We start from the raw sequence: 57,671 nt of genomic DNA on the forward strand, positions 1-57,671 counted from the left end.
TATAGGAGCGTTCGTTCCTGTCGGCTTCATCATATTCATGGCTCCATAATACGGTTCCTTCGGCACTTACTTTCGCAGTAATTATGTTGGTAAGGAACGTATCCCCGTTTTGAGAAAATCCATTTAAATATACTGCACCACTGCTGTCCAATAGCAGGTCGGCCGCAGATGAATTGGAGCCATCAAACGGTACTTCGGCCACCCATCCTGCACTGCCATTGGCATTAAATTTCACAACTGTGGCATTCACTTCCTGCGACATAAAATCCCCCGAACCGGAATGGCCCGTAAGGATAAGTTCGCCTGCCGCATTCACTTTACCCGAATTAACCTGGTAAATATTATCGGTGTCGGTATCCGTCCCGGTGTATGTCGTCCATTGTATTGCACCCGCTGCATTCAGTTTTACTGCCACGAATGAAGCATGTTCATCGGCATCATTTTCAAAAGCAGTGCCTCCCAGGTAAAGCGACCCGTCTTGTCCGGTTTCCATTACATATACTGCTGCATTGGTAAGCTCCACTTCGGTTTCCCAAAGCTCATTGCCCGCAGGTGAGAATTTCTTTATGGTAAGCGCTGTCTGGTCAAAGTCCGGCATCAGGCATACGAACAGGTTGCCATCGGCATCAGCCCGTGCTATGATACCATTGGCAGCATTGCTGTTATCCGCATTAAAAACTTTCTCCCATGCAATAGTCCCATCTGCATTGTGCTTTACCAAAAAGTAATTGGCGACGAGCATAGTATCGGCAAAGACATAGTACTGCCCTGTTGAGATCGTTCCGTTATTATTGTCCGGGAACGAATAGAGCATGGTAGCGCTCGGGCTGCCAAGATTGGTATACACCTCGTTCCAGTCGGGTTCCGGTGCCGTAACTCCAAAACCGGATTTCACCGTTTCTATAACAGCTCCCTGTGCACTGTAGTAGGAGTTAACTACCATATATACATTTCCATCGGCATCCAGTCCTGCTCCGGCAATATCTCCCATGCTTGCAGTGCCTTCTGTCGTTACGATTACGAAAGCAGCTTCACCCAGCAATGTGCCTTCTGTCGAATATTTTTTAGCCCTTGCGGCAACATTCTGCTCCCATTCTTCAGCGCCGGGGGTCATACCCTTGGCAGCGACCACAATATTACCATCCCCGTCGAACAGCAGCTGCGTATTGCCTGCCTCTATAAGGTCGGTGCTCTCCTGCACCCAGTTTTGTGTACCATCAGGGTTATAGGATATAAGGATATTGCCGTCGTCAGCAAAACTACCATTGTGAGTGCCGGCCACATACAGTTTGTTGTCGTGCATCGCAATCGCAAAAGCCTGCGTATTTTCAGTTCCGCTTACATAAGTATCAACCCACTGCTGCACACCATTGGCATCATATTTTATAGTACCGGCAAATCCAAAAAAAGTATCGAACACACCCGCTACATATACATTCCCAGCGGCATCTGTAGTCACAGCATGCGGAACCGAATTCGTGAAAGCAGCCGGGTTATTGGGGTCGGTATTCTCATAGTTGTAAGCCTGTGTCCAAAGCGGTGCGCCTGCAGGGCTATATTTTACGGTATGGTAGTTCAGCCATCCGTCAACATTGGGGCTATAGCCGGTTACGATCACATTTCCCGTGCCGTCAAGCGCAATGGCGGTGGCCTCGTTCCAGCTGCCATCGCCCGGACCGTCCTCTCGAACGTTCCAGGCTTCGGAGCCGTCAGCAGTGTATTTGAGGGTAATATAATCAACAGAAATGCCCGAATAACTTATCCCTGTAACGAAGATATTGCCATCCGCATCAACAACCATCGCCGAAGGGATATCCACACCTTCTCCGGGACCGTCATAAATTGAAGTCCATAATTTCGTCCCCGTTTCAGGGTTGTATTTTATGGTTTTAATGTCCATATCGTCGCCATTCCAGTGGATGCCTGTTGCTATCAGGTTCCCATCTGTGTCCAATACAAGCGCCATTCCGGTTTCTACGGCATATTGCGGCGCTTCCTCACGGGTTTCCCACAGCACAGTTCCTGCCGGCCCGACTTTTATGGTAAAATAATTGCCCCCGGCATAGTCTTCGTTGCTGCTTCCTCCGGTAATATAAGTATTCCCTTCTGCATCGGTTACCGATGCTAATGGGATATTATTTCCTTTGGCAGCCAGCCCGCCGTAAAAGTCATAATCGGTGTCCAATGTCGATGCAGCGGTACCCGGACGAATGCCGAGTTGTGACAGCATCCTTTCCTGCGGGGTATTTGTCATTTTATGCTTAGGCAGGTGCTTTTGCCATTTCGATAGTTTTGAAAGGACACCGCTTTTTTGCGATACCTCAAAGCCTTTTTGGTTTTCGAACCCGTTAATGCTTTGTGCCGATGCCGTGAGTGGCAGCAGGACAAAAGCTATAACAGCCGAAACCATTGGGGTAATAAATTTCATAGCCAATTGATTTTAATTAATAGTATAGCAATTTATTTATAAACCCTGTTAAAAAGGCATTAACGGCGTTGACATCTGTGTTGACACAAGGCCTCACCCCAACCCCTCTCCCAAGGAGAGGGGCAGCTTCACTCAAACCTTCTTACTCAATCTTATCAGTTTGAGTAAGAAGGTTTGAGTGAAGTTCCGGCCTTAAAGTTTTCACTAAAAAATCAAGGAAGGATTTTAGCGTAGGGAGAAGGAGAGCGACCCACGAGTCGAGCGCGCAGCAGCGAGCGGCTTGGGTCGTGATGCAAAAATCCTGACGTAGATTTTTAGTGAAAACTTTTTACGCCTTGAATTTTTGGTTCTTTTGTTTCAAGACAAAAGAACAAAGAAAAAATTTTCACTTCCCAAAAACCTGCTGACATACGGTTGTCACAACCCGCCGATACCTTTGCTTCACAAACCAGTTAAAAGTAAGTATCATGGAAACAAACATTGCAACAGCTACAGTAATTACACCCGAAGCATTTTTGGCACACTGGCAGGGCCACAGGGGATTGACGCGCCGCGTTATCGAAGCATTCCCCGAAAAAGAACTCTTTACCTTCTCCATCGGGGGGATGCGCACTTTTGCCGTTTTGGCTATGGAAATGGTAGATCTTGCCAATCCGGGAATTGTAGGCATCGTTACAGGCGAATGGAAGGATATGCAGGCATTGCCGCACAGCTCTGGCCAGGGTATGCCTGAAACAAAAGAGGAGCTTTTGGCACTGTGGGACGAGACTACGGCCAAGGTCGACAGGCTTTATAATAAGCTGGAACCGCAGGACTTCACGAAGCAGATTGTAGCTTTCGGCGCCTTCCCCGGAACAGTATACAGCACCATCCAGTATTTTATTGATAACGAAATCCACCACCGCGGGCAAGGCTATGTGTACCTCCGCGCACTGGGTGTGGAGCCGCCGGCCTTTTGGGACAGGTAAAAAGTGACAAGCCTCATATTTTTGAGGCTTTTTTATTGGCTGCCAATAAGATATACGCATAACTTACTTTCTGCAACATGACGGTTATCATGTTCTAGCCGCTGCCTGTGCCCGAAATTTGTATCATAATTCAAATACAACAGGTTATGAGCTACTATCAAAAAAATTTAGAGGGATACAGAAGGGGTTTTATGGGTTTTAATGCCCTTGCTGTAATGGTGCAAAGCTGCATTGGCGGTATTGCCGCGATGGTGGTGCTGCAAAACGGAAGCACCCCTGTCCAAATGATACAGTTGTTCTTTGTTGTGATATTAAGCAGCGGTTTCAATGGCGCTGTCCTTTCACAGCAAAAGCCCAAGCTGGTATTCGACCTGCTGTTGCTAAGCGTTGTTGGCAACAGCCTTATAGCCATAGTGAACGCTTTTCTATAAAGATATTTACAACATTCATAATTGAGGCCGTACGGGGGTGCGGCTTTTTTGTTGTAGTAAATACTATTACTATGCCGTATTAGCAACCGGCTTTACGTGCTTCAAAAAAAGCATGGCTCCCTCAATATCATAATATTTTTGCCTCATTACTGCGGCCTTGTACTTCAAAGGCAGGAGGTATCCCCATTTAGAATCCGGAATAAACGGGTTATCCTCAAGGGTTGCCGTTATAGATTCATCTATTTTTTCGTAAGCATTATCTAATGAGGACAACGCAACGGAAAATTGTTCTTTTGTAACGCCGACTTTAAAACGGTCATTGTCCTCGTCAAAATCATTCTTTACCTCCAGTAATTCTAATAGTAGCGCTATTCCGCGATTGATCTTTGTACTCGTAAACGTATATAGTATCAGGCCTTTATCAGATAATTGCATGGGGCGTTCGTACTGTAGCTCTTTAATAACATAAATCGAGAATTCCTGTTTTAGGATCCGTAGTTCCTCCCGAGCGGTTTCTTCCAGAAATTGATACTCTTCGATGCTATACAGCACCTCCAGCATTTTTTCCTTTATTTTGCCGGCGATTATTCCGCCACCACCGGAAAATTTGGGAGGCTTCCCGTCTTTTGCAGGCACCACCTCTATTTTTTTAGCGTCGATGTCTACATACACGATCTTCCAGATTCTTGCTGCAAGCAAAATGTTCTCGTTCTCCTGTAATTGTGGCGAGAAAGGCAGCTCACCAATTGTATTGCCCGAATTTGTTACACGGAAATTTTCCTCCGTTTTAAATACACTGTAAAAGTCCCTGCTGTTTACTGTCTTTTCACCTTCAATACCAATGATCACTTCCTGCTGTAGTTGCTCAAGCATATCTGTTGCGATCAGGTGCTGTATGATTTCCTCAATTTCATGTGTAGCAATTTCTTTAAAAGCAAAATTTACCCGCAGTTTGGAGACTAATTCATAGATAGGCAGCCCTGAATATCCCTTTACAATAGAAAGTGCCTGATGCAGCAGCAGGTCATAAGGCTTTTTGCAGATTGCGGGCGGCTCTATATAGCCCTCCTTGTACAGCAGCCAGCACGCTATAGATTGCAAGAGGCTCCATGGATTTGTAGCATACAGGAACAGGTTGCTTACTGCGCCATCTCTTCGTCCGCTGCGCCCTACACGTTGTATCAGTGAGGCAATGCTGTGTGTCGCATCAATCTGTACTACTTCATCCACACTCCCAATATCAATACCCAGTTCCAGTGTAGAGGTACAGGATATGCAGAAATTCGCATGGCCATTTTTGGCAAAATCTTCAACATATTCCCGTACTTCCTTGTCTACAGATGAATGGTGCGAAAAGTAATAGGGATGCCCATTGTTCCGTTCTGATATCTTTTTGAGCTTAACGGCCACTTCTTCAGCCCGCCCCCGGCTGTTAGGAAATAGTAAGACCTTATTATCTTTGGTTTCTGCATACAAATTATCCAACAGGTCTAATGGCAATTCAGCTTTCTCCTGTTTAAAATACCGGAAGGCTGCATTCACCTCTTTAGATGTTTTATCCAGTAATACCCTGGTGTTAGCTTGGTCGCCGGTAAATAGCTTTGCTTCTTCGTAATCGCCAATAGTGGCAGAGAGCCCAACTACCCTGAAAGATTTTACGTTAACCTCCTGCAGCCTTGACAATAACGACTTTAGCTGTATGCCGCGGTCTGAGCCTATGAAGGAATGTATTTCATCTATAACAACGAATTTCAGGTTTGAGAACAATTGTTTCACGTCATACGGTCTGTTGACAAACATTGCCTCTATAGATTCAGGAGTAATCAGTACAACACCCGATGGGTCTTTTATCAGTCTGTTCTTTGCGCCCCTGCTTGCTTCGCCATGCCATTTGGTCACGGGGACCTCCATGTTTTTACACAGGTCTTCTACACGGTAAAACTGGTCATTTATGAGTGCAATAAGCGGCGAGATGTAGAGCACCTGCACCCCCGGATCATTGAAATTAACTTTTGACAGGATAGGCAAAAAAGCGGCTTCCGTTTTGCCCGAAGCTGTCCTGGACGCCAGTATATAATGATTTTCTGTTGTCAGGATCCTGGCTATGGCAGCATTCTGGATGGGCCGCAACTGTTCCCAGCGCTTATCGCGAATGTATTTGCGGATGGGTTCCGACAGTAATTCAAACGACATTACAGCTCTTCTATGCTATCCATCAAAACAGTGTCGGGCCTTTCATCTGATATTGTGATATCGCCAAACAGCCTTGCCTTATCTATATCAGGGTTTTGCCTCAGGATATTCAGGATGTTCAGGAAGTCACGGATAACTTCGCGTGGTGTCAGAAATTCAGACGCACCGGGCTTATTAAACATTTCTTCCATGAAGGCGAGTATGTCATCGTCCGAAATATTGGTGGTCATCTTGTAATTAAAGTCAAATATTGCCTTAAGCTTTTTAAGCAGTACAAATATTTCGTTATGGCTCAGGGGGAACAGCCTTATCACGGGTTGTGCGAAATCCCGCATCTCCGCAGTTTCAAATTTGTTTGTTTCCAACCGCGATTTTAAGGCATGGTAGCTAAAAAGGCCACGGCGCTCGTTTTCAAGCACCTCTTTTGTCCCGGCAAAATTAATGAACAGATTGCTGATCTTTCCCTGGAAGCAATCATTATAAATGGTAAGGATCTTCTCATAGTTCTTTTCCCTCATTACAGATGTCGATATCTTGTAGAGGTTAATGGCCTCGTCAAGGTTTATCATAAAGCCACTGTAGCCCATGCTAACAAACAGCTTGCAGAAGTTTTTCAGCATGTCATAATAGTTGAGGTCGTCAATGATCTCGCGTACGCCAAGGTCACGCTTTGCTTCAGTCTTCGTGCTGTATTCGCCCTTAAGCCATTTCAGCGCATTCCTCCTTAACTGCTCTTCATCCTTTATATAGCCCTCATAATATTTCACTACCACGGTACCGAAATCAAACCCGCCAACTTCGGTGATCTCGTTGATGGTCTTCATTATGTTGGTTTGAATGAGGGGCAGGTACTCCGCATTCCGTATGTTTTGTAGCGGTATGTTATTTTCTTCCGAGGTTTTCATGATCACCTGCTCTATCCATTTTTCCATAAGGGTAGGCAGTGCCCCACCCTCGGGTTTTGTCTGTATCGCAACGTTGTCCATAATAGCAGCATATAAAGCTGCCCCTTTCCCATCGGTAGAGTAAAGCCTGTTATCCGGAGTAAAATCGGCATTAGCAACCACAAATTTTTGCTTTAGCGCCACGGTGTTCAACAAGTGGAGCATGAACGATTTTCCCGAACCGAAATCCCCGATCCAGAATTTGACCATACTGTGCCCGTTCTTTACATCTTCCAGTGCCGACACCACCGCGTTTATTTCGTCAGATCGTCCCACGGTTATGTGCTGTACGCCTATTTTCGGCACAACGCCGCCTATTAACGAATTAATGATGGCGGTCGCTTCTTTTGGTTTTATATTGTCTGTCATTTGGCTGTTATGGTTTGGTAATAATTTTCGTTTATGGTGTAATATTCATCTTCTTCCTCAATCAGGACATCGTCCAGCGTATCATAACACAGTTCGTTAAGGCTTTCAATAAGCTGGTTTTTAAACACGCCTTTGGATCTGGCAAAAACATCGACATCCTGTTGGATTACCGACAGGTTTGCCTTTGCAAACATTTCCAGGACTTCCTGCTGTATTTGTGTAAAGTTCAGGGAGCTGTCAAATGCCGAAGCTGCTTCAGTTGTATCCGATTTCGACGTTATCGCCATAACAATCTCATCGTCGTTTATCTCCTCTGTTTTAAATATGTTGGTATCGTCTTCATATTCGTCCTTAAGGTATTCGTTGAGCAATTCTACCGTGTCAGCGTGTTTTTCATTTACCTGGCGTATGGCATCCCTGTCCAGCTGTATCTTTTTTCGTTTTACGGCATATACTTTTGGCAGGGCTATCAGTGCATTCTCCAGGTCCTTATCGTTTATCAGGTTGCTCACAATGATCTGGAAGTCGTGTATCTGTTCATTGGTTGCAAACAGCTTTTTCTGTATTGTCTTCGTCAATTGCTTATCATCGAATTTCGCCGACCTCAGGTTATAATGCAGGTAATAGATATACAGCTTTAGCGACGATTCCTTTTCATGTTCCGCCATGAATTTCGATGCTTCATAAAAAATGTTCTCAAGGGCAGGATTGCGCTTGTTCAGGGTGCCTAATATCACGATGTCGCTCACAAACTTTTTCGGGTCGCCGTCATACTTTTGGATTATCTCATCAAAGCGGAATTTCCAGCGTAAAGGGTTCTGCGCATTGAGGTCGATCTCAGCAGTGCGATCGGGCGGAGCGATAGTGGGGGCGTATATGGCAAGCGCTTTTTGAAGGCGGATAACCAACTTGTCGCTATATTCGGCTTTTACATTGGCGGAGGTGTACGGAATATCGGTATTGAGCTTTCTCTTATTTCCATAAAATTCCCTTACCGTATTCTCGCAATGCCTGAAGATATTCGATTGCAATTCGGTTATTACATTTTCCATCAGGTATTTATAGCCGTCGCTTCCCTGCCTGTAATACAGCTCTTCGTCTGCAACAATACCCGCAATCTTCAGGAGCTCATTATCAAGAGAAGAGGATTCCTTTCGGTATTTTTCGTCAAGCCTTTTTATTGCAGACAGATAGAACTTTACAATTTCCCGGCCACAAAATTCGATATTGAAAAAATTGTTATCAGGGTACGAAAGCTTATTTAACAACGCGACATCTTCATTCGACAGATTTAGTTTAGCTTTAAACTTAGAGCCAAGCTTCCAATAATCATCGTCAAACGTGTAATAATTTTCTTTGCGCCTTATACGTTCAATTGCGGCATCATCGCCTGTGTCCTGCAATTTCTTTATCAAAAGTCCCAGGCCGTATGTTTTGGTCTTTGGATAATGTGTACCAAGTTCGTTCAGCTGCTGTTCAAGCCGCGCTATGTCTTTATGGTTTTCATATTCCCGGTCCAGGTCGAACAGCAGTATAAAGGCATAGTTGGTATTGCCCTGGATATCCATGTAAATACCGCTCAGGAAATTTGCCTTATACGTTTTATAAAACCTGCGTTGTTCGTTGCCCGCACCCTCTATTTCCGAATACGAATGTACATACTGGTGCTTCCAGTAGGGCACATACGGCCGCGCTGCAGCCATACCGGTTAAACTGAGGCCCTCGCCGGTAACATCAATAACTGAATTATCCATTTAATACTTCTGGGGAATTTTAAGCCGTATAAATTAAATATGTTAACTACTAGTTAAAGATAATAAAATTTATTTAAGACTATTAAGGGAAGCCGCAATTTTAGTTCTCTCGTAAATGAGCCGCAAAAAGCAAGGTTGCTAATGCCATATTCCGGTAAAAGATTTTAGTACACTAATATAAGTAAACCACTTTAGATTGAAATGTACTGCGAGAAGGAGTATTCCGCCAAGTAGGAGTGGAATCTTCATTTTATTTAAATTTAATCACTGATTTAATCATCAATTGTGTTTCATGTTAATTTCAGGGTATTCAAAACTATAATTAAAAAAAAGCAGCACATCGCTGTACTGCTTTTGCGTAGATTAACATTCTACTAATAATCCTTCAGTAATGTGGTCGATAAGCTTTGCATTGCCAACGTTAAACTCCAGCATGGCATATTCCTGAAAAGTACTGTCCATCGGCTCTATTTCAGAAACGCTGAAATCTGTGATTACTTTAGAGGCGATCCTTCTGAATTTCTCTTCATTCAAAAGAATAGCTGCTTCATCAGAACCGTCAGTTTTTACTGTTCCCTTGAGTAAAGCCAGGCATTCTTTATAAAACAAATGCGAGGTTTCGTCCAGATTATTAAAGAGCGCTTTCGCATCTTCCCTTGAAGTCGCTCCATTCCAGGACATAACCTGGTAGTCGTGCATAGCGAGTTTTCGGTACAGATCGGTTAAGAGGAAAAGGCAAAATTCTTTGTTTTCGGCCACGCCCGCTATACCACCTTCATAAAGGCCGTAAAGGTTGCAGGTAATGGAGTTGCTGTATCTGGCAGCCACTATAATATCGCCAAATCGTGCGGTTGGTATCATGCTTTAATTTTTAAATGTAGGGTAATTATTTTCTCCAAAACTCATCCCACCGGATTACAATGAAATTATTTTTCCTCGCTTCTTCCATTGCTGTATCCATATCGTAGCCGGGAGCAAAGCCGTAGGTGCTGGCTACCGAGTATGTATTCCGTTCATAATCGTATAGCTTTTTAAAAATAAACGGGAAAAGAAAGGTCGAGGACTTGGCAACATGGGTCCCCCATATTATTTTCAGGATGTCAAATCCTGTTGTACAGTCATTATCGCTGATGGGTATTTCATCGGCAAATTTTGGCCCGGCTTTTTTCAGGGTCTGGTCATAGATATAAAACGGACTGTTGTAAACTACATCGGAAACTTCCATTTCCAGTTTTCCAAATGACTCTTCGAATTCATTCAGGGAAAACATGATGATCCCCGGCCGTGTAGGGTCAAAATCGTTCTTCCTGTCTGCACAGGTAACTTCCTCGAAATCCTGGTCATGGAATGTGAGTATCATACCGGCCGTGGCAAACGTAGCGGCTGTATGCCATAATTTCTCTAACGCCTCTTTTTTGGAGAAAGGTTCGCTAGTCTCAATAGCCAGTTTCAGTGCAGGTCGGTCGATTTTTAAATAAGTCTCTCTTGCGGGAATTTCATTTCCAATCAGGTGCAAAACCGCTTCTAACTCTGAATAGCTCGAAAAGTATAATTCTCCTTTATAATGTAGTGTGGAAGGCATGTTTATAATTCGGTTTTAATTGGCTTTGGTACTTGGCTTTTCTTTTTTGTTCAAAATAGCTGTCGTAAAGATATAATAATTTAGAAATTGGTAGGTGCGGCAGGATAATTCTACTTATAATTATAAACAAAAAAAAAGCAGCACATTGCTGTACTGCTTTACTGTAGCCTCGCCAAGAATCGAACTTGGATCAAAAGTTTAGGAAACTCCCATTCTATCCGTTGAACTACGAGGCCATTATTTTCGAGGTGCAAATATATGTAAATTCTATTTAGGTTTAAAAGGTAAAAAACGATTTTTTTTAAATGATCGCTTAGTCTGTACATAAGGACTTCATTATTTGACACCAACAGCTATCCCACCGGCAGCACTATGGTAAACTCCGTGCCTTTGCCGGGCTCGCTGACCACGCTGATATGCCCGCTATGATTTTCTACGATCTTTTTACATAGTGCAAGTCCTATGCCGGTACCGCTGTTGTCGGTAAGGCGTTTAAACATCCTGAACACCTGCTCGCCATATTGCTGCTCAAAGCCCACGCCATTGTCCCTGACCGTTATTTTTGCATAATCGTGCGAGTCGTTCAGGCCGGGATACTTGCTGATTTCGTCTGTACGTATATTTTCGCTGAATATTTCGATGACAGGATTGTCGGAACTGAATTTTATTGCATTGTTAACCAGGTTAGCAAATAGTTGGTGGAGCTGTATGGGTATACCCTTCAGCACAGGGAGTTCTTTTTGGACAATAACCACCTGCTTTTGCTCGATCAGCAACTCAAAATCTTCTTTGATAGTAGCAATAATGGTGTTAAGCGGCACATTTTCAAACAATTCGTCGGCGCGAGAAAGCTGGGAGTATTTCAGTACGTCTTTTATAAGGTTGGACATCCTTTTGGCAGCCGAATTTATCTTTTCCAACTGCTTTTTTGCCACTTCCTCATTAGAGATATTGCTTTCCAGCAACTCGGCAAAGATCTGGATTTTTCTTAATGGTTCCTGCAGGTCGTGCGACGCGATATAGGCATATTCTTCCAGCTGCTTGTTGCGGAATTCTATCTCAAGGGCATAGTTCTGCATCCGGTCGTCGGCCAGTTTCTTTTCGGTAAGATCGCGTGTTACTTTAGAGAAGCCGATGATGTTGTTTTCGTCATCATGCAGCGCTGTTATCACTACAGATCCCCAAAAGGTACTGCCGTTTTTCCTTACCCGCCAGCCTTCATGCGTTGCCCTCCCTGTAGTAAGCGCCAGGGTTATAAGTTTTTCGGGCAGTTTGTCTTCCTGGTCATGCTTTTGGTAAAACAGCCTGAAATTTTCCCCAATAATCTCTTCTTCAGTATAGCCTTTTATTTTTTGGGCGCCGAGGTTCCAGTTAAGGATGTAGCCGTCATGGTCAAGAAGGATAATGGCATAATCCTGCACCTCCTCAATCATCTTATGGTAGCGCTCCTCACTTTTTTTCAGGTGGAGCGTTCTTTCGGTTACCATTTTTTCCAGCAATTGCGAAAGCGACCTGTACCGGTTCTCCTCTTCATTTTGCAGTGCATCCTCCAGCTTTTTATCAGTGATATCGGTCACTATGTTTATAGTGCCGGCTATTATTCCTGACCCGTCGTGTATTGGTTGTGTTTCCAGTTTTATATCATACCTAACCCCGTCGTGACGCTCCGTAATAAATTCTTTATGCTTTACAGGACTGTTTTCGTGAAGCGGTTCGGATACAGGGGAATTTACCGCCATTAGCGGGCTGCCGTCGGCGCTATAGATCTTCAGGAACTCATACCATAATACGCCTTCACCCGGGGCAACTCCCCAAAACTTTTTGGCTGCTGTATTGAAAAAAGTTATCCTCCCCTCCATATCACAAGTGTATACGGGTGTAGGGATGGCTTCTAACAGGAAAATATAAGTTGCAGGATGAAGATGCGGCAGTGGTGCGGCAAATGAAGAAACGGGTATATTATCTGCATTTTCCATAAGTTCTGTTGTAGTGAAAAAAGGCAATCGATCTTACACATTACACCGGATCTGGTGATAATGTGGCGGTATCGAGGTAGTAGGCAGAAGCGGTGCCTTCCATTATTATTGTAAGTGCAGAAGTCAGAGCGCTTATGCTTGACGGTTTTACTAAAAAATGGGTTGCGCCAAGGCTGCGCGCATCTTCGGCATCCTTTGTGTATGATGATGTAGTGTATATAATAGCGGGTATATTGGCAAACCTGGGTATCCGCCTGATAGCCTCCAGGCATTCCTTACCTGTCATATAGGGCATGTTGAGATCGATGAATATAAAATCGGGCAGGAAATCGGGATCTTCTTCGATCATCCTCAAAGCTTCAAGACCGTTTTTTGAAGTAACACAGGAACAGGAAACATAGGCAGATTCCAGTGACAACGAAAAGATCTCGCGGTCATCTTCATCATCGTCTATAAGAAAACAGGTACGCTTAATACTCATAAGTAAGGATTAATTGATAAATATACAATTTTACTTACGGGGTAAGCGATACGCGTTGTTAAACAGTTGTTAAAAAGTCATAATGTCGGGAGCCATATAATTTTGCATTGCGTCGTCATTAAAAATTTCATTGCTATAATGCTGCGCAAGTAATTCCCTGAAATGCGTAATAAGCTGCGGGAATTCGCAAATGAATTCCGTAAATGAAGCGGCGTTACTTTTCCCCATAAAATCATTTATGATTTTAAGCGAGGCTATAGTAAGTGTGAGGTTGAATTTGTTTTCAACGCCCAAAGCTTTCACATAGTCATGGAGCTGGTTTACAATATTATAGCACGCCTTATCCAGTCCGTAATTTTTGATGTGTATCCATGCCAGGCGTATGTGTGCCTCGTGGGTAAAAAGGGCAGGGGCGAAGGATCCGGTCTCGAACAGGCGCTCAAATTCGGCATCGGTAAGGGAGAAATGGGATTCCGTAACAATAGCTTTTAAGTATAGATGCAGATAGTGGCCAAAAGGTTGTCTAATGCACATAAAAAAACTCCCGCAAGGGAGTTTTTTTATCACGTAATTATTTTAAGGTAAACAGTTTTTCAAAGTTTACAGTAGGGGTTTCGTAGTACGACTTTTCAAAATCGAGGCGGTCCGGATACCTGCTTTCAGTCTCAATAAGGAATCGTGTCTTATCTTTGAAAAATTTTACAGAAATAGCCAACTTATCTGAGCCTTTATTAAAAATACCATCCTCGATCACGTTTTTTGCAATTGTTTTTAACGATGATTTCGCATCAAGATTATACAGATGACTGAAATAAAGCGTAGGGATAATAATATTATGTGTTTTGTCCGGTTCAAGATTTTTCAGTTTTTCCAGTTCCGCTGTTTCGAAAACGAAGTAAACTATTGTCGTTGATGGCATCCAGTCTTTCTTGATTTCTTTGTATCGATAATCCCCGTCATTATATTTTTTTATTAGGATGGTCAGGGATTTTCCATCAATGGTAATTTCGCGTAGTTCGAAATAGATGAAGTTTTCCTCGTTTTCCCCAAGGCCGTATTTTTCATAATCAAATAATGAAGAGTCCGATTTAAGATTGGCAGGCACTTTATTCTTTTTCGATATCCAGACACCGCTGTCATTTTGCAACCAGCCTGTTGCTTCGGTAAGCTTACCTTTTGCTACAGGGTTGATGACCGGAATCGTAGGGCTTACTCTTTCCTGAGCATTCGCAATAATTGCCGTAATGAGGATTAAGGCAGATAAATAAATTTTTTTCATGGCGTATAATTGTTAAAGTTATACAGCAAAAATAAATATTTTAATGATTTGTGCAAGTGCAATCGTTATCATTTTCACATATTTTCCCATTTCCCCCTTTGAATAAAAAAAATCATTACTTTCGCAAATTGATTTTTAGAAGGTACCACCAATGAGTAAGAAGTTTACTGAATATAAAGGACTTGACCTTGCCGGGCTGGCAGGCGAAGTGCTTGATTTCTGGAAGAAAGAGCAAATATTTGAGAAAAGCGTAACGACCCGCGAAGGGAAGCCGCAATATGTATTTTATGAAGGCCCGCCAAGCGCGAACGGCCTTCCGGGAATACACCACGTTATGGCGCGTGCCATTAAGGATATTTTCTGCCGTTACCAGACGCAAAAAGGCCACCAGGTAAAGCGTAAGGCAGGGTGGGATACCCACGGCCTTCCGGTAGAGCTTGGGACCGAAAAGGAACTTGGCATCACCAAAGAGGACATCGGCAAGACCATCTCGATAGAAGAATACAACGAGGCGTGTAAGCGTACCGTGATGCGTTATACCGACGTATGGAACGACCTTACCGAAAAAATGGGCTACTGGGTAGATATGGAAGACCCGTATGTAACCTACAAGCCGAAATACATGGAGACCGTTTGGTGGCTCCTGAAACAGATATACGATAAGGGCCTCCTTTATAAAGGCTATACCATACAGCCGTATTCGCCAAAAGCGGGTACCGGGCTTTCCTCGCATGAGGTAAACCAGCCGGGTGCGTACAGGGATGTGACGGATACGACTATCGTGGCGCAGTTTAAAACCATTGCCGATACATTGCCGGATTTCCTTAAAGGATTTGGCGAGGTAGATATTATGGCATGGACGACTACCCCTTGGACACTTCCGAGCAACACTGCACTGACCGTTGGCCCGAACATTGACTATGTTTTGGTACAGACATTCAACCAGTATACTTTCCTGCCGATAAATGTGGTTTTGGCAAAAAACCTTGTGGGTAAACAGTTTGGCAAAGGCTATTTTGAAAGCACTGATGATGCAGACTTTACCAATTATAAAGACGGTGACAAAAATGCTCCGTATAAAATATTAGCAGAAGCCAAGGGCAAGGACTTAGTAGGTATCCGTTACGAGCAATTACTGCCATTTGTATTGCCCTACCAAAATCCGGAGAATGCTTTCCGTGTAATAGCAGGCGATTTCGTAACGACCGAAGACGGTACCGGTATCGTGCATACCGCGCCGACTTTTGGTGCCGATGATGCCAAAGTTGCCAAAGAAGCAAAACCGGAAGTACCGCCAATGCTTGTACTCGATGAAAACGGCAACCCTGTTCCGCTTGTGGATATGCAGGGCAGGTTCACATCACATTCAGGCAGCCTTGACAATCCTAATGGCAGGCCGCTGGAACTGGCAGGCAAGTATGTAAAGAATGAATACTATGACGCAGGCACCGCACCGGAAAGGTCGGCCGACGTTGAAATATCAATATACTTAAAGGAAAACAACAAAGCCTTTAAGGTAGAGAAATACGTACACAGCTACCCGCACTCCTGGAGGACAGACGAGCCGCTGCTGTACTACCCTCTCGACAGCTGGTTCATCAAAATGACCGATGTGAAAGAGCGTATGTTCGACCTGAACAATACTATCAACTGGAAGCCTAAGGCAACCGGCGAAGGGCGTTTTGGCAACTGGCTGAAAAGCGCCAACGACTGGAACCTGTCGCGCTCCCGCTACTGGGGCATCCCGCTCCCGATATGGAGGACTGAGGATAAAACGGAAGAAGTGCTTATCGGTTCGGTAGAGGAATTATTCAATGGCATTGAAAAAGCAGTTGAAGCGGGCCTTATGGCAGAGAACCCGTTCAAAGGGTTTGAGCCGGGCAATATGAGCGAGGCAAATTATGATTTAGTTGACCTCCATAAAAATGTAGTGGATAAGATAGTGCTGGTTTCGCCATCTGGCAAGCCGATGCACCGCGAGTCCGACCTTATAGACGTTTGGTTCGATAGCGGCGCCATGCCGTATGCGCAGTGGCATTACCCGTTTGAGAATAAGGAAATGATAGACAACCACGATGCCTTCCCTGCCGACTTCATTGCCGAAGGGGTCGACCAGACACGCGGTTGGTTCTATACGCTGCATGCAATAGGCACATTAGTGTTTGACCAGGTGGCTTATAAAAATGTAGTGTCTAACGGATTGGTGCTCGACAAGAACGGGCAGAAGATGAGCAAGCGCCTTGGCAATGCGGTAGATCCGTTCACCACGCTTGCCGAATACGGCCCGGATGCCACCCGCTGGTACATGATAAGCAATGCGAACCCGTGGGACAACCTGAAATTTGACATTGAAGGTGTGGCAGAAGTGCGCCGCAAGTTCTTCGGTACCTTATATAATACGTACTCGTTCTTCGCGTTATATGCTAATATTGATGGATTTTCTTACGAAGAGCCGGAAGTGCCGCTTAACGAAAGGCCGGAGATCGACCGCTGGATACTTAGCGAGCTGAATACGCTGATAAAAGACGTGGACAGCTTCTACGCCGATTATGAGCCTACGAAAGCTGCCAGGGCGATATCCGACTTTGTGCAGGAGAACCTGAGCAACTGGTACGTGCGCTTGTGCAGGAGGCGTTTCTGGAAAGGCGAATATGCGCAGGACAAAATAGCGGCGTACCAGACGTTATACACCTGCCTTGTGGCCGTTGCCAAGCTGGGAGCGCCAATAGCGCCGTTCTTCATGGACAGGCTTTATAAAGATTTAACACAGGCTTCACAGGCCGAAAGCAGTGAAAGTGTACATTTGGCCGATTTCCCGCAGTATGGTGATAACTATGTTGATAAATCGCTGGAGAGCAGGATGCAGAAGGCACAGACCATTTCGTCACTGGTACTTTCGCTAAGGAAGAAGGAGATGATAAAGGTACGCCAGCCGCTGCAAAGGGTAATGATTCCGGTGCTTGACGCGAAACAGAAGGCTGAGATAGAGGCGGTTGCAGAGTTAATAAAAGCCGAAGTGAACGTTAAGGAAATAGAGTTGATGGACGATGCTTCGGGCGTGTTGGTGAAGCAGGTTAAGCCTAATTTCAAGGCATTAGGGCCGCAATTCGGCAAAGATATGGGATTGATAGCCAAAGAGATACAAAACTTCACCCAAGAGCAGATCAATACGATAGATAAAGACGGCAGCCTTGCTATTGTCGTGTCGGGAAAAAGTATTACTTTAACCTCTGCTGACGTTGAGATTTCATCGCAGGATATCCCGGGTTGGCTGGTCGCTAATGCAAATGGCATAACTGTTGCACTGGATATAACGCTGACGGAGGAATTGAAGAACGAAGGCATAGCCCGCGAGCTGGTGAACAGGATACAGAACATCAGGAAAGACAGCGGTTTTGAAGTGACGGACAGGATAAAAGTGTACCTGCAAAACAACGAAGCGCTGGAGCTGGCGATAAAGGCAAATGAAGAATATATAAAGAGTGAAACGCTTACCGATGAGCTGATATTCAGGGCTCATATTGAAAACGGGACCCAAATTGAATTTGACGAGATAAAAACCTTATTATTAATTTCAAAATAGATAGAGAAATGGTAGATGAGCAAATACGATACTCTGACGCAGACCTTGCAGAGTTCAGGGAATTAATTACAAAAAAAATTGAAAAGGCAAAAGCTGACTTAGACCTTATACGAAGCGCCTATATGAATGACCTTAATAACGGCACTGACGATACGTCGCCAACGTTCAAGGCATTTGAGGAAGGCAGCGAGACGATGTCGAAGGAAGCGAACTCACAGCTGGCTATCCGCCAGGAAAAGTTTATCCGCGACCTTAAGAACGCGCTTATCCGAATTGAGAACAAGACATACGGCATTTGTAAAGTTACCGGAAAACTTATCAATAAAGACCGCCTGAAGCTGGTACCGCATGCTACTATGAGCATCGAGGCCAAGAACATGCAACGATAATTTTAACCGCCTTAGGGCGGTTTTTTTGTCCGAAGTCCGAAGTCCGATGCTGTCGCCGTGTCCATATAGCAGCCTCCGACTTCGGACTTCGGACAAAAAACTGTACTATTACAATATTTTCCCTTATTTTTGCGGCTAAAATTCTGAAAATGTCTTTAAAGAAAGCCTATCTTATTGTCATTCTTGTATTAATTATCGACCAGATATCTAAAATATACATCAAGACCCATTTTATGGAGCGGGAGAGTGTGGATGTTTTCAGCTGGTTTAAGATCAATTTTATCGAGAATGAAGGCATGGCATGGGGCGCAAAGATCCCAACATGGCTTGGAGGCAAGCTTACGCTGACCCTTTTCAGGATACTGGCAGTTGGCGGTATAGGCTGGTGGCTTTGGGATTCGGTTAGAAAACACCAGTCAGCATACCTAATCGTTTCTATCGCACTAATATTGGCCGGCGCTTTTGGCAATATCATCGACTCGGTTTTTTACGGCGTTATGTTCGACCACAGCCAAGGGCAGGTAGCCACCCTTTTTTCAGATAAGCCTTATGGTTCGCTATTCCACGGAAAAGTAGTGGATATGCTTTACTTCCCTATAATTACAAATGCGCATTGGCCGTCATGGTTCCCTATTATAGGAGGGCAGGAGTTTTCTTTCTTCAATGCCATCTTTAATATTGCAGATGCCGCTATATCAGTAGGTGTGGGTATCCTTATCGTATTTAATAAGAAAGCATTCGCCAAATAGTTGATTTGTTGATAGGTTGATTTGTTTATTATTACCTATGTAAACTTTTCAACCCTATAATACTTATCCGAAAGTTTATTTGTCGATGCGAAGATTTGTTTATTCGTATAGCCTTGGTAAACTCATCAACCCATAAACTTATAAACCCTTAAAGGCGTTACACAATAATCAAGCGCCACGTCGGTATCATTGTGCTCAATAGCTTCATCCTCTGCTTCAAAGAAGGATAACCCGACCTTGGTGACATCCGGTTTGCATTCGTTCAGGAAACGATCGTAAAACCCTTTACCGTAACCTACACGATGACCGTTGTTATCAAACGCCAATAGTGGCACAAATACCACATCCATTTTATTCGAAGGCACTTCAATACCATCCACAGGCTCGGGAATGCCATATTGGTTCACCACAAGTTTGGTATTATCGGTCAGCAGGTAATGCACCATCTTGTAACTTTCAAAATCCGACCGCGACACAATGACCTCTTTATCTTTTCCTGCAAGGATATTCAGGATGAAGTCGGTATGCACTTCCTTTTGGTTCTCCATCGTGAGGAACAGGTGGAAATAGGTCTTGTCCCAAATATCAAGCTCCAGTGACTTGTTGGCAATAGCCAGGCTTTTCTCGTCGGCTTCTTCGGGAAGCATTACCTGGCGGAGGTTCTTATATTTGAGGCGGAGGTCTTTTTTATTCATGTTTATGCGTTGATATGTTGATCTGTTTGTTTGGAGCATCACTGCTGTATGTCTAAACCTGACAACCATTCGGGAAAGTTAAGAAATTCTGTATATTTACATTTAAAATTCATTAAATAGTAATGGAAGAGATCATCAGGGCATTAGAATTAAAAAAGCAACTCGACTCATTGCGTCCGCTTGAAAAGGAGCAGGAGGCAAGGATAATGCAGAAATTCCGTTTGGACTGGAACTACCATTCTAATAACCTTGAGGGCAATTCCCTCACGTATGGAGAGACCAAGGCCCTTATCATGCACGGCATTACCGCCCAAGGAAAGCCGCTGAAAGATCATTTTGAAATCACCGGGCATAATGAAGCCATCAATTGGATCTTAGATATAGTTAAAGGCAGCGATTATCCGTTAACTGAAAATTTTATACGGGAACTGCATACCCTATTGCTGAAAGAGTCCTATGAAGTCGATGCGCAAACGCCTGATGGCAAGCCGACAAAAAAGAGGGTCAAAGTCGGAAGCTACAAAACTTCCCCAAACCATGTGCAGACTAAGACCGGGGAGATGTTCTATTTTGCCACACCCGAGGAAACCCCTGCTAAAATGGGAGACCTGATCGCATGGTACAATGAAAAAATTGCGGACACCGATTTCAATTCCATATTGCTTGCCGCAGAATTTCACTATAAGTTTATACTTATCCACCCTTTTGATGATGGCAATGGCAGGACTGCAAGGATACTAATGAATTTTATCCTGTTGAAATTTGGCTACCCACCGGTAATTATCAAGACAGAAGATAAAGAGAATTACTATGCCGTTTTACGCCTTGCCGATACAGGCAACCTTGAAGCTTTTGTTGAATACATCGCCAAAAACCTGAACCGTTCACTGGAGATAATGATCGCCGGTGCGAATGGAGAAGATATTGAAGAGCCAGATGATATTGATAAGGAGATAGCGTTGCTGGAGAAGAGGTTGGCAGGTTATGGTAAAGAAATTAATAAAGAAAAGTCATTAGAAACAACTAAAGATATTTATGTAAATACAGTTTATCCTTTAGCGATGATGTTAAAGAATAAATTTGTACCGTTTGAGAAATTTTATTTAGATACATATGCTTTTATACAAGTAAACGGTCAACAATTTAATTGGCCAACCTTTCCAGATTCTTCAGATAGTATAATACGTGAAATAAGGATAGGGATAATATTTAGGCAATTAAAAAAAGCAGGATTAGAAAATTATAGTTTCAATTACGATTTAAATATTGACTTTGAAAGCCTCAGCTATATAATTTATGCAGAAAGAAATAAGCCAATCTTTATGAAAAACTATGAGAATTTGAATGACAAGGAAATTAAATTCTTAGTTGATACTGCAATAATGAAATATAAAAGCGAAGTTGAAGAATTCTTGAATAAATAAAATATAAGCAATAGTGAGTACGGAAAAGAGATTTCTCCTGCCGTCGAAATGGAAAAGCACGAAGCATTACGTTGTAGAGGCGTTGCACTGCAACGTCTTACATAATATATAGATTTCTCCACTCCGCAAGCTCCGGTCGAAATGACACATACTGCGGCAACCAAATAAACCCATTAACAAATAACCAAATCAACCGCAGTTAGACCATCCTCTGCGAGATATGAAAGATCGCATCGCCCTGGTACACTATCGGTGAGTCATTGGAATTGATGATATATCCGGTATTCGGCGCTTTTACTTTCTTTTCGAACTTCCCGAACGGATCGGTGATGCAGGCAATGACTTCGCCTTTTTTTACGAATTCGCCGGCCATAGTCTTATTTTGGAACAGGCCGGAATGCCGTGCCCGAATCCAGGTGGAATTATCAATATAAATGGAAGGCCTTTCGGCTACAGGTACTTTCTTTGAAGCATCCAGCATCCCGAAGTGGGCAAGGAACCGCTTTGCGCCACGCACACCGTGTTGTGTAATGTCATCATTGATATCTAAAGACTTTCCGCCCTCGAACAGCAGCATTTTTACGCCCAACTTGTCACAGGAGTTCCGGAAGGAGCCGTTGATGTTCTTTGAGTACAGTGTGAACGGCGCATTAAATACATCGGAGAGCTGTTTCAGTTCGTCGTTACTAGGTACAATGCGTACCTGCGGTGCATTGAAGCGGCTCGCGCCCCCCGCATGGAAGTCGATGCAGTAATCTACATTGGGGATAACCTCTTTTAAAAGGTAGTAGGCAAAGCGGCTGGCCAGCGAGCCGTTCTTGCTTCCGGGGAAAACACGGTTGAGGTCGCGCCCATCGGGGAATTCCCTGCTCTTGTTCACGAACCCGAACACATTGATGACCGGTATGCAGATGATAGTACCTATTTTGGGTTTGTTGATGTGCCGCACGATAAGCTGCCGCACGATCTCCATCCCGTTGATCTCGTCGCCATGCAGCCCTGCCGAGAAAAGCACCACCGGGCCGTCCTCTTTAGAGCGTTCAACAATTATCGGGATCTTCAATTTTGTCATTGTGTAGAGGCGGGCAATTTCAAGATTAATTGTCCTGCTCTCCCCCGGCATTATCTCCTCGTCCAGTATTACAAGTTTACGGTGTTGCTGCATAGGTTTTTGCGAAAGCATAAAAATAGGCAATCCTTTGAATAGTAGGAAATGTATTAGCAAATTTATTATGATGTAGAGACGTTGCACTGCAACGTCTGTTATATCCGGTTTTTTTTGATAACCTGGAAGTAAGCACGGTAACAATCCTGATATATTATCGTCAGGATGATGAATTTGTTTTTAACTTTGCAGTATGCATACCCCTTTAGAATTACAAATACAAACGCTGCCCGATAGTCCCGGGGTGTACCAGTATTTTGATAAGGACGAGAAGCTGCTGTATGTGGGCAAGGCGAAGAACCTGAAGAAAAGGGTAATGTCCTACTTCAACAAGACCCACGATACCGGCCGTATCAACGTGATGGTGCGGAAGATCGTGAACATTAAGCACATCGTTGTCCTTACCGAAAGCGAGGCACTACTGCTGGAGAACAACCTCATTAAAAAACTACAGCCGCGTTATAACGTCCTGCTGAAAGACGACAAGACCTACCCATGGATATGCATCAAAAAGGAGCCATTTCCAAGGATATTCTCTACACGGAAGATCATTAAGGATGGGTCGGAGTACTTCGGTCCCTATACTACTTTTAAGGTGGTGTACACGCTGCTTGACCTTATAAAAGAGCTTTATCCGCTTCGCACCTGCAATTACGATCTTAGCGAACATAATATAAAATCGGGCAAATATAAAGTATGCCTTGAATACCATTTGGGCAATTGCAAAGGGCCTTGCGAAGGGCACGAGCCTTTCGATGTGTACCAGCACCATGTAGATGCAATACGTGAGATTCTGAAAGGTAACTTTAAGGAGAGCCTAAGGGATTTCAAGAAGCGGATGCAGGAATTTGCGATGGATATGCGATTTGAAGAAGCACAACGCATAAAGGAAAAAATGGAAGTGCTCGAGAACTACCAGGCACGGAGTACGGTTTTCAACCCGAAGATATCCAACCTGGATGTGTTCTCCATTATTTCTGACGAAAGCATGGCCTATGTGAACTTCATACAGGTATCACATGGTGCCATTATCCGTAGCCATACGATGGAAATAAAGAAAAAGCTGGACGAGCCGAATGAAGAATTGCTGGAACTTGCGGTTGTGGAACTTCGCGAACGTTTCAACCTTCGTTCGAAAGAGATACTCGCGCCATTCCCTCTAAATTTAGGCGAAGGCGTAAATGTTTCGGTGCCAAAACTGGGCGACAAGAAAATGATACTGGATATGAGCGAGCGCAATGCCCGCTATTTCCGCCTGGACCAACTGAAGCAGATAAAGATCGTGGACCCCGACAGGCATACCACACGCATCATGGCCCAGATGAAGAAAGACCTTCGCCTGCCCGAAGAGCCGCGCCATATCGAGTGCTTTGATAACTCTAATATACAGGGAACCAATCCGGTTGCGGCCTGTGTTGTGTTTAAAGACGGTAAGCCGAGCAAGAAAGACTACAGGCATTTCAACATAAAAACGGTGGAGGGTCCTAATGACTTTGCTTCAATGGAAGAGGTAGTATTTCGCCGTTATAAGAGGCTTTTAGACGAAAATGAGCCGTTGCCGCAACTGATCATCATCGATGGAGGCAAGGGGCAGCTGTCTTCGGCGTTAAAAAGCCTGGATGAGTTGGGGCTGCGTGGTAAAATTACTATATTAGGCATTGCAAAAAGGCTGGAAGAAATTTTCTATCCCGGCGATTCGGTGCCCATGTATCTCGACAAGAAAAGCGAGACGCTCAAGATCATACAGCATCTGCGGAACGAGGCGCACCGTTTCGGGATAACCTTCCACCGTGACAAGCGGAGTAAGGCCGCGTTGCAAACCTCTATGGAAACTATTCCCGGGATAGGGGAAAAGACTATGGTGACACTGCTCACGCATTTCAAATCGGTTAAGCGGCTTACCGCGGCCCCCGAAGAAGAGATTGCTAAAGTGGTAGGCCAGAGTAAGGCCAAAAAGATTACGGAGTTTTATAAGGCAAATACGAAATAATGAACAAATTTTTTCTCCTGCTGTTATGCACGCTTGTTTTCGGCTCCGTCATGGGGCAGGAGAAGAAAGAAGGCAAGCCCAAGGTCGGCGTTGTGCTCAGCGGCGGCGGTGCAAAAGGGCTTGCGCATATAGGCGTACTCAAAGTGCTCGAAGAAGCAGGGGTAGAGATATCGTACATTGGCGGTACCAGCATGGGCGCTATTGTAGGCGGGCTTTATGCATCGGGCTACTCGGCTACTGAGCTTGACTCGATTTTCAGGGCGGTCGATGCCGATGCGCTTTTGAGGGATTTTACCCCGCGCGGGTCAAAGAACTTTTTCGAAAAGCGCAATGATGAGCTTTATGCATTGAGCTTACCTTTCCAAAAATTCCATATTGGCTTCCCTACAGCGCTGTCTAAAGGGCTCTATAATTATACAATGGTAAACAGGCTGACCGACCATGTGCGCCACATCCGTGATTTCGATAGCCTGCCCATACCTTTTGTCTGTATCGCGACGGATATTGAAACGGGCGAGGAAGTCGTGCTGCGGAATGGCGTACTACCAGATGCCATACTGGCCAGCGGGGCATTTCCATCCTTATATGCGCCGGTGGAAATTAAGGGCCGGCTGCTTATCGATGGGGGCGTGACCAACAATTACCCTGTTGAAGAAGTCAGGAAAATGGGTGCCGATATTATTATTGGTGTCGACGTGCAGGACCCGCTGAAAAACCGTGACCAGATAAAGGGCGCTACGGGTATCCTGGTACAGATAAACAACTACCAGATGATACAAAAGATGGACGGCAAGCGAAAGCTCACCGACATCTATATAAAGCCGGATATTTCAGGATTTTCTGTAGTATCTTTTGAAGATGGTATCGCCATCATCAAAAAAGGCGAAGAAGCCGGAAGAAAAATACTGGACCAGTTGCAGGCATTAGGGGTAGGCCACCCGATAGAAAAGCCGCGCGTGCCCGTACAGGATTCTTTAAATGTAGAACAGATAAGGATAGCTGGTATTAATAACTATACCCGGTCGTATGTAATAGGTAAGCTCAGCTTTAAGCCCGGAAGCAGGATAACCTACGATATATTCAATAACGGTATCAGCAATCTTAACGCCACGCAAAACTTTACGGGGATTTCCTATTGTTTTGACGAAGGCACCAGGGGCGAGGTAGTCAATCTGAAGCTTACCGAAAATCCGGTTAATCGTTACCTTAAGTTCGGGCTGCACTATGACGGCTTATACAAAAGCGCCATCCTTGTAAACCTGACACAAAAAAACCTGCTACGCCGCAATGACGTAGCATCGATGGATGTTATACTGGGCGACAATTTCCGTTACAATCTCGATTATTACATCGATAACGGGTTTTATATAAGCTATGGCGTACATTCGCACCTGTATCGCTTTAATCGTAATGTTTCGGCTGATTATTCTGTTGGCGAGTTTGCAGACCTGATGGGGATGGAATCGGTAAATGTTGATTTTTCCGACTGGACTAATCAAATTTACATCCAGACAATATTTGCACAGCGTTTTCTTTTGGGCGGCGGGGCAGAGCACAAGCATGTTAAAATAAAATCGGAGACGATACAGGGTACAGACCCTGTGTTTGATGATAGCGACTATCTCTCACTGTACAGCTACCTAAAGTTCGATTCTTATGACAATAAGTACTTCCCGTCGGAAGGATGGTTCTTTTCCGGGGAAGCAAAGGCCTATATTTATTCATCAGATTATACAGGAGGGTTTGAGCGTTTTACGATTGTAAAGGGAGAAATAGGTACTGCAAAAACCCTCGCGAACAGGCTTACCCTCGAAGTACAATCCGAAACCGGCCTTTCGTTCGGTGAAAACCAGGTGCCAACATTCGACTTTATATTGGGGGGCTATGGCTATTATATGACCAACAGTTTCCGCCATTTTTATGGGTATGATTTCCTGAGCCTTTCAGGCAACAGCTATATAAAAGGGGCAGTAACCCTTGACTATGAATTCGCGAAAAAGCACCACCTCAATCTTGCTGCGAACTATGCAAATGTCGGAAATAACCTGTACGAAGGGGGCGGGATGTTCTCGTTGCCAAAATACAGTGGTTATGCGCTGGGTTACGGCATGGAAACCATTATTGGCCCATTAGAGCTAAAGCACAGCTGGTCGCCCGAAACACACAAGCACCTTACGTGGATTAGTGTAGGGTTTTGGTTTTAATTTTTATGTCTTTTTGTTGATGGGTTGATAAGTTGATTTGAGGCCGTACAGCTATAGACTAGTTTCTTCCAAATAATTCACCTTGCTTTCGTGGCAGTCGAATAAACGTATCAACCCATCAACAAATCAACTTCTCAAAACAAACATTTTGTTAAAAACTTCATAATTTTATTAAAAACCTTATATTTGGGATTCTAAAAACAAATACAAACTATTTATATGTCTATTTGGAGAGTAAAACCCGTTTCTGCTTTTGAAGCAGATATGAAAAAAAGTGAGCTGAAAAGAGTTCTCGGCAAATGGAGCTTAACGGCTATAGGTATTGGGGCTATTATCGGTGGCGGTATCTTTGTACTTACAGGTACAGGAGCTTTTAACCATGCGGGGCCGGCATTGGCGCTTTCATTTGTAATTGCTGGTGTTGCATGTATATTTGCAGCATTATGCTATTCTGAATTTGCTTCGATACTTCCTGTTGAAGGCTCTGCTTATGCTTATGCTTACGGAACAATTGGTGAAATTTTTGCATGGATAATAGGCTGGGGGTTAATCCTCGAATATGCCATGGGATCTATGACGGTCGCTGTTTCCTGGTCGGGTTATTTTAATAAGATGCTGCACATGTTTGGTATAGTCCTGCCCGATTACCTAACCACCGATCCTGCCAGCTATACCGGCGAAGGCTTCTCTATGAACCTACCGGCATTCCTAATAGTACTGTTTGTTATAGGCATACTTACAAGGGGAACGTCAGGTGCTGCAAAAGCGAATAACTTCATCGTGATACTTAAAGTTTCGGCAGTTATATTTGTAATTGTAGCAGGCCTTTTCTTTGTTAATATGGAAAATTGGTCACCATTTATACCTGAAGCTAAAACTATTATGGTTGACGGTAAACCCCACGAAGCGTACGGAGTGGGTGGTATTATTTCAGGTGCGGCAGCCATATTTTTTGCCTATGTAGGGTTTGATGCCGTTTCTACGCAGGCCGGTGAAGCCATCAATCCTAAAAAAGACATTCCTTTTGCTATCATTGCATCGTTATTAGTATGTACGCTGCTTTATATCCTGGTTTCTTTAGTGCTTACAGGTATGATGGATTATCAGAATTTCGATCCTAAGGGCGCCTATCCGGAAGCTATTAAAGCTCCTGTCGCGTATGCATTTGATATTGCAGGGCAGGCATGGGCAGGCTATATTATTACTATTGCAGCAACTATAGGTTTAATCTCTGTATTGATGGTAATGATCATGGGCCAGTCGAGGATATTCCTTGGAATGTCGAAAGACGGCTTAATACCTCCTGTATTCTCAAGGGTTCACGCTATAACGGGTACACCAAGGAGAAACCTTATAATATTGGGTACGTTTATTTCAATCGTTGCCGCCTTTACGCCGATAAGCAAACTTGCAGACATGACCAGCTTTGGTACCCTTTTTGCCTTTACGATGGTTTGTATAGCCGTTTGGATATTAAGGGTGAAACAACCGGGATTGGTACGTACATTTAAAGTGCCTTACCTGCCTGTAATTGCAGTGTGCGGTATTCTTATAAACACTTACCTTATGATCAACCTGAGTGTTGATGCGCAATTGCTTTCGCTGTCATGGCTGGTAGTTGGGGTTTTAGTGTATTTCTCTTATGGCAAGCGCAACAGTAAGCTGGGCAAGCCTACCGATACGACATTATAATTTTTTTATAACAAACACACCTTTGAATCCCGATGGCTTTGCTGTCGGGATTTTTTTTGGTTCAACGACTGCTGTGGCGATATCGATTGCGGTAAATTCATTTTTCTTCAAAAAACTACCCTGAAAATTAAATTTTCACGATATTTGTGTAATGAATGTACAATGGGCCGGTTTATTAGGATATTTAAAATACCTCATCAAGAGAAATCCCGAATGAGGCAAAAGTGTATGTATCGGACTATTGTTTAATTAATACATTTCAAATATGCCTATCTATCATAAACTGGGGGATTTCCCCCAAAAGCGCCATACACAGTTTGAAAAACCAACCGGGGGCCTCTACTACGAGCAGCTTTTCGGTACCGAAGGGTTTCATGGCAACTCAGCGCTGCTGTATCACGTTCACAGGCCTACACAGGTTAAGGAGATAATCAAATCCTACTCTGTTGAGCCAAAAATTGCCATAGACAAGAATATAAAGTCGCTCCTGCTAAAAGGTTTTGATTTAAAGCCTCAGGACGATTACCTGGACAGCCGCAAGGCAATGCTGGTAAACCGCGACTGCATCATAGGGCTTGCCGCGCCGAGGAAGTCGCTTCGCACCTATTTTTACAAAAATGCCGATGCCGATGAGATGCTGTTCATCCACAAAGGGAAAGGAAAACTGCGCACCTTTATGGGCAACATTCCGTTTGAGTATGGCGATTACCTTATCATTCCGCGCGGTATGATTTACCAGATTGATTTTGAGACCGAAGATAACCGCCTGTTCTATGTAGAATCGATAGCGCCCTTCTATACGCCAAAGCGCTATAAAAACAGCAGCGGCCAGCATCTGGAGCATTCGCCATTCTGCGAAAGGGACTTTAAATTGCCTAACGAACTGGAAACATTCGACGAAAAAGGCGATTTCCTGATCAAAATAAAAAAAGAAGGCATGATGCATGAAGTGGTATATGCTACGCACCCATTCGACGTTGTAGGGTGGGATGGCTATAACTTTCCTTATGGCTTCAGCATCCATAATTTCGAGCCGATAACAGGCCGTGTACACCAGCCGCCTCCGGTACACCAAACGTTTGAGACCTCTACATTCGTAGTATGCTCATTCTGCCCAAGGCTGTACGATTACCATCCGAAAGCAATCCCTGCGCCATACAACCACAGCAACATCGACAGTGATGAGGTACTGTATTATGTTGATGGCGACTTCATGAGCCGTAACAACATCGAGCAGGGCCACATAACACTGCACCCTAAAGGTATCCCTCACGGACCTGCACCGGGTGCTATGGAAAGAAGTATTGGTAAAACAGTGACCGAAGAACTTGCGGTAATGGTAGATACCTTCCGCCCGCTGATGGTTACCGAAGAAGCCATGGGCCTTGATGATGGACAGTATTACAAATCGTGGGTAGAATAGAGTTTCTCCCTATCCTCTCCAAATGAGCGGAAACCAAGAATAGATAAGATATAACGTATAATAATTTTCACGTTCCAATGCCCCTCTCCTTTGGAGAGGGGTAGGGGGTGAGGCCAAAATAACACAAATAGCTGACTCCTTGTCAGTTAAGAAAAGCATAAATAATATGAGTAAAGAAGTTAAAAACGTAGAGTACGGACTCGAAAAAATATTTGAAGGTGCGCAGGATTTCCTTCCCCTTCTCGGGACAGATTATGTAGAATTTTATGTGGGCAATGCCAAGCAGGCGGCACATTATTATAAAACAGCTTTCGGTTACCAGTCTTTGGCGTATGCCGGCTTGGAAACAGGGGTAAAAGACAGGGCATCGTATGTACTGAAGCAGGACAAGATACGCCTGGTGCTTACTACGCCGCTTGTAGCCGATTCGCCGCTGAACGACCATATTGTGAAGCATGGCGACGGTGTAAAGATCGTGGCGCTTTGGGTAGAAGATGCGAGGAAATCGTTTGAAGAGACGACTAAGCGCGGTGCAAAAGTGTTTATGGAGCCAACTGTTGAAACCGATGAGTTTGGCGAAGTAGTGCGCGCGGGTATCTTTACCTATGGCGAAACAGTACACATGTTTGTAGAGCGCAAAAACTATAACGGGGCTTTCCTTCCGGGATATAAAGAGTGGAAATCGGATTATAACCCTGAGCCTACGGGCCTTAAGTATATCGACCACATGGTGGGCAACGTAGGCTGGAACGAAATGAATACATGGGTGAACTGGTATGAAGAGGTGATGGGCTTTGTGAACTTCCTTTCGTTTGACGACAAGCAGATCAATACCGAATATTCGGCGCTAATGAGTAAGGTAATGAGCAATGGCAATGGCAGGATCAAATTCCCGATTAACGAACCGGCAGAAGGCAAAAAGAGGTCGCAGATCGAGGAATACCTTGATTTTTATGGAGGTCCGGGTGTACAGCACATTGCTATCGCTACCGATGATATCATCAAAACAGTATCCGACCTTAAGTCAAGGGGCGTAGAATTCCTTTCGGCACCGCCGCAGGCCTATTATGACGCGATCCCTGCACGCCTGGGCAGCCACATGGACATGATGAAGGAAGATATTAAAACATTGCAAAGCCTCGCTATCATGGTAGATGCTGATGAAGAGGGCTACCTGCTGCAGATATTTACCAAGCCGGTTGAAGACAGGCCGACGCTGTTTTATGAAATAATACAGCGAATGGGTGCACGCGGATTTGGTGCCGGAAACTTTAAAGCGCTGTTTGAGAGCATAGAACGTGAACAGCAGTTAAGAGGAACGTTGTAAAATCATCCTTTTTTTGAAAGATGTATAATTTTAAGCCAATCATAGGAGTGTTTTTTGAATGATATGTGTTAAAGTCGAATTTGTATAAATAATTCTTCAAAAAACATATACCTTTGCACTCGCAAAAAAGGAGGAGTTCATAGGCCTCCTGATTTTGTAAAGTAAATTTTCATAATTTATAGTTTTTTGGTTGGTTAATAGCATAAAAACCCGGTCATTATTTTGACTGGGTTTTTTTGTTTAGTATTTTTGGAACAGAAATTGCATTTATGGATGTATCCACAAAAAACAAAAAATTACTATGAGAAAATTGATAGCAATGATTTTGCTTCTTACGGCCAGCAATGCTTTTTCGCAAGGCGCCTTTACCACGGGGGAATATTTTAAGTTTCGAATACACTATGGTGTTGTAAATGCGGGGTATGCCACTCTTGAAGTTAAGGAAGCGGTAAGGAACAATAAGAAGATCCACCATGTTGTAGGGAACGGGTACACTACCGGAATGACAAAATTTTTCTTTAAGGTACAGGATACTTATGAGAGTTATTTTGACAAAGCCACCAGCAAGCCTTTTCAGTCGGTGCGAAAAATTGATGAAGGAGGCTATACCAAGAATCAGGAGTCTTTTTTCCAGCAGGCAAATAACACGGTTACCGTTAAGGATTATAAAAATAAAACCGAAAAAACCTATTCGGTTACCGAAAACGTGCAGGATGTGGTCTCTGCGTTCTACTACCTCAGGAACCATCCCAGCATAGATAAGCTGAAAGTAGGCGAATCTATATCCCTTGATATGTTTTTTGACGATGAGGTGATAAAATTTAAGCTGAAATTCATTGGCAGGGAAAATTTAAAAACTAAATTTGGAACCGTTTCTACAATGATATTCAGGCCGCTTGTACAGGCAGGCCGTGTATTTAAAGAGGAAGAAAGTTTAACTGTCTGGGTTTCAGACGACGAAAATAAATTGCCGTTAAGGATCAAGGCGAGCCTTGCGGTTGGGTCATTAAAGGCAGACCTTGATTCATACAAGGGGCTTGCTCACCCGTTCACAGCCAAAAAGTAAAATAAAGCGATGGAGCTAACAACCCCAATACAGGACACACTAAATGAAATTGATAAAAAATTTCAGGCGATAAACCAAAAAACCGAAACACACCTTGAAGGATTGTTGTGGTCGAAGCCTATTACGTATTGGGATTATATCAACACCGATGCACTGCTCAATTTACAGATACAGCGCACCACACTGCCCGATGAGATGGTGTTCATTATGTATCACCAGATAAATGAGCTCCTTTTTAAGATGATACTATGGGAAGTGGAGCAGCTTTGCCACAACGAAGCGCCTTCCACTTCTTTTTTTACCGAAAAACTGATGCGCATCAGCCGCTACTTCGATATGCTTACCACATCGTTTGATATTATGGGGGATGGCATGGATGTAGGGCAGTATATGAAATTCCGCAACACCCTTACGCCGGCTAGCGGATTCCAGAGCGCGCAATATCGTCTGATCGAGTTTGCGAGCACCGACCTTATCAATCTTATAGACTATCGCTTCCGTGCGACAATAGACCGCAATACGCCATACGAGCATGCTTTGGAGCACTTGTATTGGCAGGCAGCCGGGAAAGATTATAAAACCGGACAGAAAAGCTTCCTTTTGGCTGAATTCGAGCGAAAATATAAAGGGGAGTTCCTGCGTTATATGGAAGAATATAACACAATTAATATCTGGAGGAAATTCAGGCAGCTGCCGGAAGAAGCCCAGAAGGATACTATGCTGATAAAAGCGATGCGCCATTATGACTATACGGTAAATGTTACCTGGGTAATGGGACATCTGAATACCGCAAAAAAATATATAGAAAGTGTTTCCGGGCCGCAGGAGGCCACCGGCGGGAGCGACTGGAAGAAATACATGCATCCCAAATATCAAAGAAGGATATTTTTTCCTGAGCTTTGGAGCGAGGAAGAACTGAGGTCCTGGGGAGAAAATGTATAACTGAAAAAACGGAGACACCATTGAAGTATTTAAGCGCCATACTAGTACTACTAACACTGATTGCCTGTAAAGAAGAGGAAAAAACCAAGAATATAAAGCCCGCCGTTAAGAAAGAAGTCATCAATAAAGAATTTGGCTTTACGCTTAACGAATTTAAAGTAGTGCGCGACACTATACAAAATGGCGATACTTTTGGTAAACTCCTGGGCGATGAGGGGTATGACGCGGCACAGGTTCACAAAGTTACCGAAGCGATTAAAGATTCCTTTGACCTTAGGAACATCCGTGTAGGCAAGCCTTTTACAATGCTCAAGCAAAAACAATCGCCCAACAAGCTGCAGGTTTTTGTGTACCAGCCCGATAATACGAGCTATTATGTGGTCGACCTTCGCGATTCAATTGCCAAAGCCTACAAAACCGTAAAACCCGTTACTATCAAACGCCGGATTATTGCTGCCGAAATAGAAGGATCGCTGGCCGAAACACTCGACAATGCCGGTGCAAGCCCAGCGCTGGCGCACGAACTATCTGAAATATATGCATGGAGCATCGACTTCTTTAAAATACAGAAGGGCGATAAGTTTGCCGTGACCGTAAACGAAAAATACATAGACGGGACAGAATATGCAGGGATCGAAAGTATAGAAGCCTCCTATTTTGAATACAAAGGCAAAAAAATATACGCCTTCCCTTTTAAGCAGGACGTTAATGCCAAAAGGGCTGATTATTACGACGAGGAAGGCAAGGTGCTTAAGAGCATGTTCCTTAAAGCGCCATTAAAGTTCAGCCGTATCAGCTCCCGCTTTTCGCCAAGGCGTTTCCATCCGGTACAGGGGCAATGGAAGGCGCACAACGGCACGGATTATGCCGCGCCGCAGGGCACACCTATTATGACAACTGCAAGCGGTGTTGTAGAGCGCACCGGCTATACATCAGGCAACGGCAATTTTGTAAAAGTGAGGCATAATGGTATGTATTCCACGCAATACCTGCACATGTCCAGGATAATAGCACGGCAGGGGCAAAGGGTTACGCAGGGCGACATTATAGGCCTCGTGGGCAGTACCGGCCTGGCAACAGGACCGCACGTATGCTACCGCTTTTGGAAAAATGGCGTACAGGTAGATGCACTAAGGCAAAAACTCCCAAGCTCAGAGCCAATGACAGACAAGCATAAGCCCAGGTTTATTGCCTACATGACTCCGCTCAAAAAAGAGCTCGACAGTATATCGAACATCAAATTCAAACAATAAATTCACATGGCACTACAAAATATTAATCCGTCAGGTACTGCTGCATGGCAGGGATTACGCGAACATTTTTCTGAAATGCAATATGCATCGATGAAGGAAATGTTTGCCGCCGAAAAAAACAGGGCAGAAAAATTCCACATCCAATGGAACGATTTCCTTATCGACTATTCAAAAAACATCATCAACGATAAAACCATAGCGCTGCTTCAGGGACTTGCTAAAGAAGCTGGCCTTAAGGGCGCTATAGAGAGCTATTTTGAAGGCGAATCGATCAACAGGACCGAAGGCAGGGCAGTGCTTCATACGGCGCTTAGGGCGCCTGAAAATGCTTCTGTAAAGGTAGAGGGCGTTAATGTAATGCCTGAGATCTATTCCGTTAAAAATAAAATGAAACAGTTTTGCGAAGCCATCATCAGCGGAAGCAAAAAAGGGTATACCGGAAAAGCGTTTACCGATGTGGTGAATATCGGCATCGGTGGTTCCGACCTTGGCCCGGCAATGGTAGTGGAGTCATTGAAATTCTATAAGAACCACCTCAATGTACGCTTTATATCGAATGTGGATGGCGATCACGTAATGGAAAGCCTGAAGGGCCTCGACCCGGAAACTACATTGTTTGTAATAGCTTCAAAAACCTTTACCACTCAGGAAACCCTTACCAATGCCGAAACCGCAAGGGACTGGTTCCTTACCACTGCAAAACAGGAGGATGTGGCTAAGCATTTTGTAGCCGTATCTACTAACATACAGAAGGTAACCCAATTCGGTATTGACGAAAATAATATCTTCCCGATGTGGGACTGGGTAGGCGGTCGTTTCTCCCTTTGGAGCGCTGTTGGGCTTACGATTGCACTGGCTGTCGGGTTTGATAATTTTGATGGCTTGCTTAAGGGTGCACACGATATGGATGAGCATTTCCGCACGGCCGACTTTGATAAAAACATTCCTGTTGTACTGGCTCTACTGAGCATTTGGTACAACAATTTCTTTGGTGCCGAAAGCGAGGCGCTGATACCGTACACACAATACCTTCAAAAACTCGCACCCTACCTGCAGCAGGGTATTATGGAAAGCAACGGCAAAAGCGTTGGACGTGATGGTAATCCGGTAAATTACCAGACAGGTACTATTATTTGGGGTGAGCCGGGCACCAACTCGCAGCACGCTTTCTTCCAGCTGATCCACCAGGGCACCAAACTGATACCAACCGACTTTATAGGCTTTATCGAGCCGCTGTACGGTAATAAAGATCACCATGACAAACTGATGTCGAACTTCTTTGCACAATCGGAGGCATTGCTCAATGGCAAAACCGAAGCACAGGTAAAAGCAGAATTCGACAAGCAGGGTGTAACCGGCGAAAAAGCGGACTATCTGCTGCCGTTTAAAGTATTTGCAGGCAACAAGCCAACTAATACCTTCCTTATCAAAAAGCTTACCCCTGAAACGCTTGGATCCCTTGTAGCGCTGTATGAGCATAAGATATTTGTACAGGGCGTTATCTGGAATATTTTCAGCTACGACCAGTGGGGCGTGGAGTTGGGCAAACAGTTAGCCAACTCCATTCTTGACGAAATAAATACGGGCGAAATAAAGCAGCATGACGGCTCGACAACACTGTTGTTGAAAACTTTTTTAGGCAAATAATTTAGAAAGCCTATAACCTATAAAATACCCCGCGGTTTACTGTAAACCGTGGGGTTTTTGGTTGAATAGGCACGTTAAATTTTAAGCGTAATTAGTTATTAGACAGTCTCTAAATAAGCGTTAACAACTAATTAACAGGACTTTTTGGGTTGATTTTTACAGGTAATGTGCTATATTTGCTTTTCCTAAAAAATAAAAAAACGATGTACACAGGTGTTTTAGACCTCCATTCTTATTGGGCTTTTGCAGTGTTGGGATTGCTTTTGATCGCTGTACTTAATGCCTTTGCAGGCCTTGCATCAAAGAGGGCTTTCCTGCCGAAAGACAGGCAGATTTCTATGATAGCCCTTATCTTTACGCACGTACAATTTGTTTTAGGATTAGTATTGATTTTTGTATCCCCCGCTATGGAAGCTGCGAAAGCGGCAGGTATGGGAGCAGTTATGAAGGACAGTCACCTGCGTTTGCTGCTTGTAGAGCACCCGCTTGTAAATTTAATAGCGATCATCCTTATTACGATAGGATGGTCTAAACATAAGAAAGCCGGGGATGCCGGTAAAAAATTTAAGAATATTGGATATTTATATGCTATAGGATTAATTTTGCTTTTAAGCAGGATACCATACGGACAATGGTTCGATTAAGTTGAACACCATAAAGCCCTCAAGGGCTTTTTTAATCCATGGCATGTTATTTGTTTAATGAAAGGACCTAAATAAATTATTATGAAGAATAGTAGTCTTATTTTTAGTGCCGCTTTATTATTTTCGATAATAACTGGCTTTGCAACAAGTACAACATCTGTTGCCAAAAAAGAGAATGTAAAAACAATTGCTGCCATTACTAAGGCAGATACTACAGAGGTTGCGATTGCCGCACCCGAAAAACCTGAAATCCCAAAGCTTACACTATACAAAAAAAGCGCCCTGGCTACCTACTACGCTGACAAATTCAATGGTAAGAAGACAAGCAGCGGAGAGCGTTTCCACAACAAGCACTATACTGCGGCCCACATGAAGCTTCCTTTCGGGACCATGCTCAGGGTAACCAATGAATCCAACGGAAAATCAGTTGATGTTAAGGTAAACGACCGCGGGCCCTTCAGCAAAAAACTTGAGATCGACCTTACCAAAGCTGCTTTCATGGAGATCGCTTCCAACAAAGGAAGTGGCAGCTTTAAGGTAAAAATGGAGATCATCGAAAAGAAATAATCTTTCCTTATGGCTAAAAAAGCCGTTGCCCTTTTCTTATTCACACTTATAGCATTTGGCTGTTCATCGTCGAAAGGCGCTTTTACATCGTATGACAAAAAAGCGGTTGCCTGCTACTATGCTGATAAGTTCAATGGGAAGAAAACTGCAAACGGTGATACTTTCAATAATAGCAAATATACTGCTGCCCATAGAAAGTTGGCTTTCGGCACCAAAGTTAAAGTGACCAATATTGCAAATGGCAAGTCCGTAGTAGTGACGGTTAATGACCGTGGCCCTTTTTCCGCCGGAAAAGATATTGACCTTACCAAAAAGGCCTTTATGGAAATTACCGATAACAAGAACCACGGGGAGATCAAAGTGTCTATTGAGATAGCGAAGTAGTTTAATTTCAGTTTTAAAATATAGAGATTTCTCCTTCGTTAAAATGGAATACTGTATTCCATTTTAACGAAGGAGAAATCTCTTTTTTATGTAGTGCTGGACTTTAAAGTCTGTTATTCAGCTTCCGAAAACCAATAATCTTTTTCTTAACAAATCTTTAACGCAAACTTTAGTTCGGTTGGTTCGGTTTGTAACGAACTAAGTTTTATCTTTGGCAAAAATTTAAGGAACATGTCAGACATAAAGAAGGAGAAGGAAGAGTTGATAGAGATGTTTGGGATCCATTTTGAAAATTTCCACAACATGCCGCCGCTTGGTGCGAGGATATTCGCTACGGTAATATTAGACTGTTGCAGTACCGGGATGACCTTTGAAGACCTTGTAGAGCGTATGGGAGCAAGTAAAAGTTCGGTTTCTACCAACCTGAACCTGCTGCTTAAGCTTGGAAAAATAACCTATTATACCCTGCCGGGAGACCGGAAAAAATATTTTAAGCCATCGCCTTTCAGCGAAAGGTTCAGCAACTACATGAAAATGATCGAATTTGAAAAGATCATTCTCGACAGGATGCTGGCCTACCGCGAAAAGACGGCTGTATGCGTTGCCGAAAAAGGCGATCTCGAAAGGACAAGGGCCTATAAACAACATGTACTGCAAATGGAGGAGCTGCTGACGAGCACCATCAATAAATTTAAGGAAATAGAGAAAAGTAAAACCGATAATCAATAATCATCACTCAATAAACAATAGTTACACAATGAAAAAGCGATTTTTAGCAGGCGCAATGACCGCCTTACTTATAGTAACCTCTTGCGGCAAGAAAGAAGAGCAGGCAGCAATGGCAGCGCCACCACCGATGCCTTTCCCTGTTCAGACCATTGCAAAGCAGGATGCCGTAATTTTTGAAGAATATACAGCGAACCTCGAAGGCCAGCAGAATGTAGAGATACGCCCGAAAGTAAACGGGTTTATCCAGAAAATTTACGTTGACGAAGGGCAGGTGGTTAAAAAAGGCCAACTGCTCTTTAAGCTCGAAACCCAGACACTGAGCCAGGATGCCGCTGCCGCGAAAGCGAATGTAAGCGCTGCACAGGTAGAGGTAGACAGGCTGAAACCGCTTGTAGACCGCAAGATCATTTCTAATGTACAGCTTGAAACAGCGAAAGCAAGATTGGCACAAGCCAAAGCAGCCTATAGCAGTGTTGCAGCAAACGTTGGGTACGGAACCATTACATCGCCGGTAAACGGTGTTATAGGGAGCCTTCCGTATAAAGAAGGAAGCCTTGTAAATGCCACTAATGAAATGCCGCTCACGACAGTATCGGACACGAAAGGAATGCGTGCTTACTTCGCTATGAACGACATGCAAATGATTAATTTCAGCAGGGAGTTTAAAGGCGGGACGTTACAGGAAAAACTGAAAAACACGCCGGAGGTTAGCCTGATGCTTGTTGACGGAAGCGAATATGAGCAAAAAGGAAGGCTGCAGACTGTGAACGGGATGGCTAATTCGGAGACCGGAACTACGCAGTTCAGGGCCGATTTCCCGAATCCGCAGGCAATACTTAGGAGCGGCAGTAAAGCTACTGTGCGTATCCCGATAGCGAAAAAAGGAGTTATAATGGTTCCACAAAACGCTGTATTCGATATGCAGGGCAAACAGATGATCTATGTTGTAGCCAAAGACAACACCGTGAAATCTAAAGTTATTACCGTTGCTACTACATCAGGACTAAACTATATCGTAAGCGAAGGCCTTGAAGAAGGAGAGGTTATAGTTGTAGAAGGCGCTTCGAAACTGAAAGACGGCATGGCCATAGTGCCACAGCCGGCTGCAAAACAGGAGGCTCCGGCAGTTGCAGCCGATACCACAGCCGTGAAGAAAACAGAAACAAATACAACCGTTACAAAGAAATAATTAGATGCTAAAGACTTTTATAGAAAGGCCGGTACTGAGTACCGTAATTTCGATATTGATAACCATATTGGGCGTATTGGGCCTCCTGTCGCTGCCGGTAGAGCAGTATCCGGAGATCGCCCCGCCTACCGTACAGGTAACTGCCACTTACACAGGTGCGAATGCCGAGACTGTACTTAACAGCGTAATCGTTCCGCTTGAGGAAGAGATCAATGGTGTTGAGGGGATGACCTACATGACTTCGACTGCTTCGAATGACGGTGCGGCGACCATAAGCGTATTCTTTGAATTGGGTGTAAACCCGGATATTGCCGCAGTAAACGTGCAAAACAGGGTATCGCGTGCCACAAGCAAGCTTCCTGCTGCCGTTGTGCAGACAGGGGTAACCACCCTGAAAAGCCAGACGAGTGCGCTGATGTTCCTTTCGCTGTACAGCAACAACAAGGAATACGACGGGACCTTCGTACAGAACTTTGCCAAGATCAACATTGTACCGAAACTACAGCGTGTAAAAGGTGTAGGCCAGGTAAACGTATTTGGGGGTAAAGACTACTCAATGCGTGTGTGGATCGACCCTGAAAAAATGGCATCGCTAAACCTTACGCCAAAAGACATACAAGCTGCGCTCCAGGAACAGAACGTAGAGGCTGCCCCTGGTAAATTCGGGGAAAATGCCGAAGGCGTTTATGAATATGTGATCAAGTATAAAGGCCGCCTCTCTAAAGTTGTGGATTATGAAAATATTGTAGTTAAAGCTACAGGCAACGGGAACTTTGTACACCTTAAGGATGTAGCTAAGATAGAGCTTGGCGCCTTTAACTACGGGCAGCAAAACTACGGTATGGGAAAAGATGGTGTTGCCATCGGTATCTTCCAGACTTCCGGTTCGAATGCCAATGACATTATCGAAGAGGTGATGAACATCATGGAAACAAGCAAGAAAAGCTTTCCTGAAGGGATCGAGTATGTGATACCTTTCAACACCAAAACGTTCCTTGATGCCTCCATCGAAAAAGTAATTTCCACACTTGTAGAAGCGTTTATACTTGTATTCATCGTGGTGTTCCTTTTCCTTCAGGACCTGCGTTCCACACTGATCCCGGCCATTGCGGTTCCGGTAGCGATCGTGGGTACATTCTTCTTCCTGAATATATTCGGCTTCTCCATCAACCTGCTTACATTGTTTGCATTGGTACTTGCTATTGGTATCGTGGTCGATGATGCGATAGTCGTCGTCGAGGCGGTGCATGCCAAGCTGGATGAGGGCGAACGGTCTCCGCGTAAAGCAACCATTTCTGCCATGAGCGAGATAACAGGCGCTATCGTATCGATAACCCTTGTAATGGCGGCGGTGTTCATTCCGGTATCGTTCCTTCAGGGGCCATCGGGTGTGTTCTACCAGCAATTTGCCATCACACTTGCGGTTGCAATCCTTATATCGGCAGTAAATGCATTAACACTGAGCCCTGCGCTTTGTGCACTATTGCTAAAGCCGCATGATGAGGCGGAACATGGTAAAAAGAAAAACCTGAAAGACCGTTTCTTTGTAGCGTTCAATGCCGGTTTCGATTCGATGAATAATAAATATGTACGTTCCCTTGGCTTCCTTGCCAGGAAAAAATGGATAACTGTTGTAGCGCTGGTTGTATTCTCAGGAATAACATGGCTGCTTTTCAGCACGACACCGGCAGGGTTTATACCAAATGAGGACCGTGGTATCATTATGGCCGACCTTACTATGCCTCCGGGAACTACATTGGAAAAAACCGAGAAGGCAGTAAAACAATACGACTCGCTATTGCAAACCATGCCAATGGTAGAAGCAAGGATGAATATTGTGGGCTTCAGCTTATTGAACCGTGTGAATGGTGGCTCGTATGCCTTTAGCGTTATCAGGCTGAAAGACTGGAAAGATCGTAAAGACGCAAGCCAGTCGGTAGATGCTATCGTAGGCGAATTGTTTGCGAAAACCGCTGCGTTTAAAGATGCACGAATGTTGTTCTTTACGCCTCCGAGCGTTCAGGGCTTTGGTTCGGCAGATGGTTTTGAGTTCAAGATAGAAGATACAGGCGATGACGATTGGGCGACTGTTAGTAAGGTGAGCAATGAGTTTCTTGCTGAACTTTCCAAACGCCCCGAGATACAATATGCCATGACCAACTTCAACCCGGGCTTCCCACAATACCAGATGGATATCAATGTGGAAAGGGCTAAAGATGCAGGCGTATCGGTAAGCGATATCTTTAATACCATGCAGGGTTACTACGGAGGGCTTTATACAACCGACTTTAACCGCTTTGGTAAACAGTTCCGTGTAATGATCCAGGCGAAACCGGAAGCAAGGGCTGATGAGAGATCGGTAAACAATATTTATGTGCGCAACGCCAACAACCAGATGGTAGCCATCAGCCAGTTTATCGACTTCAAGAAAATATACGGACCTGAGGTGGTGTCGCGTTTCAACATGCTGAAAGCTGTGAACGTGAATGGTAAAGCCAAGCCGGGCTTCAGTTCGGGAGACGCTATCAAGGCTATTCAGGAAGTAGCTGCACAGCACCTTCCAAAAACATATACCTACGAATTCTCGGGTATGACACGTGAAGAGATCATTGCAGGCAGCCAGGCGATAGGCGTATTCCTTTTGAGCCTGATATTCGTATACTTCCTTTTAAGTGCGCAGTATGAAAGTTATGTAGTGCCGCTGGCAGTACTTCTTTCGCTTCCTGTAGGTATAGCCGGGGCTATTGGCTTCGTAAAGCTGGCCGGGCTTGAGAATAACATCTACTTCCAGGTAGCGCTTATCATGCTTATTGGGTTACTCGCCAAGAATGCCATCCTAATCGTGGAATTCGCCATACAGCGAAGGCGGCACGGAATGGAGCTCACCGAGGCTGCAATTGCAGGGGCCAAAGCACGTTTAAGGCCGATTCTGATGACATCCTTCGCCTTTATATTTGGCCTCCTTCCGTTAGCACTGGCAAGCGGTGTAGGAGCTGTGGGTAACCGTTCCATTGGTATGGGTGCCGTAGGAGGAATGCTTGTAGGGACTGTCTTTGGAGTATTTGTAGTACCGGTACTGTTCGTGGTATTCCAGAGCCTGCAGGAAAAAATGACAGCGAAGCGGGTAGCAAGGGAAGCGGCGCATGAAAACACTGAAGAATAAAACTGACAAGATGAAACGCATAACATATAGAATATTTATAATTGCCTTTGCGGGATTGCTGTTGCAGTCGTGCCTCGTGGCAAAAGACCCGAAGAAGCCGGATATTAAGGCCGAAAACCTGTATCGCACACAGGCAATAGCTGCAGACACATTATCTATGGCTGACATGCCGTGGGACAAATTGTTTACTGATCCGGTATTGCAGGGGCATATCAAAAAAGGGTTGCAATACAACTTCGATATCAGGTTTGCCATACAGAACATAGTTGCTGCCGAAGCCAACCTGAAACAAGGGAAAGCAGGCTATTTCCCTACGCTGAGCCTTGGCGCCGACTGGACACACCAGGAATTGTCTAAGAACAGCCAGTTCGGACGTGTTATCAGTAACAGTGGCGGTAAAACTAATGTGGACCAGTACCAGCTTACCGGCACCTTTGCATGGGAAGCCGACATTTGGGGCAGGATACGCAGTAATAAGCGTGCTTTAAATGCTACCTACCTGCAAACCATAGCGGCCAACCAGGCAGTGAAAACACAGGTTATTACTGATATTGCATCAGTATATTACCAATTACTGTCCCTTGATGCACAACTGAAAGTGGCACAGGAAACACTGATAAACCGCGATCAGAGCATTGAAACCATACTTTCGCTAAAAGATGCAGGCAGTGTGAATGAGGTAGGCGTGAAGCAGACGGAAGCGCAGAAGTATACCACCGAGCTCATTATAGAAGACCTGAAGAATAACATTGTGCTTTTAGAGAACACAATGAGTATCCTGCTTGGCGAACCGGCGCATTCTATAGAGCGTGCTACGTTTGATGCAAGCCAGCTGAACCCGGAGATCAAACTGGGGCTGTCCTCACAATTGCTTAGGAACCGTCCCGATGTAGTTGCGGCTGAATTTGGCCTTGTGAACGCTTTCGAGCTTACCAATGTTGCCCGCAGTAACTTTTATCCACAAATAAGGATTACAGGTACGGGAGGTCTTCAAAGTATCGAGCTTAAAGAGTGGTTTAGCGCCAATTCGCTTTTTGCCACTTTTGTTAGCGGGCTTACACAACCATTATTCAATCAAAGGCAGATACGCACCCGTTATGAAGTGTCTAAAGCACAGCATGAGCAGGCGTACATACGGTTTGAGCAGGCGTTGATCACGGCAAGTAAAGAGGTTAGCGATGCATTGGCCAATTACGGCAATGAAACAAAAAAACTGACTATCAGGGAGAAGCAGGTTGATGCGCTGACCAAAGCAGCAGACTATTCTGACGAATTGCTTAACTATGGCATGGTAAACTACCTTGAGGTGCTTACTGCCAAAGACAATGCACTGAACAGCCAGCTTCAGCTGATAGATAATAAATACCAACAGTACCTCGCCATTGTCAATTTGTACAAAGCCCTTGGAGGCGGATGGCGTTAACAGCATAATCAGGAGTATCCGGATTATTTAGATTAATTGTTTGTTTTATGTAGGACCGCCCGTTACAGCAATGTAGTGGGCGGTTTTTGTTTTTCAAAGGTGTTGATAATTTTAATTTAAATATAAGAAAATAATCTCACAATAGTCGTAACTTGCTTCTCATAAAGAAGGAGGCAACATGAAACCGGAAAAGATCAAAGGGCAGGGAGCGGTAAGCAATGTGCACAATCATTTTATAAAAAACAGGTACGAAACCAGTATTTACCAGGACGACTATGAAGAAGTAATAGCGAAAACTGAAATTATTGAAGTTTTCCCAAAAACCATTGTCAATCCGGTAAAGAGCCCCGACCTGCCCATGGCTTATTCCATGAACCCCTATCAGGGATGCGAACATGGCTGTGCGTATTGTTTCGCGAGGCCAACCCACGAATACTGGGGCTACAGCGCCGGAGTCGATTTTGAGCGTAAGATACTGGTCAAAAAGAATGCGCCCGAATTATTAGAAAAGTTCTTCCAAAAAAGGGGTTATAAACCGGAGTCCATACTGCTGTCCGGCAATACCGACTGCTACCAGCCTGTTGAAAGAAAGTTGCAGATAACACGCAGAATCCTGCAAACATTCCTCGATTACCGTCATCCTGTAAACATCCTTACCAAGAACGCCCTTGTAACCCGCGACCTCGACATACTGGTTCAATTGGCCGAGAAGAACCTCGTAACGGTTTCCCTTAGTATTCCTACCATCAATGAAGAGCTGCGCCGCAAGCTGGAGCCGAGGACATCGTCGGTTAATACCAAATTGCAGGCCATAGAAACGCTTTCGCAAAATGGCATTCCGGTCAATATTATGGTAGCGCCCATAATTCCGGGACTCAACAGTATGGAGATATTGCCAACACTAAAGACAATTGCCGAAAAAGGTGCCCATTCGTTCGGTTATACATTGGTACGCCTGAATGATACGGTGGAGCCGATATTTATCGAATGGCTGGAAGAACATTACCCCGAACGTAAAAAAAAGGTGTTACACCAGATCGCTTCAATGCATGGTGGCAAATTGGGCGAAAAGCAGGTATTTAAGCGGCGTACGGGCGAAGGCAATATCGCCGAGATGATACACACTACCTTCCGTATAGGCAGGCAGAAGTATTTCACGAAAGATAAGGATGAGATATTCCGGTTAAGGACCGATCTTTTTGATGGAACGAAAGGGGAGCAGCTAATGTTGTTTTGAGGCCTCTCCCCAACCCTCTCCCAAGGAGAGGGAGCCGGGACGTGCTTACTCAAGCGGCAATGCAGTTCTAGAAATCAGCATGAGTGTAGCTGTCCCCTCTCTTTTGGAGAGGGGGTTGGGGGTGAGGCTATTTCGCAATATCATTCACGATCAGCTCCGCATGCACCCGTGAGTTCTCGATAAACCATTTGTGCGTTTCCATCCCGCCGCATACCACACCGGCGAGGTAAAGGCCTTCCACATTGGTCTCCATAGTTTCGGGGTTGTATCGAGGTGTGCATAGATTATCGTCGCTTATTGCAACTTCAGCTTTCTTTAAAAACTCTATCTCAGGGCGGTAGCCGGTAAGGGCCAGTACAAAATCGGATTCCATTGTCACGTTGCCGTTTGGGGTAAAAATGTCTACTTCATTTTCGCGAATCTCTGTCACCCACGAATAGAAGAAAGCCTTGATGCTGCCTTCGGCAATACGGTTCTCAATATCGGGCTTCACCCAGTATTTTACCCGTTCGTTGATTTCACCCTTACGGATGACCATCGTCACATCGGCACCTTTGCGCCAGCATTCAAGTGCGGCATCGACAGAGGAGTTATTAGCGCCTATCACGACCACTTTCCGGAAGGCATATTCATGGGCTTCTTTATAATAGTGGCTTACATTTGGCAGGTTTTCGCCCGGCACATCAATTGTTATCGGGATATCGTAGAACCCTGTAGCGATAACCACATTCTTGGCGCTGTACCAGCCTTTGGACGAATGGATAACAAACAGTCCCGAACGTTGCTTATTGATGGACTGTACGCCTTCAAACAGCTTTATGTTGAGGTTAAAGTGCTTTTGAACGTTCCTGTAGTACTCTAATGCTTCCTGCCTGCCCGGTTTGGGCGCAATACAGCTAAATGGAAGCCTGCCTATCTCGAGCCTTTCGGCAGTGGAAAAGAACGTCATGTAGAGTGGGTAATTGAAAATACTGTTTACCAATGCGCCTTTTTCGAGTATCAGGTAGCTGAGGCCTTTTTGCTGTGCCGCAATGCCGCAAGCCATCCCGATAGGGCCGCCGCCAACGATGATCAGGTCATAAATAGCGCTTATTTCTTCCATGAGGTGTAGGGATTGTTGCTGAGATACGCATTAAAATAACGTTCATCGCCGGTTACTTCTCCGCCAAGCCAGTCAGGCTTTTCGAAAGTTTCGTTTTCATCGTCAAGCTCTATTTCAGCAACAATAAGCCCCTGGTTTTCACCAAAGAATTCATCCACTTCATAGGTGTGTCTGCCATACCTTACTTCGTAACGAATCTTATCTATGGCACCACTTTCAGAAAGGGTAAGCAGTTGTTCAGCTTCGGCTACAGGAATTTCTTTTTCCCATTCCATACGGCTGGTGCCCGACGCGTTGCCTTTGCCTTTTATGGTAATGTAACCAGTGTCGCCTTTAATCCGTACGCGAAGGGTGCGTTCCGGGTGCGAGCTGAGGTAGCCCTGTGTTATTCGTTTATGGGTATGTGCTTCTTTTTTAAACGCGTCAGAAAGCACGAGGAACTTGCGTTCTATTTCGATCATGGTATTCTTTAATTGTAATGCCAAGTTAAGGAAATATACGGAATGATGCGTCTTTGCAAGCGTTAACGTTTATTAAAGTAACCCTAATTATAACGATTTATGGTGAATCATCCTTAAATTTACGGGATAACCTTAACTGACAATGAAATTCAGGAAAACGAAGCCGGACATTACCATCGAAGAATTCTTCAAATTAAATTTTGACAGTAATAACCTTTGGGAATATAAGGCTGATGAAACAGATTTATTGGCCGAACTCGTAGACATTTTCCGTCCAAAAAAACCGGAAAGAGCCGGCACAATTGACCTCGCCGGCCTTTTGCAGCTGCTTGGGGAAAATGAAAACTACCGCAACGGCCTGTCGCTTTACCTGAAAGGCATTTTAAAACACAAAAAATTCAGCAGGATACTTACCGATGCGGGGATACTTGGCGAAGCCGTTTTTTTCTCTGAAGTGAGAAAACGTATGTTTGCCAAACTGATACCCGACCAGCCCCAAAAGGATACGCTGGAATATGTGCTCAACCAGGTGTTTTACCTGAAGACGGATCCGGTGTGGATCCGAAGGATACCGTTCGGGCAGTTGGAAGAGTTTTACCACCTCATTAAATTCAGGTCGCTGTATGTATCGGGCGAATCGCAAAGCCCGCTTGCCGAACTATTATATGCCATGGAGGTGCTCATCCACCGCATTACCGGCCGCGCACTCGAAAGCGAAGTGATACAGATGGTTCCCGAATATGAAAGCCTCGAAAGCCCGTTCATTGCGATCCAGAAAGAATTTTCGATAGTAACAGAGAAGATGCTGCGGGAAAATAAAAACTACGTAGCGCCGGATGATGATGGTTTCCGGCAGCTGTTGGTCCTGCATCGGCAGTGCGCCGACTATGTGCGCATTGCATTTAGGAACAGCGAAAAATATGGCATATCGATCAGGGTCAATCAAAGCCTCCTGCGCATTCGACAGCAGCTGGAGAGGCTGGGCATACTGTTGCCGCTCCTCGCCATTGAGGATGAGCGCGAAACAACCAAAGACACCATTACCCTCGGCCTGAGCCTTATTGCGTACAACTGTAAGAAAAACAATGTGCGGAAACTCATAAGCGAAAGTACGCAGCTGCTATCCTACGAAATAACGCAGCATACCGCAGATACTGGTGAGCATTATATTACCAGGGACCGGAGGGACTACCTGAAAATGTTTTGGGCGGCTTCCGGAGGGGGAATTATCGTTGGGATACTGTGTATCATCAAAGTATTCCTGTCTAAAATGGAAGCAAGCGCTTTTGGACATGCATTTTTTTACAGCCTTAATTATTCATTCGGTTTTATTGCCATATATGTGCTTGGCTTTACACTTGCCACGAAGCAGCCCGCCATGACTGCCTCGGCGCTCGTACGCGCTTTGGAGAGCGGCCGTAAAAACAACGCCGTAGCAGACGGGAAGGAAAAGCACAGTGAGTTTGCCGAGTTTTTTGCAAGGGTATTCCGGTCGCAATTCATCGCTTTTGTGGGCAATGTGCTCGTAGCATTTCCGGTAGCGTTGGGAGGTATCTGGCTGATAGATTATGCTTTTCATTACAATCTCGCGCTTACCAAATGGTACCACCTCATGACCGACCTTAGCCCTGTCCATTCGCTGGCCCTGCTGCATGCGGCTATCGCGGGTGTATTTTTGTTTCTTTCGGGCATCATTGCGGGGAGTGTAGCCAACCGCGACAAGCACCGGCATGTATATTACCGTATACAGGAACACCCGCTGCTGAAGAAAACTTTTGGCCGGGTGCGAACCCAGAAATTAGCAAAACTCTACGAAAAAAGGTGGGCCGGCATTATATCGAATTTCTGGTTTGGTGTTTTTATGGGCTCTACGGCATCTATTGGTATTTTCCTGGGGCTGGATATTGATATACGCCACATTACTTTTGCCAGTGGCAACCTTGCATTGGCACTGTATGGCGCCAACTGGAATGTGTCTAACGAACTGTTATTCTGGGGGATCTTCGGGATAGGGATTATAGGACTAATCAACTTTATGGTGAGTTTCAGCCTTTCACTCGGGCTGGCTTTCCGTTCGAGGAATATACCACTGTCAGAGCTCGGACCTATTTCCAAATCGATATGGAGGCATTTTAAAAAGAAACCGGGATCGTTCTTCTTTCCGGCCTTTGGGAAGTAGTCACGGTCGCAGTCACAGTATTCAGTCCGTTTGGAATGGTTAACTCAAAAGATGCATCATGGTAGCATTTTTTTTTGCCCTAAATTTGAAAACTAATTACTGTTGTGCCGCTAAACTGAAAACTGCGACTGCGACTGAAAACTGAATACTGTGACCGAGACTCAGGAGATACCCCAACGCAAGATAATCCACGTAGATATGGATGCATTTTACGCGTCGGTGGAAATGCTGGACAACCCCGAACTTAGGGGCAAAGCCATTGCTGTCGGAGGTGGGTCGAGCAGGGGCGTAGTAGCTGCGGCAAGCTACGAGGCAAGAAAGTTTGGCGTGCGCAGTGCCATGAGCGGCTTTTTGGCGAAAAAAAAATGCCCACACCTTATTTTCGTGAAGCCGCGTTTTGAGCGCTATACCGAAATTTCCCGCCAAATTCGCGAGATCTTTTATGAATATACCGACAAGGTAGAACCCCTTTCGTTAGATGAGGCGTACCTCGATGTAACTATAAATAAAAAGGGAAACCCAAGCGCCACGCTTGTTGCTGCCGAAATACGGAAGCGCATCCTTGATGTGACGGGGCTTACGGCTTCGGCAGGAATTTCCATTAATAAATTTATTGCCAAAGTTGCCAGCGACTACAACAAACCCAATGGACAAAAGACGGTAAACCCCGATGAGGTACTGGATTTTCTGGAGAACCTGCCGATAGGTAAATTTTACGGCGTTGGCAAGGTGACCGAAGAAAAAATGTACCAGTTGGGTATCTTTACAGGAAAGGATTTAAAGGAAAAATCGGAAGAGTATCTTACAGAACATTTCGGGAAGTCGGGCAGATACTACTATTACGTAGTCCGTGGTATCCATAACAGCGAAGTAAAGAGTGACCGTATTGCAAAATCGGTAGGGACAGAGCATACTTTTTTTGAGAACCTTGTCTCGGAAGTTTTTATGCTCGAAAAGCTGGACGATATTGCCAATGAGCTTAACCGCCGCCTCGGCAAAAAGAAGATAGCGGGAAAGACCGTAACATTAAAGATAAAATACAGCGATTTCACGGTACAGACCCGCAGCAAAACCCTGCCCTACTTCATTTCCGACAAAAGCCTGATACTCGAAACCGTAAAAGAGCTGCTGTACCAGGAAAAACCGAAAGACTCGGTACGGCTACTGGGTATCTCCTTATCCAACCTGAATACCGACAGCGATGCGGGTGCTCCCAAGAAAACGGTCGCAGTACAGCTGAAGTTTGATTTTTAAGAGCCCCCTAACCCCCAAAGGGGGGAACTCCACGATCGCTTCATAGCGATAATTTTACCACAAAGTCCACGAAGTTTTGCACAAGGTTCACAAGGCTTTGTGTCTTTTGTGGGTCTTTCCCTTGTGCCTTTGTGGTAAATTTCCTCCTGCAGGCAGCAATAGTGGAGTTCCCCCTTTGGGGGCTAGGGGGCTAAAAAAAAGGCCATCCTTTCGGACAGCCTTCAAAATATTTATAGCGATTGGAAACATCGGACTTCCAACATCCCTACATCGGACTTTAATCCCTTCCTGATATTTTCGCGAACAGCTTAAGGAACTCAAGGTATAACCACACAACGGCGATCATAAGGCCCATAGCGCTGTACCATTCCATATGTTTTGGCAATCGCCTTTGTGCACCCTGCTCGATCATATCAAAATTTAGGAAGAGGTTCAGCGATGCTACAACGATGATAAAGACGCTTATACCTATACTCATTAGCGAAGAATCTTCAAACGAATGTCCGACAAAATACGAACCTGTAAAGAAGGACACAATCCATGAAAGAAGGTAATAAGTTCCTATCGCAAGCACTGATGCCATTACAACCGACCTGAATTGCTCGGTAACTTTAACAATACCAAACCTGTAAAGCAGGAAACAAACCATGAATGTAACCAAGGTCCCTCCGGCAGCTTTCAATGCTACACCCGGATACCTAAGTTCTAATATGATGGAAATACCTCCTATAAACAGTCCTTCAAACAAAGAATAGGCCGGGGCCAATACTCCTGAATAGTTGGGTTTAAAGGTAGCAATAAGAGCAATTACAAATCCGGTAATTCCGCCACCAAGTAAAAGCGCGTAAGGATGCACTCCTTCGAAAAGCATTAAGTAGCCGCTTAACAAAGCGCTTGTAACTAATATAGCAAACAGGAACATCGACTTATTGATGGTTCCCTTTACTGTCATTGTTTCATTGTGGGTGATAACGTTTACGTCCTCTTGTGCGCCATACACGCGTGATGTGGGTGAGAAGGTTTTGTTATTAAAGAACGGGTTACTTGATTTCATTGTCATTTAAATTTATCCAAATATAGTTTTTTCCAAATAGAAAGCAAAAAGCTGCTGACCTCTTTTGTCATCTGACGAAGGAAGAATCTCTATTGAAAGAGAGTTCTCCATTTGGTAGAAATGACACACAGGACAGCAGCTTTTCTTATAGCAAAATATATGCCGTTTACTCTATTTCTGACACCCTTAAAGTGTTTACCATTCCTTTGTCGGCTACCGGCATGGCAGCCAGGTTGATAAGGATGTCGCCTTTTTCTACAAAGCCTTTTTCTTTGGCAATGTTGTTTACATCTTCAACCGTTTCATCGGTGCTAAGGAAAGCGTCATAGTAAAATGCCTTAACGCCCCATAGTAGTCCAAGCTGGGTAAGTATCCTTTTGTTGGATGTAAATACCAGTATGTGCGCACCCGGCCTCCATGCGGAGATCTGGAATGCAGTATACCCGGAGTTGGTCAGTGTGCTGATTGCTTTAGCCTTGATGGTGTTCGCCATTTGGGCAGCATGGTAGCATATTGATTTTGTAATGAATCGTTTGGTCCTTACCTGCGGTACATTTTGCGGTACATGGATAAGCGGCGAATCTTCAACAGCCTCGATGATCTGGGTCATTTTCTCTATAACCTGTACCGGGTAGTTTCCTACCGATGTTTCGCCCGAAAGCATTACTGCATCGGCACCGTCCATAACCGAGTTGGCTACGTCGTTCACCTCGGCACGCGTTGGCGTAAGGCTTGTTATCATGGTTTCCATCATCTGTGTTGCCACGATAACCGGTATACGCGCCGTTTTTGCACGGTTGATGAGTTTTTTCTGTATAAGCGGTACCTCGTGTGCTGGCATTTCGACACCAAGATCCCCACGGGCTACCATCAGGCCATCGCAAAATGCAACGATCTTGTCGATGTTTTCTACGCCTTCCGGCTTTTCTATTTTCGCTATGATAGGAATTTTATGGTCGGAATTGGCCGAAATAAGGTCCTGTAGCTCTTCAAGGTCTTTCGGTGTCCTTACAAACGAAAGGGCTATCCAGTCTACATTGGCCTTAATGGCAAATAATGCATCCCTTATGTCTTTTTCAGTAAGAGCCGGCAGCGATACTTTTGTGTTCGGGAGGTTTACCCCCTTTTTAGATTTCAGCGGGCCACCCTGTACCACTATAGCTTTAACGCGGTCTTTTTTATTGGTTTCTACAACTTCAAACATCAGCTTCCCGTCATCAAGCAAAACCAGTTCGCCCGGATTTACATCATTTGGGAATGCCTTATAGTTCATATACACATTATCGGCGGTTCCGGGTACATCTTCTGATGTCTGGAAGATAACGGTATCGCCTTTCTTTACAATCACATCTTCCTTCATTACCCCTACGCGGAGTTTAGGCCCCTGAAGGTCGGCAAGAATCGAAGTGTTGTACCCAAACTCATCGTTAAGGCCCCTAATGATATCTATTCGTTCCTGTACGTCGGTGTAATCAGCGTGCGAAAAATTGATCCTGAATACATTTACTCCGGCATCGATCATGTCTTTAATGACTTCCCTTGAGCTGCATGCAGGGCCTAATGTGGCTACAATTTTTGTTTTTTTGTTTGTCGGCATTCTATTAAAAAATTAAATTGTTCTTCGATTTTAGTTTGTGGTGGTCAATGGTATAGGCTGTTGCGATGTGCTTTATTGCCAAAAGGCCTCCTACCACATCGTCTAACGCAAAAACATCGGGGGTATTTTCTATTTTTAGGATATAATCTACTTTTTTCAGCTCCGGGACAAGAAATACGCTGGTTGAGATATTTATGCCCGTCTGTTCGAACAAAGAGGTAGTACCGGTTTGGGTGCTCACCACCCTGTTCCTGTTTTGTACCAGGTTCCAAACCGAGTCATTTGCATCTTCATATACAAACCTTGAAAAGCAGCTTTCGCCTTCGCGGATGGTAAACCCGATATCTTCGGCGCTTTTTTCAAGTAGCACGGATAATTCCCTGTTAATGAAATAAGCAAGCCTGTAATCTTCAAGGGAGGAATGTATGGCAATCAATCCATAATCGATCGTAATGAAATCGTCAATTAATAGTTTGTGAATGGCCATATCTAGCATTTGAATAAGCCGTAAATATACTGCATATAACTCAAAGAGTATTAAGAAAAATTAAAGTTTTTGTAAATTTTTCTACGAAAACGTTTGAGTAAACTACTAAGTTGGCTTATTTTTTGTTAATTTTTTCCTGAAATGCAAAAAACGCCCGTTGCGATGCTTTTTCCTCAGCCTTCTTTTTTGAAGTCGCCCTGGCACGGGAAACAACCCTGCCGCCTATAGTCAGCTTTATGGCAAAATGCTTTTGTCCTTCCTTGCCATTATCTTCATAAACTTCATAATTGAAGGTCTTTTTTTCCTTTTGGCACCATTCGATCACCAGGCTTTTGTAGCTGATGACTTTTCCTTCCAGCTTGGCAATATCCACATAAGGCTGGACCACTTTCTTCTGGATAAATTTTTCGCAATACTCAAATCCGCGATCAAGGTAAATAGCGCCTACAAGCGCTTCAAAGAGATTGCCGTGTATGTTTTCGCCAAAATGCTGTGCCGAAACTTTGCTCTCTACCCACTTGATGAGGTTGAGGTCGCGCCCGAGCTCGTTCAGGTGCTCCCGGCTCACGATCTTCGACCGCATTTTGGTGAGGTAACCTTCGTCGCCTGTGGGTACTTGTTTAAAAAGGTGTGCCGCTATGACCGACCCCAGCATTGCGTCGCCCAAGAACTCAAGGCGTTCGTAATTTACAGGATGGCCGTTTTCATCCACCTTGTTGGAAGACCGGTGTGTAAACGCCCTGCGGTAATGATCGAGGTCTAGCGGTACAAACCCGAGCATTTTGTTTAGTTCCTCAAAAAAAATCCCGCCTTCCTGGGGAAGGCGGGGATTTTTCGAAAATATTTTTTTAAAGAAACCCATAACCGTTGATTACAGTTCGAGTTTTTTAACCAGTACACAAGCGTTGTGTCCGCCAAACCCAAAGGTATTGCTCATAACTACTTCCATATCCCTTTTCTGTGCCTTGTTGAAGGTAAAGTTCAGCTTAGGGTCAATGTTCTCATCATCCGTAAAATGGTTGATAGTTGGCGGTACGATGCCATGCCTGATAGAAAGTATCGAAGCAATGGTCTCTATAGCCCCGGCAGCGCCAAGCAGGTGGCCTGTCATCGATTTTGTCGAATTCAGGTTCAATGTATAAGCGTGGTCGCCAAAGACTTCAATTATTGCTTTAGATTCGGCAATATCGCCTAGTGGGGTAGAGGTTCCGTGCATGTTCACGCCATCCACATCAGTTGGTTTAAGCCCTGCATCCCTGAGGCAGTTGATCATTACATTGCGTGCGCCGAGCCCTTCAGGGTGTGGTGCGGTAATGTGGTGCGCATCGGCACTCATTCCGCCGCCGCCTATCTCGCAGTATATTTTTGCCCCTCTTGCCTTTGCGTGCTCATATTCTTCAATTACGAGCGCACCGGCACCTTCGCCAAGAACAAATCCCTCGCGGTCTTTATCCATTGGGCGCGAAGCGGTCTTAGGGTCGTCATTTCGTGTTGATAAAGCGTGCATAGCGTTAAACCCGCCCATTCCGGCAATGGTTACCGCTGCTTCGCTTCCGCCGGTTACCATAACATCAGCATGGCCCAGGCGTATATAATTGAAAGCGTCTATTAATGCATTTGTTGATGATGCGCAGGCAGAGACCGTAGTAAAGTTTGGCCCCCTGAAACCATATTTTATAGAGATATGGCCCCCTGCAATATCGGCGATCATTTTTGGGATAAAGAAAGGGTTAAACTTCGGCGTACCGTTTCCGGCAGCAAAATTCATCACTTCTTCCTGGAACGTTTCAAGCCCCCCGATACCGGATCCCCATATAACGCCCACCCTGTCTTTGTCCAGCGTATCAAAGTCAAAATTGGCATCTTTTACAGCTTCATCTGTAGCGACAAGGGCATACTGGGCATAACGGTCCATTTTCCTTGCTTCTTTTCTGTCTATAAAATCCTCAACGTTGAAATTCTTTACTTCGCAGGCAAATTTTGTTTTGAAGTTCGTAGTGTCAAAGTATGTAATTGGGGCCGCGCCGCTCACACCGTTTATCAGGCTGTTCCAGTATTCTTCTACTGTGTTGCCTATGGGGGTAAGTGCGCCCAGTCCTGTTACTACAACTCTTCTTAATTCCATAAGGTCCGTTTTATAGTTTCAAATTATAGAACAATACCCATGCGTCTCTAATTGTTATTATTAAGAAAACATGGGCATTGGTTAGTATTTTTTATGAATGCTCCTGAATGAAAGCGGTTCATTTTTAAGCGTTGAAATGCAAATCCAATAAATAATAACATCCATGCAATAGGTACCGCATGGATGTTGCTTATTTATTATTTTTTTGCTTCTTCGATGTAAGAGATTGCCTGACCAACAGTAGAAATGTTTTCTGCCTGGTCATCCGGAATCTGAATGTCAAATTCTTTTTCAAACTCCATGATAAGCTCAACAGTGTCCAGGGAATCAGCTCCCAAATCATTCGTGAAGCTTGCTTCTGTTACAACTTCGTTTTCGTCAACACCTAATTTGTCTACGATAATCGCTTTTACTCTTGATGCAATGTCTGACATAATCTTTAATTTTAGAATTTAAATTGAACGGCAAAAATAAAAAACTTTATCTTATTACCGCGGTTTCACCAAAAAATGTGAGTACTAAAATAAAAAATTAATTTTACAATATTATCAATTAGGTGTTATTTTGCAGATTATTATTACTTTTTTTACACAATTAAAATTTTTGCCCTGATGAAAAATATAATTCTCTTTGCCTCCGGTGGCGGCTCAAATGCTCAGCGGATAATGGACTATTTCGGGCAAAGGCAGGGATATCAGGTGTCCGCGCTGTTTACCAATAATCCTAATGCGGGTGCTATTGCCATTGCCGGCAAACATAACGTGCCGTCTATTATCTTTACAAAAGAAGAACTTACCAATGGCTCCGTTTTGGCGAAAGTAAAAAGTTACAGCCCCGATATTATTGTGCTTGCCGGTTTTTTATGGAAATTTCCAGCCGATATCATAAGAGAATACCCACAAAAAGTAATAAACATACATCCTGCACTCCTTCCTGCCTATGGCGGAAAAGGCATGTACGGTCTAAATGTGCACCGCGCGGTACACGAAAACCAGGAAAAAGAAAGCGGTATCACCATACATTATGTGGATGATAATTATGATGAAGGCAACGTCATTTTCCAGAAAGCGATCGCGATTGAGGAATGCCTCAGCCCCGAAGAAGTGGCGCTGAAAGTTTTGACCCTGGAGCATGAGCATTTTCCAAAAGTGATAGAGGAGTTATTAAAGTGAAGATCATGAGATACATCCTTATAATATGCATGATACTTCTGGCAGGTTGTGGCAAAGAAAAGCAAAAACTTACTATGCGTATGCCGGCATCCCATGTAAAGGAAGAATGCGATACTAACTTTGATATTTTCTTTAGTAAATTTTCAAAGGACAGCCTTTTCCAAAAAAGACATGTAAAATTTCCTTTGAAGAGTACCTATCTGGATATGGATGGCGATTTCAGTGTTATACGTGAGGATATTTCCGAGGAAAAATACAGTTTTGCTAAATTTATAAACGATAAGGAAATAGGTGATACCGGGAATGGCACTTATAAAATTGATATTACAAAGGAAAAAGACTCTGTTTATTATCAAATGAATGGGGTCGACAATGGCATCGGCACTACAGTCAAATTTGCCTTCACCAATGGCTGCTGGTACATGGTAGCGATAGAGGATACCTCAACATAACACAGAATATATGCAAAACAGGATTGGCTTAATGAATATGTTCATTATCTTGCTTTTGACCGGGCTCTCAATGGCGTGTAAACCCGTAAAAAATGACGGGCTTCCTAATGAAATGAAGAGAAACAGTGTTTTAGCGCAGGGGAAATGCGAGCCGGATTTTGATACCTTCTTCCAAAAATTCTCAACCGATAGCATCTTCCAGAAACAGCATGTGGATTTCCCGGTCATTGAATACTATTCGGATGAGGACTTCCCGCTGGATATAATGGAGCGCTCTATCGATGAAGAGAATTATGAATTTATCGATCTTTCAAAAGATAAAGCTGCCGATAAACAAGAAAAAGACCCGTATAAGGTTGAAACAGAAAAGCAAAATGACAGCGTATTCTACAGGCAGCGTGGCATTAATAACTATATTGACATCACCTACAAGTTTGCCCGCAAAGACCAATGCTGGTGGCTTGTCGAAATAAGGGACATGACCGATTAGCTCTAAAA

General features: G+C 44.3%; 48 protein-coding genes and 1 tRNA gene (1 of these 49 only partly in view). 28 read left to right on the forward strand and 21 right to left on the reverse strand.

Going from position 1 to position 57,671, the window contains the following annotated elements:
- Positions 1 to 2,428, reverse strand: partial view of a T9SS type A sorting domain-containing protein gene (locus AAEO56_RS12840; protein WP_341697471.1) — the 5' portion only. 731 nt of this gene lie to the left of the window's left edge; the window shows 2,428 of its 3,159 coding nt (coding positions 1–2,428); the start codon lies at positions 2,426 to 2,428; its stop codon lies beyond the left edge, outside the window.
- 467 nt (positions 2,429 to 2,895) lie between these two features.
- Here AAEO56_RS12840 and AAEO56_RS12845 point away from each other — a divergent pair, with 467 nt between their 5' ends.
- Entirely contained in the window at positions 2,896 to 3,396 is a 501-nt protein-coding gene (locus AAEO56_RS12845; protein WP_341697472.1) for a DinB family protein, read from the forward strand.
- Positions 3,397 to 3,542: 146 nt separating this feature from the next.
- A complete protein-coding gene (locus AAEO56_RS12850) occupies positions 3,543 to 3,827 on the forward strand; it encodes a hypothetical protein (RefSeq protein ID WP_341697473.1) in 285 nt (94 codons plus the stop codon).
- A 69-nt stretch (positions 3,828 to 3,896) separates the two neighbouring features.
- Here AAEO56_RS12850 and AAEO56_RS12855 read toward each other — a convergent pair whose 3' ends face one another.
- From AAEO56_RS12855 to AAEO56_RS12900, 10 genes are all read right to left on the reverse strand, one after another.
- Complete coding sequence (locus AAEO56_RS12855; RefSeq protein WP_341697474.1) at positions 3,897 to 6,020, reverse strand: DEAD/DEAH box helicase; 2,124 nt, start codon at positions 6,018 to 6,020, stop codon at positions 3,897 to 3,899.
- A complete protein-coding gene (locus AAEO56_RS12860; RefSeq protein ID WP_341697475.1) occupies positions 6,020 to 7,333 on the reverse strand; it encodes an ATP-binding protein in 1,314 nt (437 codons plus the stop codon). The genes AAEO56_RS12855 and AAEO56_RS12860 overlap by 1 nt, the downstream gene beginning before the upstream one ends.
- On the reverse strand, positions 7,330 to 9,087 hold the full coding sequence (locus AAEO56_RS12865) for a tellurite resistance TerB C-terminal domain-containing protein (RefSeq protein WP_341697476.1): 1,758 nt from the start codon (positions 9,085 to 9,087) through the stop codon (positions 7,330 to 7,332). Before AAEO56_RS12865 ends, AAEO56_RS12860 begins: the two co-directional genes overlap by 4 nt.
- 363 nt (positions 9,088 to 9,450) lie before the next feature.
- Positions 9,451 to 9,948, reverse strand: coding sequence for a hypothetical protein (locus AAEO56_RS12870; RefSeq protein ID WP_341697477.1), 498 nt, complete (start codon positions 9,946 to 9,948; stop codon positions 9,451 to 9,453).
- Positions 9,949 to 9,973: 25 nt separating this feature from the next.
- Entirely contained in the window at positions 9,974 to 10,669 is a 696-nt protein-coding gene (locus tag AAEO56_RS12875; RefSeq protein WP_341697478.1) for a hypothetical protein, read from the reverse strand.
- Between the two features lie 164 nt (positions 10,670 to 10,833).
- A tRNA-Arg gene (locus AAEO56_RS12880) sits at positions 10,834 to 10,905 on the reverse strand.
- A gap of 117 nt (positions 10,906 to 11,022) precedes the next feature.
- Positions 11,023 to 12,645, reverse strand: a complete 1,623-nt coding sequence (locus tag AAEO56_RS12885) for a PAS domain S-box protein (protein ID WP_341697479.1) — start codon at positions 12,643 to 12,645, stop codon at positions 11,023 to 11,025.
- A 40-nt stretch (positions 12,646 to 12,685) separates the two neighbouring features.
- A complete protein-coding gene (locus AAEO56_RS12890) occupies positions 12,686 to 13,126 on the reverse strand; it encodes a response regulator (protein ID WP_341697480.1) in 441 nt (146 codons plus the stop codon).
- Positions 13,127 to 13,195: 69 nt separating this feature from the next.
- Positions 13,196 to 13,693 carry a hypothetical protein gene (locus AAEO56_RS12895; RefSeq protein WP_341697481.1) on the reverse strand — a complete coding sequence of 166 codons (498 nt, stop codon included), beginning with the start codon at positions 13,691 to 13,693 and terminating at the stop codon, positions 13,196 to 13,198.
- A 4-nt stretch (positions 13,694 to 13,697) separates the two neighbouring features.
- Positions 13,698 to 14,405 carry a hypothetical protein gene (locus AAEO56_RS12900; RefSeq protein ID WP_341697482.1) on the reverse strand — a complete coding sequence of 236 codons (708 nt, stop codon included), beginning with the start codon at positions 14,403 to 14,405 and terminating at the stop codon, positions 13,698 to 13,700.
- Between the two features lie 151 nt (positions 14,406 to 14,556).
- On the opposite strand from AAEO56_RS12900, the gene ileS reads away from it, so the two are divergent.
- The 3 genes from ileS (at position 14,557) to AAEO56_RS12915 (ending at position 19,126) form a co-directional block, all read left to right on the forward strand.
- Entirely contained in the window at positions 14,557 to 17,988 is a 3,432-nt protein-coding gene (ileS, locus tag AAEO56_RS12905; protein ID WP_341697483.1) for an isoleucine--tRNA ligase, read from the forward strand.
- 8 nt (positions 17,989 to 17,996) lie between these two features.
- The gene (locus AAEO56_RS12910; protein WP_341697484.1) at positions 17,997 to 18,377 is read left to right on the forward strand and encodes a TraR/DksA family transcriptional regulator; all 381 of its coding nucleotides are present in this window, start codon (positions 17,997 to 17,999) and stop codon (positions 18,375 to 18,377) included.
- Positions 18,378 to 18,526: 149 nt separating this feature from the next.
- Positions 18,527 to 19,126, forward strand: a complete 600-nt coding sequence (locus tag AAEO56_RS12915; RefSeq protein WP_341697485.1) for a lipoprotein signal peptidase — start codon at positions 18,527 to 18,529, stop codon at positions 19,124 to 19,126.
- A gap of 125 nt (positions 19,127 to 19,251) precedes the next feature.
- Here AAEO56_RS12915 and AAEO56_RS12920 read toward each other — a convergent pair whose 3' ends face one another.
- On the reverse strand, positions 19,252 to 19,821 hold the full coding sequence (locus AAEO56_RS12920) for a 5-formyltetrahydrofolate cyclo-ligase (protein ID WP_341697486.1): 570 nt from the start codon (positions 19,819 to 19,821) through the stop codon (positions 19,252 to 19,254).
- A gap of 122 nt (positions 19,822 to 19,943) precedes the next feature.
- Between AAEO56_RS12920 and AAEO56_RS12925 the strand changes: the two genes are divergently transcribed.
- Entirely contained in the window at positions 19,944 to 21,245 is a 1,302-nt protein-coding gene (locus AAEO56_RS12925; RefSeq protein ID WP_341697487.1) for a Fic family protein, read from the forward strand.
- A 199-nt stretch (positions 21,246 to 21,444) separates the two neighbouring features.
- Here AAEO56_RS12925 and AAEO56_RS12930 read toward each other — a convergent pair whose 3' ends face one another.
- Positions 21,445 to 22,410, reverse strand: a complete 966-nt coding sequence (locus tag AAEO56_RS12930) for a succinylglutamate desuccinylase/aspartoacylase family protein (protein ID WP_341697488.1) — start codon at positions 22,408 to 22,410, stop codon at positions 21,445 to 21,447.
- Between the two features lie 193 nt (positions 22,411 to 22,603).
- Here AAEO56_RS12930 and uvrC point away from each other — a divergent pair, with 193 nt between their 5' ends.
- From uvrC to AAEO56_RS13015, 17 genes are all read left to right on the forward strand, one after another.
- Positions 22,604 to 24,400, forward strand: coding sequence for an excinuclease ABC subunit UvrC (uvrC, locus tag AAEO56_RS12935; RefSeq protein WP_341697489.1), 1,797 nt, complete (start codon positions 22,604 to 22,606; stop codon positions 24,398 to 24,400).
- The gene (locus AAEO56_RS12940; RefSeq protein WP_341697490.1) at positions 24,400 to 26,604 is read left to right on the forward strand and encodes a patatin-like phospholipase family protein; all 2,205 of its coding nucleotides are present in this window, start codon (positions 24,400 to 24,402) and stop codon (positions 26,602 to 26,604) included. Before uvrC ends, AAEO56_RS12940 begins: the two co-directional genes overlap by 1 nt.
- Before the next feature lie 219 nt (positions 26,605 to 26,823).
- The gene (locus tag AAEO56_RS12945) at positions 26,824 to 28,296 is read left to right on the forward strand and encodes an amino acid permease (RefSeq protein ID WP_341697491.1); all 1,473 of its coding nucleotides are present in this window, start codon (positions 26,824 to 26,826) and stop codon (positions 28,294 to 28,296) included.
- Positions 28,297 to 28,561: 265 nt separating this feature from the next.
- Positions 28,562 to 29,719 carry a homogentisate 1,2-dioxygenase gene (locus tag AAEO56_RS12950; RefSeq protein WP_341697492.1) on the forward strand — a complete coding sequence of 386 codons (1,158 nt, stop codon included), beginning with the start codon at positions 28,562 to 28,564 and terminating at the stop codon, positions 29,717 to 29,719.
- A gap of 166 nt (positions 29,720 to 29,885) precedes the next feature.
- A complete protein-coding gene (gene hppD / locus AAEO56_RS12955; protein WP_341697493.1) occupies positions 29,886 to 31,046 on the forward strand; it encodes a 4-hydroxyphenylpyruvate dioxygenase in 1,161 nt (386 codons plus the stop codon).
- Between the two features lie 301 nt (positions 31,047 to 31,347).
- A complete protein-coding gene (locus tag AAEO56_RS12960) occupies positions 31,348 to 32,112 on the forward strand; it encodes a DUF3108 domain-containing protein (protein WP_341697494.1) in 765 nt (254 codons plus the stop codon).
- A gap of 9 nt (positions 32,113 to 32,121) precedes the next feature.
- Positions 32,122 to 33,054 carry a tryptophan 2,3-dioxygenase family protein gene (locus AAEO56_RS12965; protein ID WP_341697495.1) on the forward strand — a complete coding sequence of 311 codons (933 nt, stop codon included), beginning with the start codon at positions 32,122 to 32,124 and terminating at the stop codon, positions 33,052 to 33,054.
- A gap of 20 nt (positions 33,055 to 33,074) precedes the next feature.
- Positions 33,075 to 34,307, forward strand: coding sequence for a peptidoglycan DD-metalloendopeptidase family protein (locus tag AAEO56_RS12970; protein ID WP_341697496.1), 1,233 nt, complete (start codon positions 33,075 to 33,077; stop codon positions 34,305 to 34,307).
- 6 nt (positions 34,308 to 34,313) lie between these two features.
- Positions 34,314 to 35,954 carry a glucose-6-phosphate isomerase gene (pgi, locus tag AAEO56_RS12975; protein ID WP_341697497.1) on the forward strand — a complete coding sequence of 547 codons (1,641 nt, stop codon included), beginning with the start codon at positions 34,314 to 34,316 and terminating at the stop codon, positions 35,952 to 35,954.
- A 203-nt stretch (positions 35,955 to 36,157) separates the two neighbouring features.
- Positions 36,158 to 36,598, forward strand: coding sequence for a hypothetical protein (locus tag AAEO56_RS12980; protein WP_341697498.1), 441 nt, complete (start codon positions 36,158 to 36,160; stop codon positions 36,596 to 36,598).
- A gap of 81 nt (positions 36,599 to 36,679) precedes the next feature.
- Positions 36,680 to 37,165: a septal ring lytic transglycosylase RlpA family protein gene (locus tag AAEO56_RS12985; RefSeq protein WP_341697499.1), complete on the forward strand. Its 486-nt coding sequence runs from the start codon at positions 36,680 to 36,682 to the stop codon at positions 37,163 to 37,165.
- A gap of 9 nt (positions 37,166 to 37,174) precedes the next feature.
- Positions 37,175 to 37,549 carry a septal ring lytic transglycosylase RlpA family protein gene (locus tag AAEO56_RS12990; protein WP_341697500.1) on the forward strand — a complete coding sequence of 125 codons (375 nt, stop codon included), beginning with the start codon at positions 37,175 to 37,177 and terminating at the stop codon, positions 37,547 to 37,549.
- Positions 37,550 to 37,780: 231 nt separating this feature from the next.
- Positions 37,781 to 38,278, forward strand: a complete 498-nt coding sequence (locus tag AAEO56_RS12995; RefSeq protein ID WP_341697501.1) for a GbsR/MarR family transcriptional regulator — start codon at positions 37,781 to 37,783, stop codon at positions 38,276 to 38,278.
- 28 nt (positions 38,279 to 38,306) lie between these two features.
- Positions 38,307 to 39,467, forward strand: a complete 1,161-nt coding sequence (locus AAEO56_RS13000) for an efflux RND transporter periplasmic adaptor subunit (protein WP_341697502.1) — start codon at positions 38,307 to 38,309, stop codon at positions 39,465 to 39,467.
- Positions 39,468 to 39,471: 4 nt separating this feature from the next.
- Positions 39,472 to 42,630 carry an efflux RND transporter permease subunit gene (locus AAEO56_RS13005; RefSeq protein ID WP_341697503.1) on the forward strand — a complete coding sequence of 1,053 codons (3,159 nt, stop codon included), beginning with the start codon at positions 39,472 to 39,474 and terminating at the stop codon, positions 42,628 to 42,630.
- Positions 42,631 to 42,640: 10 nt separating this feature from the next.
- The gene (locus AAEO56_RS13010) at positions 42,641 to 44,053 is read left to right on the forward strand and encodes a TolC family protein (RefSeq protein ID WP_341697504.1); all 1,413 of its coding nucleotides are present in this window, start codon (positions 42,641 to 42,643) and stop codon (positions 44,051 to 44,053) included.
- Between the two features lie 178 nt (positions 44,054 to 44,231).
- Complete coding sequence (locus tag AAEO56_RS13015; protein WP_341697505.1) at positions 44,232 to 45,290, forward strand: PA0069 family radical SAM protein; 1,059 nt, start codon at positions 44,232 to 44,234, stop codon at positions 45,288 to 45,290.
- Between the two features lie 127 nt (positions 45,291 to 45,417).
- On the opposite strand, the gene AAEO56_RS13020 is transcribed toward AAEO56_RS13015, so the two are convergent.
- Positions 45,418 to 46,392 (reverse strand): YpdA family putative bacillithiol disulfide reductase, encoded by a 975-nt coding sequence (locus AAEO56_RS13020; protein ID WP_341697506.1) that lies wholly within the window; start codon positions 46,390 to 46,392, stop codon positions 45,418 to 45,420.
- The gene (locus AAEO56_RS13025; protein ID WP_341697621.1) at positions 46,380 to 46,853 is read right to left on the reverse strand and encodes a CYTH domain-containing protein; all 474 of its coding nucleotides are present in this window, start codon (positions 46,851 to 46,853) and stop codon (positions 46,380 to 46,382) included. The genes AAEO56_RS13020 and AAEO56_RS13025 overlap by 13 nt, the downstream gene beginning before the upstream one ends.
- Positions 46,854 to 46,995: 142 nt before the next feature.
- Between AAEO56_RS13025 and AAEO56_RS13030 the strand changes: the two genes are divergently transcribed.
- Positions 46,996 to 49,032: a recombinase gene (locus AAEO56_RS13030; protein ID WP_341697507.1), complete on the forward strand. Its 2,037-nt coding sequence runs from the start codon at positions 46,996 to 46,998 to the stop codon at positions 49,030 to 49,032.
- Between the two features lie 150 nt (positions 49,033 to 49,182).
- Positions 49,183 to 50,286 (forward strand): DNA polymerase IV, encoded by a 1,104-nt coding sequence (gene dinB, locus AAEO56_RS13035; RefSeq protein WP_341697508.1) that lies wholly within the window; start codon positions 49,183 to 49,185, stop codon positions 50,284 to 50,286.
- Between the two features lie 277 nt (positions 50,287 to 50,563).
- On the opposite strand, the gene AAEO56_RS13040 is transcribed toward dinB, so the two are convergent.
- From AAEO56_RS13040 to AAEO56_RS13065, 6 genes are all read right to left on the reverse strand, one after another.
- The gene (locus AAEO56_RS13040) at positions 50,564 to 51,346 is read right to left on the reverse strand and encodes a Bax inhibitor-1/YccA family protein (RefSeq protein ID WP_456237540.1); all 783 of its coding nucleotides are present in this window, start codon (positions 51,344 to 51,346) and stop codon (positions 50,564 to 50,566) included.
- A 160-nt stretch (positions 51,347 to 51,506) separates the two neighbouring features.
- A complete protein-coding gene (gene pyk / locus AAEO56_RS13045) occupies positions 51,507 to 52,937 on the reverse strand; it encodes a pyruvate kinase (protein ID WP_341697510.1) in 1,431 nt (476 codons plus the stop codon).
- Positions 52,938 to 52,941: 4 nt separating this feature from the next.
- Entirely contained in the window at positions 52,942 to 53,424 is a 483-nt protein-coding gene (locus AAEO56_RS13050) for an IPExxxVDY family protein (RefSeq protein WP_341697511.1), read from the reverse strand.
- 115 nt (positions 53,425 to 53,539) lie between these two features.
- Positions 53,540 to 54,286, reverse strand: coding sequence for a ribonuclease III (gene rnc, locus AAEO56_RS13055; RefSeq protein WP_341697512.1), 747 nt, complete (start codon positions 54,284 to 54,286; stop codon positions 53,540 to 53,542).
- A 9-nt stretch (positions 54,287 to 54,295) separates the two neighbouring features.
- Positions 54,296 to 55,549, reverse strand: coding sequence for a beta-ketoacyl-ACP synthase II (gene fabF / locus AAEO56_RS13060; RefSeq protein ID WP_341697513.1), 1,254 nt, complete (start codon positions 55,547 to 55,549; stop codon positions 54,296 to 54,298).
- Positions 55,550 to 55,746: 197 nt separating this feature from the next.
- Positions 55,747 to 55,983: an acyl carrier protein gene (locus AAEO56_RS13065; RefSeq protein WP_019037482.1), complete on the reverse strand. Its 237-nt coding sequence runs from the start codon at positions 55,981 to 55,983 to the stop codon at positions 55,747 to 55,749.
- Positions 55,984 to 56,160: 177 nt separating this feature from the next.
- On the opposite strand from AAEO56_RS13065, the gene purN reads away from it, so the two are divergent.
- The 3 genes from purN to AAEO56_RS13080 are packed head-to-tail and all read left to right on the forward strand — an operon-like array spanning position 56,161 to position 57,663.
- Positions 56,161 to 56,721: a phosphoribosylglycinamide formyltransferase gene (gene purN, locus AAEO56_RS13070; protein ID WP_341697514.1), complete on the forward strand. Its 561-nt coding sequence runs from the start codon at positions 56,161 to 56,163 to the stop codon at positions 56,719 to 56,721.
- 5 nt (positions 56,722 to 56,726) lie between these two features.
- Positions 56,727 to 57,173: a DUF4348 domain-containing protein gene (locus AAEO56_RS13075; protein WP_341697515.1), complete on the forward strand. Its 447-nt coding sequence runs from the start codon at positions 56,727 to 56,729 to the stop codon at positions 57,171 to 57,173.
- A gap of 10 nt (positions 57,174 to 57,183) precedes the next feature.
- Positions 57,184 to 57,663 (forward strand): DUF4348 domain-containing protein, encoded by a 480-nt coding sequence (locus AAEO56_RS13080; protein ID WP_341697516.1) that lies wholly within the window; start codon positions 57,184 to 57,186, stop codon positions 57,661 to 57,663.
- The last annotated feature ends 8 nt before the right edge of the window (positions 57,664 to 57,671 follow it).

It is taken from the genome of Flavobacterium arundinis (assembly GCF_038289855.1).
Lineage (GTDB): Bacteria > Bacteroidota > Bacteroidia > Flavobacteriales > Flavobacteriaceae > Flavobacterium > Flavobacterium arundinis.

Bases quoted from the DNA above. Each gene is read 5' to 3' on its own strand.
- AAEO56_RS12845 (WP_341697472.1), top strand. From the start codon at position 2,896: ATGGAAACAAACATTGCAACAGCTACAGTAATTACACCCGAAGCATTT.
- AAEO56_RS12850 (WP_341697473.1), top strand. From the start codon at position 3,543: ATGAGCTACTATCAAAAAAATTTAGAGGGATACAGAAGGGGTTTTATG.
- AAEO56_RS12855 (WP_341697474.1), bottom strand. From the start codon at position 6,020: ATGTCGTTTGAATTACTGTCGGAACCCATCCGCAAATACATTCGCGAT.
- AAEO56_RS12860 (WP_341697475.1), bottom strand. From the start codon at position 7,333: ATGACAGACAATATAAAACCAAAAGAAGCGACCGCCATCATTAATTCG.
- AAEO56_RS12865 (WP_341697476.1), bottom strand. From the start codon at position 9,087: ATGGATAATTCAGTTATTGATGTTACCGGCGAGGGCCTCAGTTTAACC.
- AAEO56_RS12870 (WP_341697477.1), bottom strand. From the start codon at position 9,948: ATGATACCAACCGCACGATTTGGCGATATTATAGTGGCTGCCAGATAC.
- AAEO56_RS12875 (WP_341697478.1), bottom strand. From the start codon at position 10,669: ATGCCTTCCACACTACATTATAAAGGAGAATTATACTTTTCGAGCTAT.
- AAEO56_RS12885 (WP_341697479.1), bottom strand. From the start codon at position 12,645: ATGGAAAATGCAGATAATATACCCGTTTCTTCATTTGCCGCACCACTG.
- AAEO56_RS12890 (WP_341697480.1), bottom strand. From the start codon at position 13,126: ATGAGTATTAAGCGTACCTGTTTTCTTATAGACGATGATGAAGATGAC.
- AAEO56_RS12900 (WP_341697482.1), bottom strand. From the start codon at position 14,405: ATGAAAAAAATTTATTTATCTGCCTTAATCCTCATTACGGCAATTATT.
- ileS (WP_341697483.1), top strand. From the start codon at position 14,557: ATGAGTAAGAAGTTTACTGAATATAAAGGACTTGACCTTGCCGGGCTG.
- AAEO56_RS12910 (WP_341697484.1), top strand. From the start codon at position 17,997: ATGGTAGATGAGCAAATACGATACTCTGACGCAGACCTTGCAGAGTTC.
- AAEO56_RS12915 (WP_341697485.1), top strand. From the start codon at position 18,527: ATGTCTTTAAAGAAAGCCTATCTTATTGTCATTCTTGTATTAATTATC.
- AAEO56_RS12920 (WP_341697486.1), bottom strand. From the start codon at position 19,821: ATGAATAAAAAAGACCTCCGCCTCAAATATAAGAACCTCCGCCAGGTA.
- AAEO56_RS12925 (WP_341697487.1), top strand. From the start codon at position 19,944: ATGGAAGAGATCATCAGGGCATTAGAATTAAAAAAGCAACTCGACTCA.
- AAEO56_RS12930 (WP_341697488.1), bottom strand. From the start codon at position 22,410: ATGCAGCAACACCGTAAACTTGTAATACTGGACGAGGAGATAATGCCG.
- uvrC (WP_341697489.1), top strand. From the start codon at position 22,604: ATGCATACCCCTTTAGAATTACAAATACAAACGCTGCCCGATAGTCCC.
- AAEO56_RS12940 (WP_341697490.1), top strand. From the start codon at position 24,400: ATGAACAAATTTTTTCTCCTGCTGTTATGCACGCTTGTTTTCGGCTCC.
- AAEO56_RS12945 (WP_341697491.1), top strand. From the start codon at position 26,824: ATGTCTATTTGGAGAGTAAAACCCGTTTCTGCTTTTGAAGCAGATATG.
- AAEO56_RS12950 (WP_341697492.1), top strand. From the start codon at position 28,562: ATGCCTATCTATCATAAACTGGGGGATTTCCCCCAAAAGCGCCATACA.
- hppD (WP_341697493.1), top strand. From the start codon at position 29,886: ATGAGTAAAGAAGTTAAAAACGTAGAGTACGGACTCGAAAAAATATTT.
- AAEO56_RS12960 (WP_341697494.1), top strand. From the start codon at position 31,348: ATGAGAAAATTGATAGCAATGATTTTGCTTCTTACGGCCAGCAATGCT.
- AAEO56_RS12965 (WP_341697495.1), top strand. From the start codon at position 32,122: ATGGAGCTAACAACCCCAATACAGGACACACTAAATGAAATTGATAAA.
- pgi (WP_341697497.1), top strand. From the start codon at position 34,314: ATGGCACTACAAAATATTAATCCGTCAGGTACTGCTGCATGGCAGGGA.
- AAEO56_RS12980 (WP_341697498.1), top strand. From the start codon at position 36,158: ATGTACACAGGTGTTTTAGACCTCCATTCTTATTGGGCTTTTGCAGTG.
- AAEO56_RS12985 (WP_341697499.1), top strand. From the start codon at position 36,680: ATGAAGAATAGTAGTCTTATTTTTAGTGCCGCTTTATTATTTTCGATA.
- AAEO56_RS12990 (WP_341697500.1), top strand. From the start codon at position 37,175: ATGGCTAAAAAAGCCGTTGCCCTTTTCTTATTCACACTTATAGCATTT.
- AAEO56_RS12995 (WP_341697501.1), top strand. From the start codon at position 37,781: ATGTCAGACATAAAGAAGGAGAAGGAAGAGTTGATAGAGATGTTTGGG.
- AAEO56_RS13000 (WP_341697502.1), top strand. From the start codon at position 38,307: ATGAAAAAGCGATTTTTAGCAGGCGCAATGACCGCCTTACTTATAGTA.
- AAEO56_RS13005 (WP_341697503.1), top strand. From the start codon at position 39,472: ATGCTAAAGACTTTTATAGAAAGGCCGGTACTGAGTACCGTAATTTCG.
- AAEO56_RS13010 (WP_341697504.1), top strand. From the start codon at position 42,641: ATGAAACGCATAACATATAGAATATTTATAATTGCCTTTGCGGGATTG.
- AAEO56_RS13015 (WP_341697505.1), top strand. From the start codon at position 44,232: ATGAAACCGGAAAAGATCAAAGGGCAGGGAGCGGTAAGCAATGTGCAC.
- AAEO56_RS13020 (WP_341697506.1), bottom strand. From the start codon at position 46,392: ATGGAAGAAATAAGCGCTATTTATGACCTGATCATCGTTGGCGGCGGC.
- AAEO56_RS13025 (WP_341697621.1), bottom strand. From the start codon at position 46,853: ATGATCGAAATAGAACGCAAGTTCCTCGTGCTTTCTGACGCGTTTAAA.
- AAEO56_RS13030 (WP_341697507.1), top strand. From the start codon at position 46,996: ATGAAATTCAGGAAAACGAAGCCGGACATTACCATCGAAGAATTCTTC.
- AAEO56_RS13040 (WP_456237540.1), bottom strand. From the start codon at position 51,346: ATGACAATGAAATCAAGTAACCCGTTCTTTAATAACAAAACCTTCTCA.
- pyk (WP_341697510.1), bottom strand. From the start codon at position 52,937: ATGCCGACAAACAAAAAAACAAAAATTGTAGCCACATTAGGCCCTGCA.
- AAEO56_RS13050 (WP_341697511.1), bottom strand. From the start codon at position 53,424: ATGGCCATTCACAAACTATTAATTGACGATTTCATTACGATCGATTAT.
- rnc (WP_341697512.1), bottom strand. From the start codon at position 54,286: ATGGGTTTCTTTAAAAAAATATTTTCGAAAAATCCCCGCCTTCCCCAG.
- fabF (WP_341697513.1), bottom strand. From the start codon at position 55,549: ATGGAATTAAGAAGAGTTGTAGTAACAGGACTGGGCGCACTTACCCCC.
- AAEO56_RS13065 (WP_019037482.1), bottom strand. From the start codon at position 55,983: ATGTCAGACATTGCATCAAGAGTAAAAGCGATTATCGTAGACAAATTA.
- purN (WP_341697514.1), top strand. From the start codon at position 56,161: ATGAAAAATATAATTCTCTTTGCCTCCGGTGGCGGCTCAAATGCTCAG.
- AAEO56_RS13075 (WP_341697515.1), top strand. From the start codon at position 56,727: ATGAGATACATCCTTATAATATGCATGATACTTCTGGCAGGTTGTGGC.
- AAEO56_RS13080 (WP_341697516.1), top strand. From the start codon at position 57,184: ATGCAAAACAGGATTGGCTTAATGAATATGTTCATTATCTTGCTTTTG.